The 57,671-nt window shown below is 45.0% G+C and carries 52 protein-coding genes; 27 read left to right on the top strand and 25 right to left on the bottom strand.

Features of this window, described 5'->3' with window-relative positions; translation table 11 throughout:
- Window positions 1–257: 257 nt before the first annotated feature.
- Window positions 258–959, bottom strand: coding sequence for a DNA glycosylase (locus L0G63_RS00005; RefSeq protein WP_301448809.1), 702 nt, complete (start codon window positions 957–959; stop codon window positions 258–260).
- Between the two features lie 359 nt (window positions 960–1,318).
- Here L0G63_RS00005 and upp point away from each other — a divergent pair, with 359 nt between their 5' ends.
- Complete coding sequence (upp, locus tag L0G63_RS00010; protein WP_301448810.1) at window positions 1,319–1,978, top strand: uracil phosphoribosyltransferase; 660 nt, start codon at window positions 1,319–1,321, stop codon at window positions 1,976–1,978.
- A gap of 74 nt (window positions 1,979–2,052) precedes the next feature.
- Window positions 2,053–2,805 carry an SDR family NAD(P)-dependent oxidoreductase gene (locus L0G63_RS00015; RefSeq protein ID WP_301448811.1) on the top strand — a complete coding sequence of 251 codons (753 nt, stop codon included), beginning with the start codon at window positions 2,053–2,055 and terminating at the stop codon, window positions 2,803–2,805.
- Between the two features lie 24 nt (window positions 2,806–2,829).
- Here the strand turns inward: L0G63_RS00015 and L0G63_RS00020 are convergent, their stop codons facing one another.
- Complete coding sequence (locus L0G63_RS00020; protein WP_301448812.1) at window positions 2,830–3,498, bottom strand: hypothetical protein; 669 nt, start codon at window positions 3,496–3,498, stop codon at window positions 2,830–2,832.
- A gap of 209 nt (window positions 3,499–3,707) precedes the next feature.
- Between L0G63_RS00020 and L0G63_RS00025 the strand changes: the two genes are divergently transcribed.
- Entirely contained in the window at window positions 3,708–4,742 is a 1,035-nt protein-coding gene (locus tag L0G63_RS00025; RefSeq protein ID WP_301448813.1) for an alpha/beta fold hydrolase, read from the top strand.
- Here L0G63_RS00025 and L0G63_RS00030 read toward each other — a convergent pair.
- Entirely contained in the window at window positions 4,739–4,975 is a 237-nt protein-coding gene (locus tag L0G63_RS00030; protein WP_301448814.1) for a DUF1653 domain-containing protein, read from the bottom strand. The genes L0G63_RS00025 and L0G63_RS00030 overlap by 4 nt on opposite strands.
- Window positions 4,976–5,610: 635 nt before the next feature.
- Between L0G63_RS00030 and L0G63_RS00035 the strand changes: the two genes are divergently transcribed.
- Both L0G63_RS00035 and L0G63_RS00040 read left to right on the top strand, forming a co-directional pair.
- A complete protein-coding gene (locus L0G63_RS00035) occupies window positions 5,611–5,916 on the top strand; it encodes an IS630 transposase-related protein (RefSeq protein ID WP_071002123.1) in 306 nt (101 codons plus the stop codon).
- Complete coding sequence (locus L0G63_RS00040) at window positions 5,891–6,454, top strand: transposase (RefSeq protein WP_301448815.1); 564 nt, start codon at window positions 5,891–5,893, stop codon at window positions 6,452–6,454. Before L0G63_RS00035 ends, L0G63_RS00040 begins: the two co-directional genes overlap by 26 nt.
- Here L0G63_RS00040 and L0G63_RS00045 read toward each other — a convergent pair.
- Window positions 6,402–7,085 carry a hypothetical protein gene (locus L0G63_RS00045; protein ID WP_301448816.1) on the bottom strand — a complete coding sequence of 228 codons (684 nt, stop codon included), beginning with the start codon at window positions 7,083–7,085 and terminating at the stop codon, window positions 6,402–6,404. The two genes, L0G63_RS00040 and L0G63_RS00045, sit on opposite strands and share 53 nt — an antisense overlap.
- A gap of 60 nt (window positions 7,086–7,145) precedes the next feature.
- Complete coding sequence (tyrS, locus tag L0G63_RS00050; protein WP_301448817.1) at window positions 7,146–8,360, bottom strand: tyrosine--tRNA ligase; 1,215 nt, start codon at window positions 8,358–8,360, stop codon at window positions 7,146–7,148.
- A 143-nt stretch (window positions 8,361–8,503) separates the two neighbouring features.
- Here tyrS and L0G63_RS00055 point away from each other — a divergent pair, with 143 nt between their 5' ends.
- From L0G63_RS00055 to L0G63_RS00065, 3 genes are all read left to right on the top strand, one after another.
- Entirely contained in the window at window positions 8,504–9,880 is a 1,377-nt protein-coding gene (locus L0G63_RS00055; RefSeq protein ID WP_301448818.1) for an anhydro-N-acetylmuramic acid kinase, read from the top strand.
- A 153-nt stretch (window positions 9,881–10,033) separates the two neighbouring features.
- On the top strand, window positions 10,034–11,368 hold the full coding sequence (fabF, locus tag L0G63_RS00060) for a beta-ketoacyl-ACP synthase II (protein WP_301448880.1): 1,335 nt from the start codon (window positions 10,034–10,036) through the stop codon (window positions 11,366–11,368).
- A 168-nt stretch (window positions 11,369–11,536) separates the two neighbouring features.
- On the top strand, window positions 11,537–12,322 hold the full coding sequence (locus tag L0G63_RS00065; RefSeq protein ID WP_301448819.1) for a hypothetical protein: 786 nt from the start codon (window positions 11,537–11,539) through the stop codon (window positions 12,320–12,322).
- A 213-nt stretch (window positions 12,323–12,535) separates the two neighbouring features.
- Here the strand turns inward: L0G63_RS00065 and L0G63_RS00070 are convergent, their stop codons facing one another.
- The 5 genes from L0G63_RS00070 to L0G63_RS00090 all read right to left on the bottom strand — a co-directional run bounded on the left by L0G63_RS00070 (window position 12,536) and on the right by L0G63_RS00090 (window position 20,064).
- Entirely contained in the window at window positions 12,536–14,353 is a 1,818-nt protein-coding gene (locus tag L0G63_RS00070) for an aminopeptidase P family protein (RefSeq protein WP_301448820.1), read from the bottom strand.
- A 490-nt stretch (window positions 14,354–14,843) separates the two neighbouring features.
- A complete protein-coding gene (locus L0G63_RS00075; RefSeq protein ID WP_301448821.1) occupies window positions 14,844–16,409 on the bottom strand; it encodes a peptide MFS transporter in 1,566 nt (521 codons plus the stop codon).
- Window positions 16,410–16,707: 298 nt separating this feature from the next.
- Window positions 16,708–17,157: a hypothetical protein gene (locus tag L0G63_RS00080; RefSeq protein ID WP_301448822.1), complete on the bottom strand. Its 450-nt coding sequence runs from the start codon at window positions 17,155–17,157 to the stop codon at window positions 16,708–16,710.
- Window positions 17,158–17,311: 154 nt separating this feature from the next.
- The gene (gene lnt / locus L0G63_RS00085) at window positions 17,312–18,889 is read right to left on the bottom strand and encodes an apolipoprotein N-acyltransferase (protein WP_301448823.1); all 1,578 of its coding nucleotides are present in this window, start codon (window positions 18,887–18,889) and stop codon (window positions 17,312–17,314) included.
- Window positions 18,890–19,164: 275 nt separating this feature from the next.
- Entirely contained in the window at window positions 19,165–20,064 is a 900-nt protein-coding gene (locus tag L0G63_RS00090; protein ID WP_301448824.1) for a CBS domain-containing protein, read from the bottom strand.
- A 262-nt stretch (window positions 20,065–20,326) separates the two neighbouring features.
- Between L0G63_RS00090 and L0G63_RS00095 the strand changes: the two genes are divergently transcribed.
- Window positions 20,327–21,637: a DUF4105 domain-containing protein gene (locus L0G63_RS00095; protein ID WP_301448825.1), complete on the top strand. Its 1,311-nt coding sequence runs from the start codon at window positions 20,327–20,329 to the stop codon at window positions 21,635–21,637.
- A gap of 23 nt (window positions 21,638–21,660) precedes the next feature.
- Here the strand turns inward: L0G63_RS00095 and L0G63_RS00100 are convergent, their stop codons facing one another.
- On the bottom strand, window positions 21,661–22,254 hold the full coding sequence (locus tag L0G63_RS00100) for a YcgN family cysteine cluster protein (RefSeq protein WP_301448826.1): 594 nt from the start codon (window positions 22,252–22,254) through the stop codon (window positions 21,661–21,663).
- 160 nt (window positions 22,255–22,414) lie between these two features.
- On the opposite strand from L0G63_RS00100, the gene L0G63_RS00105 reads away from it, so the two are divergent.
- From L0G63_RS00105 to mutY, 5 genes are all read left to right on the top strand, one after another.
- Window positions 22,415–23,152, top strand: a complete 738-nt coding sequence (locus L0G63_RS00105) for a dienelactone hydrolase family protein (protein WP_301448827.1) — start codon at window positions 22,415–22,417, stop codon at window positions 23,150–23,152.
- Between the two features lie 185 nt (window positions 23,153–23,337).
- Window positions 23,338–26,295 carry a DUF2339 domain-containing protein gene (locus L0G63_RS00110; RefSeq protein ID WP_301448828.1) on the top strand — a complete coding sequence of 986 codons (2,958 nt, stop codon included), beginning with the start codon at window positions 23,338–23,340 and terminating at the stop codon, window positions 26,293–26,295.
- 150 nt (window positions 26,296–26,445) lie between these two features.
- The gene (ylqF, locus tag L0G63_RS00115; RefSeq protein ID WP_301448829.1) at window positions 26,446–27,402 is read left to right on the top strand and encodes a ribosome biogenesis GTPase YlqF; all 957 of its coding nucleotides are present in this window, start codon (window positions 26,446–26,448) and stop codon (window positions 27,400–27,402) included.
- A 23-nt stretch (window positions 27,403–27,425) separates the two neighbouring features.
- Window positions 27,426–28,355, top strand: a complete 930-nt coding sequence (locus L0G63_RS00120) for a GIY-YIG nuclease family protein (RefSeq protein ID WP_301448830.1) — start codon at window positions 27,426–27,428, stop codon at window positions 28,353–28,355.
- A gap of 91 nt (window positions 28,356–28,446) precedes the next feature.
- Window positions 28,447–29,724, top strand: coding sequence for an A/G-specific adenine glycosylase (gene mutY, locus L0G63_RS00125; protein ID WP_301448831.1), 1,278 nt, complete (start codon window positions 28,447–28,449; stop codon window positions 29,722–29,724).
- A gap of 111 nt (window positions 29,725–29,835) precedes the next feature.
- Here mutY and L0G63_RS00130 read toward each other — a convergent pair whose 3' ends face one another.
- Entirely contained in the window at window positions 29,836–30,738 is a 903-nt protein-coding gene (locus L0G63_RS00130; RefSeq protein WP_301448832.1) for an acyl-CoA thioesterase II, read from the bottom strand.
- A 373-nt stretch (window positions 30,739–31,111) separates the two neighbouring features.
- Window positions 31,112–34,015, bottom strand: coding sequence for an RNA polymerase-associated protein RapA (gene rapA, locus L0G63_RS00135; protein ID WP_301448833.1), 2,904 nt, complete (start codon window positions 34,013–34,015; stop codon window positions 31,112–31,114).
- Window positions 34,016–34,433: 418 nt separating this feature from the next.
- Here rapA and L0G63_RS00140 point away from each other — a divergent pair, with 418 nt between their 5' ends.
- The gene (locus tag L0G63_RS00140; protein WP_301448834.1) at window positions 34,434–35,399 is read left to right on the top strand and encodes an NAD(P)-dependent oxidoreductase; all 966 of its coding nucleotides are present in this window, start codon (window positions 34,434–34,436) and stop codon (window positions 35,397–35,399) included.
- Window positions 35,400–35,402: 3 nt separating this feature from the next.
- Here L0G63_RS00140 and L0G63_RS00145 read toward each other — a convergent pair whose 3' ends face one another.
- Both L0G63_RS00145 and L0G63_RS00150 read right to left on the bottom strand, forming a co-directional pair.
- Window positions 35,403–37,028: an NAD(P)/FAD-dependent oxidoreductase gene (locus L0G63_RS00145; protein WP_301448835.1), complete on the bottom strand. Its 1,626-nt coding sequence runs from the start codon at window positions 37,026–37,028 to the stop codon at window positions 35,403–35,405.
- Window positions 37,029–37,108: 80 nt separating this feature from the next.
- Window positions 37,109–37,822 (bottom strand): RluA family pseudouridine synthase, encoded by a 714-nt coding sequence (locus tag L0G63_RS00150; protein ID WP_301448836.1) that lies wholly within the window; start codon window positions 37,820–37,822, stop codon window positions 37,109–37,111.
- Window positions 37,823–38,215: 393 nt separating this feature from the next.
- On the opposite strand from L0G63_RS00150, the gene trxA reads away from it, so the two are divergent.
- The 3 genes from trxA (at window position 38,216) to L0G63_RS00165 (ending at window position 40,886) form a co-directional block, all read left to right on the top strand.
- Window positions 38,216–38,542 (top strand): thioredoxin, encoded by a 327-nt coding sequence (gene trxA, locus L0G63_RS00155; protein ID WP_058023544.1) that lies wholly within the window; start codon window positions 38,216–38,218, stop codon window positions 38,540–38,542.
- A 524-nt stretch (window positions 38,543–39,066) separates the two neighbouring features.
- Window positions 39,067–40,335: a transcription termination factor Rho gene (gene rho / locus L0G63_RS00160; protein WP_058023543.1), complete on the top strand. Its 1,269-nt coding sequence runs from the start codon at window positions 39,067–39,069 to the stop codon at window positions 40,333–40,335.
- A 323-nt stretch (window positions 40,336–40,658) separates the two neighbouring features.
- On the top strand, window positions 40,659–40,886 hold the full coding sequence (locus L0G63_RS00165; protein ID WP_058023542.1) for a glycine zipper 2TM domain-containing protein: 228 nt from the start codon (window positions 40,659–40,661) through the stop codon (window positions 40,884–40,886).
- 162 nt (window positions 40,887–41,048) lie between these two features.
- Here L0G63_RS00165 and L0G63_RS00170 read toward each other — a convergent pair whose 3' ends face one another.
- A complete protein-coding gene (locus L0G63_RS00170) occupies window positions 41,049–41,939 on the bottom strand; it encodes a neutral zinc metallopeptidase (RefSeq protein WP_301448837.1) in 891 nt (296 codons plus the stop codon).
- Window positions 41,940–42,469: 530 nt separating this feature from the next.
- On the opposite strand from L0G63_RS00170, the gene L0G63_RS00175 reads away from it, so the two are divergent.
- Complete coding sequence (locus L0G63_RS00175) at window positions 42,470–42,832, top strand: hypothetical protein (RefSeq protein ID WP_071002831.1); 363 nt, start codon at window positions 42,470–42,472, stop codon at window positions 42,830–42,832.
- Window positions 42,833–43,069: 237 nt separating this feature from the next.
- Here the strand turns inward: L0G63_RS00175 and L0G63_RS00180 are convergent, their stop codons facing one another.
- The 5 genes from L0G63_RS00180 to rpmI form a co-directional block, all read right to left on the bottom strand.
- Window positions 43,070–43,369, bottom strand: a complete 300-nt coding sequence (locus L0G63_RS00180; protein WP_058023539.1) for an integration host factor subunit alpha — start codon at window positions 43,367–43,369, stop codon at window positions 43,070–43,072.
- 235 nt (window positions 43,370–43,604) lie between these two features.
- Window positions 43,605–46,010, bottom strand: coding sequence for a phenylalanine--tRNA ligase subunit beta (pheT, locus tag L0G63_RS00185; RefSeq protein WP_301448838.1), 2,406 nt, complete (start codon window positions 46,008–46,010; stop codon window positions 43,605–43,607).
- 82 nt (window positions 46,011–46,092) lie between these two features.
- Window positions 46,093–47,148: a phenylalanine--tRNA ligase subunit alpha gene (gene pheS / locus L0G63_RS00190; RefSeq protein WP_301448839.1), complete on the bottom strand. Its 1,056-nt coding sequence runs from the start codon at window positions 47,146–47,148 to the stop codon at window positions 46,093–46,095.
- A 296-nt stretch (window positions 47,149–47,444) separates the two neighbouring features.
- On the bottom strand, window positions 47,445–47,801 hold the full coding sequence (gene rplT, locus L0G63_RS00195) for a 50S ribosomal protein L20 (protein ID WP_011281252.1): 357 nt from the start codon (window positions 47,799–47,801) through the stop codon (window positions 47,445–47,447).
- 136 nt (window positions 47,802–47,937) lie between these two features.
- Window positions 47,938–48,135, bottom strand: a complete 198-nt coding sequence (rpmI, locus tag L0G63_RS00200) for a 50S ribosomal protein L35 (RefSeq protein ID WP_058023536.1) — start codon at window positions 48,133–48,135, stop codon at window positions 47,938–47,940.
- Between the two features lie 443 nt (window positions 48,136–48,578).
- On the opposite strand from rpmI, the gene L0G63_RS00205 reads away from it, so the two are divergent.
- The 6 genes from L0G63_RS00205 (at window position 48,579) to L0G63_RS00230 (ending at window position 53,873) form a co-directional block, all read left to right on the top strand.
- On the top strand, window positions 48,579–49,022 hold the full coding sequence (locus tag L0G63_RS00205; protein WP_301448840.1) for a thioesterase family protein: 444 nt from the start codon (window positions 48,579–48,581) through the stop codon (window positions 49,020–49,022).
- A gap of 310 nt (window positions 49,023–49,332) precedes the next feature.
- Window positions 49,333–50,169 (top strand): bifunctional phosphoribosyl-AMP cyclohydrolase/phosphoribosyl-ATP diphosphatase HisIE, encoded by an 837-nt coding sequence (gene hisIE / locus L0G63_RS00210; RefSeq protein ID WP_301448841.1) that lies wholly within the window; start codon window positions 49,333–49,335, stop codon window positions 50,167–50,169.
- Window positions 50,170–50,405: 236 nt separating this feature from the next.
- Window positions 50,406–50,648 carry a Sec-independent protein translocase subunit TatA gene (gene tatA / locus L0G63_RS00215; RefSeq protein ID WP_058023534.1) on the top strand — a complete coding sequence of 81 codons (243 nt, stop codon included), beginning with the start codon at window positions 50,406–50,408 and terminating at the stop codon, window positions 50,646–50,648.
- A gap of 26 nt (window positions 50,649–50,674) precedes the next feature.
- Window positions 50,675–51,334: a Sec-independent protein translocase protein TatB gene (gene tatB / locus L0G63_RS00220; protein ID WP_301448842.1), complete on the top strand. Its 660-nt coding sequence runs from the start codon at window positions 50,675–50,677 to the stop codon at window positions 51,332–51,334.
- Window positions 51,334–52,215 (top strand): twin-arginine translocase subunit TatC, encoded by an 882-nt coding sequence (gene tatC, locus L0G63_RS00225; protein WP_301448843.1) that lies wholly within the window; start codon window positions 51,334–51,336, stop codon window positions 52,213–52,215. Before tatB ends, tatC begins: the two co-directional genes overlap by 1 nt.
- A gap of 161 nt (window positions 52,216–52,376) precedes the next feature.
- Window positions 52,377–53,873 carry a UvrD-helicase domain-containing protein gene (locus L0G63_RS00230; RefSeq protein WP_301448844.1) on the top strand — a complete coding sequence of 499 codons (1,497 nt, stop codon included), beginning with the start codon at window positions 52,377–52,379 and terminating at the stop codon, window positions 53,871–53,873.
- Between the two features lie 28 nt (window positions 53,874–53,901).
- On the opposite strand, the gene L0G63_RS00235 is transcribed toward L0G63_RS00230, so the two are convergent.
- Window positions 53,902–54,297 carry a hypothetical protein gene (locus L0G63_RS00235; RefSeq protein ID WP_301448845.1) on the bottom strand — a complete coding sequence of 132 codons (396 nt, stop codon included), beginning with the start codon at window positions 54,295–54,297 and terminating at the stop codon, window positions 53,902–53,904.
- Window positions 54,298–54,432: 135 nt separating this feature from the next.
- On the opposite strand from L0G63_RS00235, the gene L0G63_RS00240 reads away from it, so the two are divergent.
- On the top strand, window positions 54,433–55,437 hold the full coding sequence (locus tag L0G63_RS00240; RefSeq protein ID WP_301448846.1) for a tRNA-dihydrouridine synthase: 1,005 nt from the start codon (window positions 54,433–54,435) through the stop codon (window positions 55,435–55,437).
- 46 nt (window positions 55,438–55,483) lie between these two features.
- On the opposite strand, the gene L0G63_RS00245 is transcribed toward L0G63_RS00240, so the two are convergent.
- Window positions 55,484–55,909: an MAPEG family protein gene (locus L0G63_RS00245; RefSeq protein WP_301448881.1), complete on the bottom strand. Its 426-nt coding sequence runs from the start codon at window positions 55,907–55,909 to the stop codon at window positions 55,484–55,486.
- Window positions 55,910–55,923: 14 nt separating this feature from the next.
- A complete protein-coding gene (locus L0G63_RS00250) occupies window positions 55,924–56,337 on the bottom strand; it encodes an OsmC family protein (protein WP_301448847.1) in 414 nt (137 codons plus the stop codon).
- Window positions 56,338–56,788: 451 nt separating this feature from the next.
- Here L0G63_RS00250 and L0G63_RS00255 point away from each other — a divergent pair, with 451 nt between their 5' ends.
- A complete protein-coding gene (locus L0G63_RS00255; RefSeq protein WP_058023527.1) occupies window positions 56,789–57,310 on the top strand; it encodes an RNA pyrophosphohydrolase in 522 nt (173 codons plus the stop codon).
- A gap of 145 nt (window positions 57,311–57,455) precedes the next feature.
- On the opposite strand, the gene L0G63_RS00260 is transcribed toward L0G63_RS00255, so the two are convergent.
- Window positions 57,456–57,653 (bottom strand): hypothetical protein, encoded by a 198-nt coding sequence (locus tag L0G63_RS00260; protein ID WP_301448848.1) that lies wholly within the window; start codon window positions 57,651–57,653, stop codon window positions 57,456–57,458.
- Window positions 57,654–57,671: the final 18 nt, after the last annotated feature.

Below are 57,671 nucleotides of genomic sequence, written 5' to 3' on the forward strand. Positions count from 1 at the left end.
GGGCGTATTATAGAGGGTTTAATTTTTGTGTCAACCTGTTTTGGTGATGTTTTTAAACTTATTTTAGCGGAATATAAAAATGGTAATTTTTTCAATGGGTTATCGTCTAATTAATTTCAATAGGTTTAGAGACTGATTATAGATATGCTATTTACTATAATTTATAACATCAAAAACGTTTAGCTTTATTAGATAAATACCTTTTACTGTCTTTGAGCTTTACCTTCGATTAGTGCAACCATTTCTCTATTTTTACTTTACAACTTACCCATCCTCTCAAAGAACGCTTGATACGCCGCGACTTTCTTATCTAACGATAATGGATAAGCGCGTGAGGTCGATGGTAATCTATATAAGGTTAAGTCATTAACATACATTTTTTTATTATCTGCATCCTGCCATTGATAAGGGTAATCCATACTTTGATTGGTTTTTGGGTGCTTTGATTTGGTAATTGGTTCATCTAGTAATCCGAGCAGTACTTCGGTAGCTTTGCCTCCTGTTGTGAATAAAGTCTCAACCTTTGGCACTTGCGGCAAGATACTATCCAAATCAACTGGCGTCACCACGGTTAGGTTTTTATCCGAAGCATTGCCAGTCTCTCGAATAGCCTGCTTGACTGTCGGGCAAGACGCTATACCACGCTCGAACATAAAATTGCGTATGCGCTCAGGGTCAAAGCGCTTCTCATCGCCGACTCTAAAATAGTCGGCGTCATCAAAAAACACTCGGCCATAGATACGCCACATATCATTATAAAAATTGGGATAGTGAAAGCTCATTGCCCATTTATCGCTAGTCGGCGGAAACGTACCCATCATCATGATAGTCGCATTTGGTGGTAAAACAGGCGCAAAAGGATGATTTTCAATTTCTCCTGATGAACTCTCGGTTGCTACTATCTCGTTATTAGCCTTGTTATTAGCGTCTTCTTGGGTGTTTGATGGTTTTATAGTCATGATATTCTTCATCAGAAAAGCGGTTTTTTTGGTATCATAGCAAGCCTAAACACTACTGCACTTATGATAATTTTATACAGTCAAACTTAGTCGATTCAAATAGTGCGACAATATATAGTCGCTTAGCCTGAGCGGTTTAGGCTTGGCTGCCAATTGTGAGTGTCTAACTGATCACTTTTGGTGACATTACACTCTTATACAAGTAGCACGTTTATTTGATTTGCATGGTCATTGAGGTTTTTATTTTACTATCAATGAGACCAAACAGAGTTAAAGTGGGGTAAGTGTTTGTATCTTTTTATATTAATAGCAACCGCAATGACTGCGCACGCATCAGACAAAAAACCAAGAGAATACTTATGAGTGATTTAAACAACGATTTAAACATTACGGTCATTGATCATCCATTGGTCCGTCATAAACTCAGCCTCATGCGCGAAAAAGACTGTAGTACTTATAAATTTCGTACATTGACTAAAGAGCTTGCACGCTTGATGGCTTATGAAGCAAGCCGTGATTTTGAAATTGAGACCTTCCCAATGCAAGGCTGGTGCGGCGAAATCACGGGTGAGCAAATCATCGGTAAGACAGCGACTATCGTGCCTATTTTGCGTGCAGGTATTGGCATGCTTGATGGGGTGCTCGATCTAATTCCTACTGCTAAGATTTCTGTGGTCGGTTTGCAGCGTGATGAAGAAACGCTGCAGCCAGTACCATTCTTTGAAAAATTTGTCAGTCACATGGACAAGCGTCCTGCGCTAATCATTGATCCAATGCTAGCTACGGGTGGCTCAATGGTTGCGACCATCGAGATGCTAAAGAAAAATGGCTGTACTAATATCAAAGCATTAGTATTAGTGGCGGCCCCTGAAGGCGTCCGCTTGGTAAACGAAGCACATCCTGATGTGACCATCTTTACAGCGGCGCTAGACAGCCATTTAGATGAGCACGGCTATATCATCCCAGGTCTTGGCGATGCTGGCGATAAAATCTTTGGTAAACAGCTATTTAATAGATAAGCGTAAGCTGCCACAAAACAGCGCACCATTCATATCACAAAAGCCACATACGATATCACTTATAAGGATATAACATGAACGTATTGATTACAGGAGCAAGTGCTGGATTCGGTAAAGCGCTGGCAGAGCGTTTGGTCGCAGGCGGTCACCAAGTGATCGGTTGTGCCAGACGCCGCGATAAGCTTGATGCACTGGCAGCTACATTGGGCGAGGCGTTTTTGCCGGTGGTCATGGATGTCAGTGATACAGCGTCTATCCCGCAAATCATTGCTGACTTGCCGGCTGGCTTTCAGCACATCGATGTTTTGGTAAATAACGCTGGGCTAGCGCTCGGCACCGAGCCTGCCCATGAGGCAGATCTCAATGACTGGATGCGTATGCTCGATACCAATATCAAAGGTCTGGTGGCGCTGACCCACGCTGTACTACCTGCGATGGTGGCAAGCGACAGCGGTTATGTCATCAATGTCGGCTCTATCGCTGGCAGTTGGCCATACTTTGGCGGTAATGTCTATGGCGCGACCAAAGCCTTTGTCAAACAGTTTAGCTTAAATCTGCGCGCGGACTTAGTCGGTACGCAGGTGCGCGTCACCAATCTTGAACCAGGTAATGTCGCGGGCACTGAGTTTTCGAACGTGCGCTATCATGGCGATGATGAGAAAGCGGCCAAAGTCTATGACGGCTTTAAAACCATGACCGGTGAGGATATCGGCGATATTTTATTGTGGTTGATTGAATCGCCCGCCCATATCAATGTCAATCGCTTAGAAGTGATGCCAGTGGCGCAAACTTATAATGGTCTGACCATTGCGAAGCAAGGCGGTTAAAAGCTTAACCGGCCGTTTTGCTCTCTAACGTAACTCATAAGACCGAAGCAATATAGTCTCATCTATGTTGCTTCTTTTTTTGGGTTGAATTTGAATTTCTTTGACCAGCGTTAACTGCTGAAAGTCCAAAATCAGCACTTCATTTCGAATGCGCTCACTGGTACGCTTATTATGGCGTATCGGAAAGCCCATAACTTGCTTGCCTGCTATAGTTAGCTGATTGATAATAAGGAACGGATGGCTTGCTCGCCCTGATTGTAGCGAGTGTTGATAGAGCTTTTCTGCAGCGGCAAGCGCCGTAGCAGGATTAACTGTGGTGGTAAACAGCCTCTCTTGTCTTACGCTTTTTGGCATCTCGCCTGCAAAAAATAAGGTTTGATGAAGGGGCAGATATTGAGCATGGCGCGTCAGCTCGTTACGAAATAGCGCAGGCATATCCATATTGAAGCTGTCTTCCGTCTGCTGATAGAAGGCGGCAAAACTGCGCTGAATATAGCGCCCAAAGACAGTTGCGTTAATCCACTCTTGATAGACAGGGTTGTTTAGCAGCAGCTTAGTGAAGTCTTCTGGTTTTATCTCAGCGCTCTGGCTTAGTATCGCTATCAAGAATTGCTGCGAATCTATAAAAGTCTGCTGCTCCCATACTAGCGGATAGAGGCTCATATCTAACGACGCTAAAGTCGCTCTACTCATACTTAGGCCTCCTTTTAAGAGTCAGGTTGTTATTTTTATTTATTATGATTGATAAATTAGCGCTGATGATTATTCGGTATTGCAAGCTCACTTTTATGCCATGGTCAATGAGCTGATTTTACTATAGCAGTCTTACTGCAAGTATATCGGGTCTGTTGAAGTCAGCAACCTCAATTATGGCTACTATGCGAGCGCACAGAATAGAACTCATGATAAAAAAATTACTCACACTGCCGATACCCGACCAGTATCAAGTGCAAACTACTCATATTACGATGACTGATGGCACGCGACTACCTATCTCTGTTATCGGACAAGGCGCGCCTGTGCTGATACTGCATGCCTACGGCATGGATGCACGTGAATTTTTGCCTTTTATCTTACCGCTTGCTAGCAAATACACTTTTTATTTGCCGCATTTGCGCGGCTTTGGACTGGCACAGCCCATCGGTCTTACGCAGTTTGATTTTGTGCGGCAATATGCAGAAGATGTCGATTGTATCATCGAGCAGATTTGTCAGTGGCAGTCTGTTGAGACGCTGTCTGTAGCGGCTATTTCGATGGGCGCGCAAGTGATGTGGTCTTATTTTGAAAGGTTTGGCGCAGCCAGAGTCAGCCGCTATCTCAATATCGATCAAAGCCCTGCCATTCATAATCAAGACGATTGGCAAGGCGGACTATTTGGCAGCCGCCAACAAAAGGTATTCGATATCTTTCGCGGTGTTATCGATATGAGTCTGCCATATGCCGATGCCCAAAGCTTTACTCACCTACCCTTTACACTAAAACGGCACGCTACTGACGTCGAGCGCTTATTCTCATTATTGTCCGTCAATCGTACGCGCTCAAAAGCGTTTATACAAGCGATGACTTATAAGAACGATCCTAAGCTTGCGCTGTATGAGCATCGTCTTTGGAACCATAAAAGGCAATGCTTGCAAGCTTATCTAACCTTGCCTTATGACTTTCGCGGTGCGTTAGATAAAGTGACGATTCCGGTCGTCAATCTAATTGGTGGGCGCTCAAAGCTATATAATCCTAAGTGGCAACAGAAGGTGACACAGATGCTACCCAATGCTCGTGACGTCATCCTACCGCGCTCAGGACATGCCGTCCCTATGGATGAGCCGATTGGTTTTCATAAGGTGTTAAAGAAGTTTTGTGAGAATGATTTACGAGTCGCAACCAAAAAGCGACTTAGTAAAGTCGCTTTTTTAGGAGATGCTGCCAAGTTCAAGAGTTAATCCACTAGGGGTTTTATCAGCTCAAATCTAGGCACTTCTGTGCCATTACGCATCACAGTTTCAGCAAACATGGTAAGCGGGCGTACCCACACGCCATACTCACCATACAGACAACGGTACACCACGAGCGACTCTTCGGTCTCTGAGTGCTGCGCGGTATGCAATACTTGATACAGGCTGCCTTTATAATGGCGGTAGATGCCTTGGGGAATGGCTTGGAATTTGTTATTCATTTATTTAAACTATTTATCTTAAAGAAATTTTGGTTGTGTAAAGGTCATTAAATAATTATAGGTATTAACGAAAAAACTATTTACAAGAGTTATCGAGCAGTTTGATTAAAATACTGATCATTTTTACTCTTATTTTTAATCTCATCAGTCACATTTACTGAAGTGTCGCGAGGATAGATTTTTGAAAGAAACCCAATAACTTTAGACTTAGTATTGTCTTTCTTTTCAAAATCGAATTCGTCCTTTTTATTAATTAATATAATCCTTTTACTCATCTTGAAACTCCTTCTAAGAATATCGAAATTTCTTAATAGATCTCAAATACAGCTCTAACTCTACTCGATCACTAATCTCATTGAAGAATTCTTCACATACTCTACTTTCCTCTTCATTATCAGGAGTACACAACAATTCACCATAAAGACAGATTGTAAAAACGTACTTAAATACTCTCTCTTCTACTTTGACTACTACAGGTTTACAAAAAATTGACCCAAACTCCTTGTTAGATTTAGATCTATCAGAAGAGAGAAAAACGTTGTCTTTGATCCCTTTCCTCATATCAGGTATATAGTCACCTGACCACAAAAATGTTATAAAATAAATCAACTAAACGATTACCACAATAAATAACCATGACTTACTCCCTAGATTATCGCAAACAAGTCTTAAAAAGCTTAGATGAGGGCATGACCTTTGCTGAAGCTGCTGTTTTCTATGATATCAGTCCAACGACTATCCAGAAGTGGAAAAAGCGTCTTCATAGTAAAACCACCCGATATATTAAGCCCTACAAAATAGAGGATGAAGCCTTAGCTCAAGATGTCAAAGACCACCCTGACGATTATCACTATGAGCGAGCACAGCGTTTTAATTGTAGCCCAACAGGCATCAGCAAAGCCTTAAAGCGTATTGGTGTTAGCAAAAAAAAAGACACTTGAGCATCCCAAAGCTTGTCCACTAAAGAGGGCTCACTACCTAAAAAAACTTAACCACTACATTGCTCAAGGCTTTGCTATTGTCTATATGGACGAGAGTGGCTTTGAAAGTGAAACGATGCGTCCTTGTGGTTATGCACCCATTGGTAGCCCCTGCATTGGCAGTTACAATTGGCAAGCCAAAGATCGAACCAACGTCATTGGTGCACTATATGGCAAAACGCTGTTTGCACTCAATTGCTTAAAGACCAACATTAATAAAAAGATTTTTTATCACTGGTGCAAGTTCACGCTGATACCAAAGCTTAAGAGAAAATGTGTAATCGTTATGGATAATGCAGCCTTTCATAAGCGCGTTCAAAAGCTGCTTAACAGGCATGGTCACAGGCTATTATTCTTACCTCCTTATAGTCCTGACTTAAATCCCATCGAGAAAAAGTGGGCTCAAGTGAAGTTTTTACGCCAAGGTTGGATGGAGAATGACTTATCTAAATTGTTTTATGATATTCATCCAAAACATAACTCTTTTGTAGTGCAGTGACTATAAATAAGCTTTGACCCAAGTCAAAACAATAACGAGCTGTAGAAACATTTTCCATTAATTTCTTAGGAGATGTAAGTCTAGTTTGGTGGTCACTTTGTAAAGCATACCACCATTTATTCTCTTCATTATTACCTTCAATTATAGTGAGTGTAAGATTAGCAGGATTCACATTAAAGATTGTAGTAATAGCGTCGATTGTGGAGTCAAATATAGCCTTTAACTGTTCATCTGGCTTAGTAACTCTTTTAAAACAATCTGCACTTGGACGAATATTAGCTGCTTCTTCAAAAAACCTTCTCTTCTTCTTAGTTACTAAGCTATTGAAGATTTTTAGTAAATTCCTTGAAACTTCTTCTTTTTGCTTATTTAATCTAATTGAGTATTGTTCAGCAATAGCTCGAAACAGAACTACGAACATTGTTGCTACGAAAAGCAAGGTAAAGATAGTCTCATGTATCTCTCTATGATCTTTAATCCATACCCAGTCATCGCCAAAAATGTCTAATGCCGCATAATAAAATGAAGTTAAGACTGGTAATATAAAAGTTAAAATTGGTAACTTTACTAGTTTTGCGAACCACCATTTATTAAAAAAAAGATAAGCATACCGTTTGATTTTAAGATACATTTAATTTCTTTATCCGTCAATTTTTAATAAAATATGGTAATGCACTTAATGTAATCTTAATCACCCTACCGTCACTTTTGCATAGGCTTTCTTGCCAGCTTGAATCACGACTGTCTGTCCTGAGGTTAAGCTAAAGCCAGCATTGACCTCTTCGCCATCGACTTTGACTGCATTGCGCTTGATCATGTCTTTTGCCGCTGCACTATTTTTAGTCAAACCTGCTTGGTTTAATACCTGTGTGATAAATAAAGCCTCTTGACCTTCTTCAAGTGTCAATGTCACTTCTGGCAAATCAACGGGCAACTCACCATCTGCTAGGACATTGCCCGCTGATTTATGCGCGTTGGCAGCGGCATCCGCATCATGGAAACGCTCAATTAGCTCTTCGGCTAGGATACGTTTGATTTCTTGTGGATTACGACCAGCTTCCATTTCCGCCATCAAGGCTTCGATTTCGTCCATTGGCTTAAAGCTCAAAAACTCAAAATAGCGTTGGATTAAGGTATCTGGCATCGATAGGATTTTTTGGTACATGGTGCCTGGTGCATCATAGATAGCAACATAGTTTCCTAGTGATTTGGACATTTTATTGACACCATCCAAACCTTCTAAGATTGGCACCGTAATACACACTTGCGGCTCTTGACCGTAACGGCCTTGCAACGTACGACCCATCAATAAGTTAAAGGTCTGATCTGTACCACCTAGCTCAACATCTGCTTTTAGGGCGATAGAATCATAGCCTTGTACCAATGGGTAGAGGAACTCATGGATTGAGATAGGCGTCTGTGATGCATAGCGTTTCGAGAAGTCATCGCGCTCAAGCATACGCGAGACCGTCTGCTGGCTCGCAAGCTGAATCATATCAGCGGCGCTCATATCATTGAACCACTCAGAGTTGAAGACCACGCGCGTCTTTTCTTTGTCCAAGATTCTAAATACCTGCTCAGCGTAGGTCGTAGCATTGGCTTTGATTTGCTCATCAGTCAATGGCGGACGCGTGCTATTTTTACCAGAAGGATCACCAATCTTGGCGGTATAGTCACCGATTAGAAAATAAATCTCATGACCCAAATCTTGAAAATGCTTAAGTTTATTAATCAATACCGTATGACCTAAATGCAGGTCAGGTGCGGTCGGGTCAAAGCCTGCCTTGATACGTAGTGGACGGTTGAGCTTTAGCTTGGCCACCAAGTCGTCTTCAGATAATATCTCTTGCGTACCGCGCTGAATTAGGGCCAGTTGTTCTTCTAGGGTGTAGGTTTGATCGGTCATGATGCTCTCTATATATCGCTTGAATTGGGATTTTTAGGAATATTGGTTACTGGCGCACCCCCTTATGACGTTTAGAAGCTCAAAGGGTTAGAAAAAATGCTAGAATTTGACGGATATACTAGCGTTTTTTAAGGTAAATTGCCATGACCAACCCCGCATCCATTGCTGACACTGAACACAATGCTATCGCCGACTTACTTATGAATAATGGTTTGGATAGTAGCTCAAACGATATTGATGATTTGACCGATGATAATTCGAACTATGCCACACTGACCGACGCGCTTGAGCAAACGGTGTTTGAAAGCTTCGATGATGGTTTATATATCGGCATGATGTCAGGCACCAGTTTGGACGGGATGGATGCGGTTATTTGTCAGTTTAATCATGACGTGGGCGATACCGAAAATACCAGTAATAAAGATAACACTCAACCGCCAATGCAGCTGCTGGCGACGTATAGTCAAGATTTTCCACCACGATTGCGTGAGGTCCTACTGGCATTATGTCAGCCCAATGGTGTGAATCAACTCGTACCAGAGGCCGATGAGCCAACTAGCGAGCTTGACTGGTTTGGTTGGGCAAGTCGCGAATATGCGGAATTTGCCAGCGAAGTGGTCAATACATTATTACAGCAAGCAAATATCGATGCTGAATCAGTACTGGCGATTGGCTGTCATGGTCAAACGGTACGCCATCGCCCGCAGATGGGTTTTAGCTTGCAATTGGTCGATGCCAATATCATCGCTGAGCGTACAGGTATTAGCGTGGTCAGTGATTTTCGTCGCCGTGATATGGCCGTCGGTGGTCAAGGTGCGCCTTTGGTGCCTGCCTTCCACCAAGCACTGTTTGGCGCATCTGATGACACACGCGTGATATTAAATTTGGGCGGTATTGCTAATATAACCGTCTTGCCTGCTGATGGAAAAGATCAGGTTGTTGGCTACGATACGGGACCTGCAAACTTACTATTGGATGCGTGGACAGCATTGCATACTGATAATAGCTATGATGCGAGTGGTGCTTGGGCGCAGTCTGGGAAAATTATTGAGCCGCTACTCGAGCAGCTGTTGGCACATCCATTCTTTGCTCAATCTCATCCCAAAAGTACGGGCCGCGAAGTTTTCAACTTAGCTTGGCTACAAGATGAGCTACAAACATTCGATCAGGCTTCTGTCTATACCCGCTACTCATCTGCAGATGTGCAAGCCACTTTGACTGAGCTAACTGCCATCAGTGCAAGCGCGCAGATCAATAATTTTATAACTACTGATAAAAATAGCTCGGTGTCTGTCTGCGGTGGCGGTGCTTTGAACGATTATCTGATGACGCGTCTGCAAGCCCATCTACCCCACTCTACAGTGATGACCACAGATCATTTAGGGCTGGCACCAACATGGGTAGAGTCAGTCGCTTTTGCATGGTTAGCCCGACAAACATTGATGGGCGAAACTGGTAATTTACCCGCTGTAACTGGTGCCAATAAAGGCGTGGTATTGGGGCAAGTTTGTTTTGCCTGACCAGTTAGATTTTAGTTTACATACGTGCACCAATGTGTTTTATAATAACTTTAAAAACGCCATCCTCTTAGGACCCGTAAGTATAGGACATATCGCATGAGCCAACACAGCACTTCACCTATCGACCAAGCCACCAATGATGACACAAATAATATGACCGCAGCTCCTGTATACAAATCGCTTCAAAAACCGCCTCATTACGAGCGCTCTGATGATACGCGTGTGGTGGTGACTGGTATGGGTGCCATTACGCCGCTTGGTCTAGACGTGGATAGCTCATGGACCAAATTGCTCAATGGCGACAGCGGTATCTCACCGATCACCCATTTTGATGCAACTGGTTACCGCGCACAAATCGCAGGTGTGATCAAAGATTTCGATGCCAAGCAGTACATGAGCGCCAAAGATGCGCGCCGCTATGATGATTTTATACATTACGGGATTGCAGCGTCTTCTATGGCATTGAAAAATGCTGGGTTTATCGATGAAGTCAGTGCCGCTGATGCACCCGTACAAGGGGTTGACCAAGATCGCTTTGGTATTATCTTGGGTTCAGGTATTGGTGGTATCCAAACCATCGAAAACAGCCGAGATACCCTACGTGAAAAAGGCGCCGCCAAAGTATCACCTTTCATTATCCCAGGATCTATTGTCAATATGGCGGCAGGGTTGGTCGCGATCAAACACAATTTAAAAGGGCCAAATCTTGCGACATCAACGGCTTGTACCACTGCCACTCATGCTATGGGTTTGGCAGCGCGTTTGATCGCCTACGGTGATGCCGATGTCATGTTGGCTGGCGGTAGTGAAAAAGGCTCAAGCCCGCTTGGTATAGCAGGCTTTAGTGCCATGCATGCCCTCTCCACACGTAACGATGAGCCAACCAAAGCATCACGTCCGTTTGATAAAGGTCGTGATGGGTTTGTCCTTGGTGATGGTGCTGGTGTGGTCGTATTAGAAAGCCTTGCCCATGCCAAAGCACGCGGTGCAACGATATTGGCAGAGTTAGTCGGGTTTGGCATGAGCGATGATGCCAGTCATATTACTGCGCCACCAGAAGACGGTAGCGGTGCGGCAAGAGCGATGCAAAATGCACTAAACGATGCTGGTATCGAGTCATCAAGCGTCGGTTATGTCAACGCTCATGGTACCAGTACCCCTGCTGGTGATGTGGCTGAGTCTATTGCTATCGAAACTGTGTTCTCTCCTGTAAAAGATAGCATTTTAGTTAGCTCAACCAAATCTATGACAGGACACCTACTTGGTGCAGCGGGCGGCGTAGAAGCCATATTTACGGTGCTTGCCCTACAGCATCAGCACGTACCACCGACGATTAACCTAGAAGAGGTTGAGGACAACTGCAATCTCGATTACGTGGCCAACCAATCACGTAAGGTCGATAACCTGCAATATGCTGTATCCAACAGCTTCGGCTTTGGCGGTACCAATGGATCCTTGATATTTGCACGCTGGCCTGTCAATCAATAACTCGTAGCCAAAAGCATATCGTGCGATACGATACCGCTTTATCGTATGATCACTTTGTCGCTTCGCTACTTTGCCACGTTGTAACGTTGGTGTCAGTTTGGCTACGTTTGTCCACTTGCAGCCCCTTATCGTACTTGCGTATGATAAGGGGTAATTTTTGGAACATTTATGGAAGATACCATGTCAAGCTACTCATTTTCCCATCAGTTTTATCAGCATTGGACGTGTGCACCTGAGACCGTACGCGCAGCCATTACCCAAGAGCTAAAAGACATCACGACCCTACTACAAGCAGAGACTGTATTTGAGAGCTTTGAGTTCAATACACATGATTTGGATGCGTATGTGGATGAGCTGTATGACAACTATAATGCCGAGCAAGCCATTGCCAAAGCGATCATAGACAAACAAGAACAAGAACGCGCGGCGGCTGAAAAGCAGCAGTTGGAAGAAGCCCAGAAGAAAGAGGCCGAAGAGACGGCGCGCAAAGCAGAAGCAGCTCAAAAAGAACAAGAAAAAAATGAGGAGCTGGCTGCAAATAAAACCCATAATAAAAAAGACAATCTAACCGAACAAGAGGCTGTAGACGATGCGGTGGATCACCTAAAAACTGAGAAAGTCAGCACGGGCGCAGCAAGTGGTGAGAATAATAACAGCACTGACAGTCAGACGATTAGCAAACAGGCTGCTACCCTGAGTGATAAACCCATCAAAAATATACCAGACAACGCCAATACCACGATCAACTTGGTACTAGAAGACAGTGAGCTGGATGCGACGGATCAGACACTGATTCGTGAGCTTGAAAACCAAATCGACGACTACTTGAGTGAGCAAATGATGCTCATGTCTGAAAACCTAAAATCTTGGCTACGTGCCGAGATGACTCAGCATTTCAGCGAGCAAAATACGTCAGCTACTACTGAAAATGCCTCTACAAAAAATATTCACTAACGGCAATAATTTCTATTTTCTAAAAAGCCCTGCAGCACAAACATTAAGAAGCCCCGCAAATTATTTGCGGGGCTTCTTAATGTTTGCTTGACAGTTATTGATCTGACTTTATAGCATTTTTAAAAATCTAAGTAGCAACGCCAATGAGCGAAAGACAACGTTTAGTAAACGAAGCGATATTGTCACCGCTCATTATGTTTTTTTAGAGTAGTATTAGATCGCTTTGGTACGTTCAGTCAGCCACTCAAGGGCAGTACCTTCCACTCGATCATTTAACTCGGCATACACTTGGCTATGGTAGTCATTGAGCCAATCAATCTCGGTTTGATCCAATAATGATGGCTCAATCAGACGCGTGTCGATTGGGCAATAAGTGATGGTTTCAAAGTGTAAGAATTGACCAAATTCTGTCTCAGTAGGGCTAGGAACTGGTGTATTCACAACCAAGTTTTCGATACGGATACCCCATTTGCCCTCGCGATACAAACCTGGCTCATTACTTGAAATCATACCGACTTTCATCGCACGCTCTTTTGGTGTGCTGGCGCTATAAGCAATGACTTGCGGGCCTTCATGCACGTTTAAGAAATAACCAACACCGTGACCAGTACCATGACCATAGTCCATCTGAGCTTGCCACAATGGGGCGCGGCAAATCGCATCAATCAATGGAGAGGCGATACCATCAGGGAAGTGAGCACGAGCGAGCGCAATATGGGCTTTGAGTACGGTGGTAAAGTCACGTTTGTGCTCAGCGGTAACTTGGCCAATACCGACCACGCGAGTGATATCTGTTGTACCGTTTTGGTACTGTGCACCTGAGTCAATGAGTAGTAAACCACCTTCACCCTCAGCCACATCAAGATAACTGAATTTCTCTGGCGTCGCGCGGTAATGTGGCAATGCCCCATTTTCATTGAAACCTGCGATAGTTGGGAAGCTTGGCGACACATAATGCGGCTGGCGACTACGTACCTCTATCAGCATACTATCCACATCCAGCTCACTTAGGCGCTCGCCTGCTGCTAGACGCTGTTCAAACTCAGAAAAGAACGCTGCTAAAGCCGCACCGTCTTGACGCATGGCCTCACGCACATGATCGATATCTGAGTCAGACTTGACAGACTTGAGCAGTGTGCTTGGTGCCATTTGCTCAATAAAGCCAATATCGTCTGCCATTTTGGAGAGTGTCCCAACGGCAACTTTATTTGGGTCTAACAGCAATAGATCTTCTGGTGTTAATGAGCTCAATGCATCTTGTACAGCAGAGTAATCAGCCAATGTGATACCGCTATCTTTTAGACTTTGTACAATATCTTCGCACGCTTTATCGGTATCAACAAACAACGTTGCGCTGTCTGCATCAATCAGCATATGTGCTAAGAACACTGGGTTGTAATCAACATCAGCACCGCGCAAGTTCGTCAGCCAAGCGATGTCATCTAAGCTTGAGAGTAGATGATGGGTTGCGCCAGCATCCTTCATGCCTGCGCGTACTGCTGCAAGCTTTGAGGTCGCAGACTGCGCAACAAACTGCTCATCATGTGCATACAATTTGGCATTTGGCAGCGCAGGACGATCTGTCCAAACGCTCGTCAATACGTCACGCTCAGTGATCAGAGTAATATCATTGGCATCAAATGCCTTCAATAGTCGATCTTGCTCAGCGATAGAAAGCACATTGCCGTCTACGGCGACGCTATCGCCCTCTTGCAAATGATCGGCCAGCCAGTCGATATGGTTTAGCTGACCAGGTGCCAACTTCTCCAAAGTGATACCCGTACCCTCTAGCTGCTCAGCGGCATGTACCCAATAACGACTGTCCGTCCATAGACCGGCAAAATCAGCCGTCACAACCAAAGTGCCTACTGAACCTGTAAAACCTGATAGCCACTGACGGGTTTGCCAATACTCTGGCAAATACTCAGAAAGATGTGGATCAGCAGAGGGCACGATAATCGCCGTGAGATCTTGAGCCACTAGCGTTTTGCGTAGCGTATCGATACGCGCTTGGATAATTTGTTTATTCATTGAATTTGTCCTTGTAGATGTTATAGCAATATTATTATGAGGCGACTCTCTACAGTCGTTTTCTAGAAGTTATTGGTACTGCTTTTATGATTTATCAGGTATTTATTGAAATACTTATTGTAGATATTTCTTATGGATACTACTTATAGATAATAGGGCATGTCATCAATCAGCCTAATACGTCATTTAGCGGTCTTAACATGGCTAAATCTTGCCAAACATCGTCAAAAATTTGTAAATCAGACTACTGTATCGAGTACTTGTTTACCGCCAGTTGCGGCAAGAGATTAAAAAATGAATACAACTGACTATCATTAGATATTTGGGCAGATGATGAGCTTTCAATGGCTTATGCCAAATATCTCATCAAGGGAAGCGATAGGAGGTACCACCAGTAATGGTAACACGTCCTATCCTCGGTCACTGACTTGCTCTACGCGTATACTCGACAGTTTCTGTAGACAGGTAACTTATTTTTACCAACGGATTCTTATTGGCTTACCTCGTCAGCATGCTCGCTTTTTTGCAGCATATTATTGATAGGTTTGGCCAATACCAACAGTATCACGGCAGAGACTACCAAGAAAATTGTCATGGTGGTAAATAAAGTCGGCAGACCTTCGATTTTGTCCGCTGAGACATGACCACCAAAGAAGGCCGCAACCAAGTTACCCATCGCAATAGAAGCAAAGAACAATCCCATCATCTGACCTTGCATGCCTTTTGGCGCAAGCTTGGTCATTGATGACAGACCCACAGGACTAAGCGCAAGCTCGCCAAGAGTTAATAGTAACAGACTTCCTACCAGCCATAAGGGCGACGCTAAACCAGCACCAGACGCTAAGATGCTTTTTGAGGCAAAAATCATGAGAGCAAAACCAGCGGCAGCAAGTAGCATACCAAGTGCAAATTTCGCCATACTGCTCGGCTCAAGGCCTCTGTTTCCTAGCTTGACCCAAATGATACTAACGATCGGTGCCAATATTAAGATAAATAATGGGTTCAGCGACTGAAACCAAATGCTTGGTATTTCAAACCCCATAACATTTAGATCCGTATAACGATCGGCAAATAGGTTAAAAGAGGTTGGCTGCTGCTCAAAACTTGACCAAAATAGCGTCGAGCCAATGATTAAAATAAAGCAGATCAGCAAGCGCAGTTTGTCCGTCTTATCCAATCGCGGTGAAATAAACATAATGGCAAAGTAAAGGATGACGACGGCAGCAATGATATAGGTCATATACTCCGCCACCATCTCAGGATTGAATGACACCATACCCGTAGAGATTAACAGCACCGCAGCGACCAACAATGCAATAAAACCACCCACCCAACGGCCAATGTTTTTGTATTGATCATTGGATTGCTCCCATTCAGCATCGACACCTTTGGCCTGCGCATAACGCGTCAAGTTCTTGCGGGCGATAAAGCGGTAGGTAAGCAAGGATACGAGCATCCCTAAACCACCAACGCCAAAACCGACATGCCACATGCCTTTTTCTTTGAATACGCCAACGATGAGCGCCGCCAAGAGTGCGCCAATATTGATACCCATATAAAATAAGGTAAAACCGCCATCACGGCGAGCGTCGCCTTTAGGATACAAAGCCCCTACCATTACCGAGATACAGGTTTTGAACAGTCCTGAGCCCAAGACAATACAGATCAAACCGACAAAAAATAGCGTCATACCAAACATGGCAGAAAGCGCAATACATAAGTGACCAAGGGCAATCACAATACTGCCCCACCACAGGGCACGCTCTTGTCCCAGCCAGTTATCTGCTAGCCAACCGCCCGGTACGGCTGCCAAATATAAGGAACCGGCAAAAATACCATAGATAGCAGATGCCGTGACTTCATCGAACCCAAAACCACCACTGCTCACGGTTGCCACCATAAATAGCACGAGTAGCGGACGGATACTGTAGTAAGAGAAACGCTCCCACATCTCAGTAAAAAATAACGAGCGTAATGGCGCGGGATGACCCATAAAGCCATTGTCTAGTGCTTGCAGCTCAGCGGCACTAGCTTCTGATTTTGATTGTGTACTCACAACTTTATTCCTTTAAAGGTTATTTTGGTAATGACCAAATGCCTGATTGTGACGACAGGCGGTCATATAAGCGGAACATTGTTTCACTTGGTTATAATCAAGTAAAGAAAAAGTTGGCTAAAACTTACATAAATACCCACAAAAAAGCTCGCTCTCAATCGCTGAGAACGAGCTCTTTTTCGCTATCAAAAACCGTATTATCAAGGTGATATTACCGCTCGTAAACGCTTTATTTTTAAGTTACTTGCGAGTCACTTTCACTATTTATTTGGATAAACAGTCAGTTACTATATCAAGATTACTGTGCTGCTGTCTCATCAGCGGCGGTGCCAGCATTCCCAGCGTCTAAATCACCATCCGCTTGCTCAGCCGTTAAGTCAGCATCGGCAACAGCCGCTTGGCTCACTGTACCAGAAGCAGTCGCTGTACCTGCTTCTGCGGTCACAACTGCACTATCCGCCGCATCAGGTGCTGGCGTCACAGTGGCATCTGCGGCTGCATCGGGCGCCGCGGCTTCTGCGGTTGCAACATCCGTATCTGCTTCAATAGCCGTGTCTTCAGTCGCCACGACTTCTGCCTCATCAGCCGCTTCTGATGCTTCCGTTGGCGTCGCCGTGATGTGCTCGCCTGCTGGACGCAAAAACGCAGAAATACCAATAAGTAAGACAATGCCTAAAAACAAGGCAATGCCGCCTAAAGCATATAACAGCTCTTTTTTTGGATTGTTATTGACGATACCTTCTGACATACCTTATCCACCTTGCACAAAATATTTGAAATATTGACCTATTATATCGCAATTTATACTGATTTGTGAAAACCCTTAAGTATTTAAAGGGATTATTATCGACACCTACTTACCTAACCGACGAGCATGGTCTTGCAACCTTTAATCAATATGCCTATGACTTACCCAAGCGCACTGACGTTTTTGAGCGTTTGCCCAAATAGCTCAATACCAATAACAGTGCCATGATAAATAAAATAGGATATTGACCAAATCGCATAAACGGCGTATTACCAACGCGCGCCTGTATATTACCGCGTAGTACGGTGCGCTCAAACTGCGGAGCACGCGCTACGATGCGACCTTTATGGTCGATGATAGCTGTCACCCCCGTGTTGGTCGCACGCATAAACCAGCGACCATTTTCGAGCGCGCGCATCTGTACCATCTGTAGATGCTGTAGCGGGCCTGCCGACGTACCGAACCACGCATCGTTTGAGATGGTCAATAAAAAGTCTGTACCAATCGCATTTTTGCGCGTGGTATCTGGATACGCCACTTCATAGCAGATAGCCGCGCCCAAATTATGACCGCGCACTCGTAGCGGTGACTGATGCTCACTGCCGCGGCTATAGCTCATGATATCTTGGCTACCTGCCAGATTGGGTAGTATATCAAGCACACCTTCAAACGGAATGTATTCACCAAAGGGTACCAGACGCTGTTTTTTATACAAGCCATCTGCCTGAGCGCCTAACGCTACCACACTATTATAGAATGAGGCATATTTATCTTTACTGGCATCAAATGCCGCTTCGTCTTTATAAGGGATACCCGTCACCCATGTCGTATCGGTCTCTTTGGCCATTTTTACCATTTCATTGATAAAACCGACCGCTTCTGTCTGAAACATCGGAATCGATGACTCAGGCCACAGCACAATGTCACGTCCCCACTCATCGCGAGTCAAGGTTGCGTAGATTTTTAGGGTTTCTATTTGATACTCAGTAAGCCATTTTAGATCTTGCGGGATATTGCCTTGAATCAAAGACACGGACAAATCAGGCGTGCCTTTTGGTTTGGTCCATTGCGGATTGATCAGCCATAACGCACAGCTAACCACCAATAAGGCAATTGACGGAATCATATAGCCTGCGCGGCGACGTAGTAGCTCAACGACGCTGGCTCCCAATAATACCGCCACAAAAGAAACCGCAAACACCCCTGCAACAGGCGCTAGCGACGACAACCAATATTGCTCCGTAAACGCGTAACCGACAAACAACCAAGGAAAGCCTGTGAATAGCCACGTTTTCATCCACTCTTGAAGTATCCAGAGCGCAGCAAAAGACAAAGGCTGCTTACCGACCACACGATTAAAAATCAGTGCCAAAAAGCCATGGAACAGCCCCATGCCAAGCCCCATCAGCGCAATCATAATCAGCGCAAGCCATACAGGAGTCGAGCCATAGACATGGATGGAGGTATACAACCAAAACGCACCCACACACCAAAGCCCCGTCCCATAGGCTTGACCGATAACAAAAGCACGGCGCCCTGTCATCTTTGGCATCAATAGCGCATACAAAATAGCGGGCGATACCAAAGCGATGGGCCAGATATCATAAGGCGCCAGTGCAAGTGTGAAAGCCGCCCCTGCCAGCAAAGCGATCAGTACCGTTACCACGAGAGGTAAACCTTTCGGTTTTTCAGGGTTCAAGCGTTTTTGTAAATCAACAGTAGACAGACGCATAGCAGTTATCCAAAACCATATTTTCAAAATTTTACAGCTCAGCACTGAGACAAAACCCAAGCAAAAACTGACTGCATAATACTTTATGCAGGACCATAAATAAAATCCACCCATGATACCAGTCAAAACCCATCAGTGGGTAAATTTGCGTAGCGAAAGTCTCATACCAAAATACAAAAGGCAGAAAGCAAAAAACACGATGGTTCATCGTGTTTTTTATTGGGTATGCTAAGAATGTTTTATCACTAATTATTGATTATGGGAATACAAACAAATTAATGGCTGCCTATCAATATCTGCTGGTCGCCATTGGTTTTGGTAAGCTCTAGATTTTGGATAAATCGTCCCTCCACATCAGTGATGGTGATTTGCCAATCATCTATCACCACGCTCTCGCCCTCCAAATCACCAACAAAACCGAGTGCTTGCATGACCAGACCGCCCATCGTGTCGACGTCGGTATCATCAAAACGACTGCCAAGCTCATCATTACAGTCCTCAATCACCGTGGATGCTTGGACACGCCATGTGTTTGGCTTTTCGGGATCAGCGACGATATTATTAATATCGCTGTCTTCATCAAAATCATCATGCTCATCCACGATGTCACCGACGATTTCCTCTAACAAATCTTCCATGGTGACCACACCACCAAAGTTGCCAAACTCGTCGACGACGATCGCCATATGCACTTGCGTGCGCTGCAATGAGCGCAGCAGGGTATCAGAACGAGCCGTTTCACTGATATATAATGGCTGGCGCACCAAATCTTTTAGACGTTTGCTATCGATTTTGTCTTCTTGGTTGCGTACCATATGCACCAGAATAGGAATCAAATCTTTTGCCAATAGGATGCCAATGACGGCATCATCATCTTGACTGTCAAAAACAGGATAGCGCGAGTGTGTGGTATCAAGAATGATATCCATCACTTCAGGGAGACTGGTGCTTTCGTGGATACCAATCACTTGTGGCCTTGGCGTCATGATTTCGCGTACTTGGGTGGCTGGTAGATCCAGTACGCCTTCTAGCATATCGACCGTATCGGGCTCTAAAAACTGGCGCGAGTCTTGTACCAGACGAATCAATTCGTCACGGGTTTCGGGGGCGGTCGATAGCCAGCGTTTTAAGCCGCGCATCGACCAACTACTCGGGCTGGGAGTGTCGTCAGACATGGTGGTGTGATTTAACCTCTTTAGTTAATGGCAATTAAATAACCGTTCAGAAAATAAGTAGAGCCTAGATGGGGATGCAAGCGCCAAATAAAACCGCTGGTTTATCATTATATAGTGAACAAATAATAGACCCAGCAGCACAATTTAGCTTCACTTTATCGCAAGGCTCACTGACATTCAACGACAAATTCACTCAAATTGTATTGTCAGTGTGTTATAAACTTTGTTATGGTCAAAGCCTTTATTCATCAAAACAAACCTTATGTCGCTACGTTCCGTTTTTTCTCGCTTATTCTCGTCGCGTTCACGCAGCCAGCTTGCAGACAGCCATTCTGTCAGTCGTGAGTTGGACAACAGATCAGCAGATAACAAACTACCAAGACCGACATGGCGACATCGTCTCGTGATTTTTTTGATCGCAATCACAATATTGCTATCAGCAGTGTGGTTGCTATTAGCGATTTGGTATCAGTATGGGGCAAGCTCAGTATTGACATGGCTTGCCTCTATAGCGATTGTGAGTCTGTTAGCGGCGCTACTGGGCACGCGTTACTGGAGTGCTCTTAAAAAAATAATGCACGGTGGCGCATCAACTGACCAAAGCTTGATTGGCAAAAAATCAATTCATAAAAACACAGCGACTAGATACCTCATTGGCTTATATGGAGCAACTTGGCTCATAGGTCTAGGCTGGTTTTTTTCTATCGAACCCCAGAAAAATCGCGACTGGATGGCTGAGGTCGACCAGCAAGTGGCTTATGAGCGCGATGCAACCAACCCTGATTTGATTACCTTAACCAATGTCCGTAATTTTGATTGGCGCACAGACGAGGACGCCACAGAGCATTGGGAGACGCGCACGATTGATTTATCTAAACTCTCTGGCGTTGATGTAACCAACTCTTATTGGATGGGGCCACTGATTGCGCATACCTTGGTCAGTTTTCGCTTTGAAGACGATAGACCACTTGCCTTCTCATTCGAGATTCGTAAAGAGCAAGGCGAGGCATTTTCGGCATTGGCGGGATTTTTTAGACGGTATGAGCTGAGCCTGATTGCCGCCGAAGAGCGCGATATTATCTATACGCGTAGCAACGCGCGCGGTGAGCAAGTCTATCTGTTTCCTATCAGCAATTTGCAGCAACATGAGGTGAGATCGTTGTTTGAATCTTACCTAACGGCAATGGATGAGCTGAATACCAAGCCCGCTTGGTACAACACGTTGACGAGTAACTGTACTAATATTATCTTTTATATGGCGCGTATCGTTAGTGGTGATCGCCTGCCGTGGGATTATCGAATTTGGGTCTCTGGTTGGCTGCCAAACTATCTATATGATGTCGGCATGCTGGATGCTGCGCCTGAAAAACAAAACCAGCCTTGGTCGATGGATACGTGGTATGAGCGCACCCATATCAATCCAAAATCTATGGGCTTCAACAACCTGCACTCTATTGCCAATAGCCGTCAGTTCTCTCGGCAAATTCGTCAAGATATTCCGATACCGCCACTGGCCGGCTCTCAATCTAGCGCTGAAGCACAAGCCAAATCAGCGGCTCAAGCATCTCATTAGCGCGATAATCTACCCTATAGCAGTTATGGATTCACCCAATTAACCACGCGCGTTTCCATTTCTTCATCAGACATACCAATCTCCGACACACAGCGGCCAGCGACACCCACATTGGCTGCACGCATCTCGTGCTGGGTGACTACCGCATCCTGAGTCAATAACAGATGCCAGCTTGGCAAATTCTGTCCTTTATACAACCGCTTGTAGGCGCAATGCGATGGCAGCCACATCATGTTGGGCAAGTTGTTCATGGTCAGCTGAATACAATCTGGTACATGCTCTTGGCGCGTCGCATAATGTTGGCAATAGCCTGTCGCACAGTCCATGAGCTGGCACGTCACATCGGTATACTCGACCAGCTCTTCGTCATCATCATTATCGATGTATTTGATTAAGCAGCAGCTGCCGCAGCCATCACACAACGCTTCCCATTCGCTATGATTTAGCTCGTTTAAGGCAAACCGCCACCAAAACTGCGGACGCAGTGGCTCAGACTTATAATCAGTGTCAGCATTATCAGGAAATAAACTTACCGACTGCTCAAGCTTACCATCTGGAGTGATGCCTGAATGCAAGCCTGATTGTTCATCATTTTTGTTTAAGAAATTTATAGTCATAGGGTCGCAGTAGCATTTTGATAAAGAGCGTTACACTATTATAGCTGTTTTTGCTAGATATGGGCGTTAAGGTAGTACGAGTTAGAAAACGAACCAACACAATGACAAATAATCAAAACGACGAATAATTAAAACTCATAACATAAAAAAGGACAATCATATGTCAGTTAAGACTTTCGAGTTAATCAGTACCACCGAAAATGGTGTGGAACTTATCAGCTATGTGGCACTACCAGAGAACGCTTCTGATGATAATCCAGCAGCAGGTATCTTGGTCGCACCAGAATGGTGGGGCGTGGTCGATCATCCAAAATCAGTAGTAGAGCGTTTGGCAGAAGCTGGTTATGCAGCGGTTGCAATGGACGTCTATGGCGAAGGCAAACTCACCACCGATGCGGCGCAAGCCAATATGTGGATGGAACAAGTACTGGCTGATCAAGACATGCTGATGACACGTTGCCGCTTGATTTTGAATGACTTTAGCGATCAATTATCAGTTGACGGTGACAAGCTCGCGGCGATTGGTTTTTGTTTCGGCGGTAAAGTCGTCCTAGACATGGCTCGCGAAGGCATGCCGCTAAAAGCGGTTGCTACCTTCCATGGTAACCCAACGCCAAAACAGCCAGCAGATAAAAACTTCACTGCAAAAGTATTGGTCGCGCATGGCCGTGATGACTCAATGGTATCAATGGATGCCATCGAAGGCCTAAAATCAGAGCTAGACGCGGCTGACGTGGACTACACAATCGATGTCTATGACAATGCCAAGCATGGCTTTACCAACCCACATGCCGATGAGCGCGCAGCAAACAATGATGTGGATCTTGGCTATAACGAAGCCGCTGCTAAGCAAAGCTGGGAAAACATGCTTGAGTTTATGAAAGCCAATTTGGCATAAAAAACTTCTGATATAAAACTCATAAAGAAGGGCAGCTTAACCATTAAGCTGCCCTTTTATTTTGGGTTTTGTTTTACCAATGACCTTTTGGGTAAGTAATCAGAGCGGTCTTGTACTTCTTAGCAAATCGCGTCATTATCACACTACTATCAGCTGGATTGAGCAACAAAATGTTATACCTATGGATGACCCAGTTAGGTTGGCTGGCTTTTACAGTTTTATTGATTGTAGTAGTCGCTTTATACACCAAAATAAAGCGAGAAATCACGTATTTGCGCCGCGATGTAACAAAACTACAGGCTGAACTTGATCAGCAAGCAAAACGTAGCGTAACATCCTCTGCCACGCAGTTGGTTGATGACGGTGCCCATACACGCAAGAATTTATCTAAAGACACTGATGCCGTTACTGAAACGGATACGATTGCTGGCATTAGGGATAACGCTACCAAAGACCCCATCGTTGACTCAAACCGTCGAATTCCTGTATCGTCGCCACCGCCGCTACCTACTACTGACTCGACACCAACCAATGATATAAAATCAGACGCTTCTGATCAGAAATCCGTAGCCCCTCTTGACCCAATAGCAGCAAAAAACAATGACAAAAACACCCCCATTGAACCAGATGAGCGCTCACTCCCTATCGTGACCTCGCTCATTCATTCAATCAAAAACTGGTTTTTTGGCGGCAATCTTGTCGTACGAGTTGGCGTATTGGTACTGCTGGTGGGTGTGGTACTGCTGCTGCGCTTGCTCAGTGAATATATCGAGATCTCAATTACCACAAAGCTTGTCACCATCGGCGCTGCAGGTTTGGCATTGGCAGCACTGGGATTCAAACTCACCGCAAAACGCTTCTCGTATGGTATTACGCTACAGGGCGCAGGCTTAGCAATTACATATTTGAGCACCTTTTTTGCTTATAGTGTCTATGAAATCATGCCAAGTGTACCGAGCTTTATTGGGCTTGGAATATTATCTGCCATCACTATCGCCCTCGCCGTACGTCAAAACGCTTTTCCGCTCGCGTTGTTAGCGTTATCTGGTGGGTTTTTTGCGCCGATTTTGACCAGTGAGAGTACGGGAAGTTTGACGGCGCTTTTTGGTTATTATCTGCTTCTCAATATCACCATCGCTGTCATCGCCCACTATCGCCCGTGGAAAGTCCTAAATCTGCTTGGGGTCACTGTCACGTTTGGACTGGCCTACTATTGGGGCTTGACCGAAGACTTGCCCGCCATTATTGAGACGCAGCGCTGGCCATTGGTACTGATCACTGCGCTGCACGTGCTGCTGTACTTGTTTGTGGTCATTCGCTATGCGCAGCATGTTATTGACTACAGCACTGCCAGTACTACTAATGATCAAGCGCCCGACAGGCTATCTTTAGCCAACTCATCATCGCAAGCAATTTTCCCGATAGATACCAGCTTACTGTTTTCAGCACCCGTACTGGCCTTTGGGGTGCTGGCCGCCTTGCTTGATGGCGTATCGCATGGATTGACGATTACTGCTTGTATTTTGGCATTGCTGTACTTAGGCACAGGATATGTCTTTGTCAAACAAAGCCCGCGTTATCTACTGGTGACCGAGAGTATGCTGGCGTTGGGTGCTGGGTTTTTGGCGATTATGGTGGCGTTGGCGTTGGACGCTAATTGGATGACCTGTGGCTGGTCGATACAAGCCTTAGCGTTGGTCTGGCTGGGCGAGCGCTCAAAGCGGACTTGGTCCGTCTATTTTGGTCTGGGTCTGCATGTGCTGAGTGTGGCTTGGTTGTGGTTGCTCGATATTCCATCTCAGTTATCTGCAGGTGACACCTCCCTTATGTTAGTGTGGCTGCTGGTAGCATGGTTGCCGCTGGTCAGTGCGTATTTACTACGGCATTTTTCACTGTTTGATGCCATCAGCAAATGGCATCAAACCAAAATTGCCCATTGGCAACGTCGCTGGTTGATATATGCTTTTTCACTATTAGCCACCTGTTGGAGTATTTGGGCGACGTATATCGCCTTTGAGTTGTGGTTAGCAGTGTCAGTAACGACGCTGTTTATATTGGCCGTCATCATACACAGTCTTGGCTTTTGGCTTATCGATAGCAAAACGCCGTGGGCACAAGCACGCCGCATCAACCGTGCGGTATTGCTCGCTCTGTATAGCTTTATGCTTACCTTTACACCCATTATCATTATATTTTCCCATCGGTGGGATAACATTGAATGGCGATACTTTATTATCAGCGCACTTATGGTATTGGGCGTTGCACTACTATGGCTCAAACGCTGGTATCAAGCAGGCGAACAACGGTATGTGGATCCAACCAGTCTACTGATCACCGCGTTGTCTGTGCTGTTTTATACCTTAGCGCTACGGTCAAATGCTGAGCATATCGCGCCGCCGATGCTACTGGTCGCGCTACTATATGTCATCCCTCTCTATCTAACTCACAAGCAAATCAGTACGTACGCATCTGAGCGCAAACAGACGCTGATCGCGCGCGCTCCTGCTTGGCTCAACCTGCCACATGCGCTGATAGGCACTGGCAAAGCATTGCTGCCTATTGCTTTGTTTTGGGTCGTTTTCAGTAATTATTATAGCGACGGCGCGGTCTGGCAGCTGCCATATTTGCCAGTGCTGAGCATCATTGATGTCAGTATGGGGTTGGTAATAGCTGCTTCCTTGCTATTATTACGACTGCTTCAACAAGTGCGTTCGCCCAATACGGTCTTTACCGAGCGTTATCGCCATACGCTGATCATATTGGCCTTGATTGCCTTTTGGTGGCTCTCAAGTATTTTGGTACGCAGCCTACACGCCTTTATCGGTACACCGCTTTGGGACGGCGCTCAGGGCGGCGCTTGGAGTAGCGAACAAGTACAGACAGGACTGACCATCTTGTGGACGCTCTTGGCCTTGGTCGCGACTATTGTCGCCAGCCGCTACTGGCAGCGCGCGCTTTGGTTTATGGGGATTGGTCTACTTGGCATTGTCGTACTCAAGCTGGTCTTGGTCGATTTGTCACAGACCGAGGCAATTTGGCGCGTGATCTCGTTCATTGGTGCCGGCAGCTTAATACTATTGATTGGGTATCTTGCGCCGTTGCCGCCAGCCGACGAAGAGATAGAAAAACCTTCTCAATCGTAACGGCGCATCTGGTCAGGTAAGTAGGTCAGGTGAAATTGTCCCGTGGATACATCGGGTTTGTAGTAAACTGGACACCATGACAACAGACAATGCCAACATAGTGCCATGTCTTTTGCGCGACATTTATGAATAACAAGGTTATAAAAGCAGATGGATAAGAGAGCAAGTATTCAGTGGTTCCCTGGGCATATGAACAAAGCCCGCAACGAAATCAAAGAAATCATGCCGCAGATGGATGTGGTCATCGAGGTCATCGATGCACGTATCCCCTATAGCAGCGAAAACCCAATGGTCGCAGCCCTACGTGGCGAAAAACCTGTGATTAAAATTTTGAATAAAGCCGATCTTGCCGATCCTGAATTGACCCAAATCTGGATGGATCATCTTGAGCAGCAAAGCCAAGTCAAAGCCATCGCCTGCGATACTGACAAAGCCAATGATGTCAAACGCATCATTGCCATCTGCAAACACCTCGTCCCCAATAAAGCAGGCACTGGTCGTCAAATAAAAGCCATGATTATGGGTATTCCAAACGTGGGCAAATCAACGCTGATCAATACGCTGGCTGGACGCGCCGTGGCAAAGACAGGCGATGAGCCAGCGGTGACCAAGTCGCAGCAGCTCATTAAACTCGACGATGACATCATGCTCTATGACACACCCGGTATGCTATGGCCGAAAGTTGAAAATGAAAACTCTGGCTATCGTCTAGCAGCGACGGGCGGCATCCGTGATACCGCTTTTGACTTCGCTGATGTCGCAAGCTATACCGCTGAGTACTTGATGCAAGCCTATCCTGAACTACTAAAAACTCGCTATAAAATTGACGAGCTGCCAAAGACCGATTGGGAGTTTTTTGAAGTGGCAGGTCGTAATCGCGGCTGTGTGCGTTCGGGCAATCAGGTCGACACCTACCGCATGTCTGAGATTCTCATCAACGAGCTACGTAGCGCAAATATCGGGCGTATCACGCTTGAGACCCCAGCAATGATAGAAGCAGAAGAAATCATCGTCGCCGAACAGCGCCTTGCAGCAGAAGAAAAGAAAAAAGCGAAAGAGGAAGAAAAACGCTTACGTCGTCTAAAAACGCGGAAGAATCGTAAGTAGATTTACCAATAATATAAGTTATTATGAATCCATTAACACCCTCAGCAAAAACCATTCAAATCTACCTGCCCACAGGTAACCCTCGTGGGCTGCGTGTCGCTGAAATGACCACACGCACCGTGCGTCTGATTGAAGTGCCGCGCATTCATATTGCAGATTTTTTAAGTATGCCCGACGCCAAGCAAGTAGGCCTATACTTTCTAATTGGTGATACCGATAGCACGGACAAACCTCTACTCTATATTGGGCAAACAGGCGATTTAACCCAGCGCCTGAAAAGTCATCATAATGGTAAAGATTTTTGGACAAGGGTGTTTGTTATGCTCTCTACCAACAACACCATTACCCAGACGCATGCGCTGTATATGGAACATAAAGCCATTCAAATTGCCACAGATGTCGGGCGTTACGATTTGCAAAACGGCAATAATGGCAGCAAGCCGCATACGCCAGCACCGCTGCAAGCAGACTGCGAAGAGCTGTTTCACACATTAGATATTTTACTGTCTACCCTCGGGCAGCCAGTTTTTGAAGCAATCGGTATTGAGACTCCTAATACTAAAGCCTACCAGACACTGATACCAGATACCCGCCAGTCTCCCCAAGACACACCAGCAGTCGTACCTGACAAGCAACCAATGCTGTTTTATTGCAAAGCCAAAGACTGTGATGCTCAAGGCTACTACGATAATGACGGTTTTGTTTTGTTAAAAGGGTCGCTCATCCGTAAAATTCATACACCATCATTTAGTAAATGGGGCATCAATAAAAAACGTGAAATGTTAGCAAACAAAATATTAATCGAGCACGATGACAACACTTACAAAGTGGTCAAAAACCACTTGCTGACAACACCTAGTGGTGCAGGACAAATTGCAACAGGACGTAATGCAAATGGGTGGCTAGTCTGGAAAAACAAAGCTGGCCAGACGCTTAGCGACATTTACCGCTAGTAAATCAACCAGATAATCATCATATAGGATAAACGCTTTGCTTAAGTGTAATCAAAGCTCCCTTTACTTATTGCCAATTTTATAAGAGCCTATGACCCAACCTACCGCCATACCCGATGCTCCCTTTTCTCAACCCACTGACGCATTAAACTCTTTCTCGCCGCGCCTCCTCGATTGGTTTGCCGAAAATGGTCGTCATGATTTGCCGTGGCAACAGCACCAAACCGACACACCGAACCCTTATATCGTTTGGTTATCCGAAGTCATGCTCCAGCAAACGCAAGTCACCACCGTGCTGCCCTACTTTGCGCGGTTTATGGATACCTTTCCAACCGTACAGGATTTGGCCGCAGCAGAATGGGATACCGTAGCAGAGCATTGGGCAGGACTTGGCTATTATGCACGCGCCCGTAATTTACATAAAGGCGCGAAGCAGCTGGTTGCAGTAATCGAGGAGACTGGCGAGTTCCCGCAGACGCTCGCAGGCTGGGAGGCGATTTCTGGCGTTGGGCCATCGACCGCAGGCGCAATTATGGCGATGGGATTACACCGTTATGGCGTCATCTGTGATGGCAATGTCAAACGGGTATTGACGCGTTGGGCAGCCATCGACGGTGATATTACCAAATCTGCTACGACGAAAGAGTTATGGGCATTAGCGGAGCGCTTAACGCCCGCGGATCACTCAGGACTGTTCGCACAAGCCATGATGGATATGGGCGCAACGTTATGTACGCGTAGCAAACCTGCTTGTCTACTCTGTCCAGTTAAAGAAGATTGCTTGGCACATGCTGAGGGGCGCGAGACTGATTATCCTGTCAAAGCGAAAAAACAGCCCAAACCGAGTAAGTTTAGCGATGCATTGCTGATAGAAAATGAAAACGGTGAAATATTGTGGCTACAACGCCCTGATAATGGCATTTGGGGTGGATTATGGAGCTTACCATTACAGTTTGTGGAAAAGGTTGATGGTAAAGCAAATAGCAAGATAACTGGCAAAAATACTGCTAAAAAACCAGTCACGAGCGATGATAAGTCATTAAATGTGGCAAACGATGTACGCAGTAATGAAAAAGTCTATGAGACAGAGTTCACCACGGCTGAGCAAATCATTAATGAATGGCTAATAAAGAATGAACTGGTAACCGAATCAGTTAGCAATACCTTATTATATGACGCCCCTATCAAGCACTCATTGACGCATTTCCACTGGTATTTGACCCCGCGCAAACTCACTGTCGATACTGCGAAAATGCTAGAACTCAACGAGAAACTAGCAGCAGCCGCGATTGATTTTAAATGGCTCACCGAACAAACAGCACAAGACAGTCTAGGATTGCCTCGTGCGATGATTAAAATCTTAGAATAAAAATTAGTGTAAAAAACTGGCATAAAAAAAGCGACTCATTATAAATAGTGAGTCGCTTTTTTATAATGACAAGATGACAGTAGCTAACAATAAATAGCGCTAAGGCTAGGGTTAGGACTTTGGCACACGCAAACGCATCAGGCCTTCTTGCTGCACGGTAGCGACCAGTTTGCCATCTTGCCAAAACTGCCCATGGTTCAGCCCTTTTGCATTGGACGTGGTATCACTCCACATGTCATAGAGCAGCCAATTATTCAAATCAAATTCACGGTGAAAATGCATAGAGTGGTCAATACTAGCAGCTTGCAACCCGCTGGTCATAAAGCTTACGCCATGTGACATGAGCCCCGTGCCAACCAAGTAAAAATCAGACGAAAATGCCAATAGCGCTTGCTGAATAGCAACGGGCTGATTGCCCAGCTCGCGAATACGCAGCCAGTTGGCTTGCTTAGGTTTCATTGGTTCTGGATTGATCGGATTGCGCGGTTTGACGGGCTTTATCTCGACATGACGGCGGCGCATAAACCGTGCTTTGAGCGCATCTGGTACTTTGCCCACGTACTCTTCTTTTAAATCTTGCTCTGTCAATAGATCTTCTGGCGGTGGATAAACAGGCATGTCTTCTTGATACGCAAGGCCATCCTCCATGGGAGAAAACGACGCAATCATCGAAAATATCACTTGCTCAATCGGTGGCTTACCACGCACTTCTTTGTACTGAATAGCCGTCACTTCACGCGCAGATAAACTGCGACCATCACGTAGACGGCGCACTTGATAGATCACTGGTTGATTGATATCACCGCCACGCAAAAAATACCCATGCAACGAGTGACAAGGCTTGTCTTGATCTAATGTATGCGCTGCTGCCATGATCGCTTGGGCCAGTACTTGCCCGCCAAATATACGACTGCCCACATAATCATGGCTCTTACCCTCAAAGACATCGGGGGTAACCTCAATAAGCGCGATTGTAGCCAGCAGCTCATCAATCAGTTGTGAATTATCGGACATGACGGTAGGTTTCCTTATTTTTATCAAACACGCTCAGCATCCAAAAGTAAGCATCTCACAATATAGATGCCATATAGCCGCTGCGCTTGAATTTAAAATAATATGAGATCGCTTGCTAATATATACAAGAGAGACTTTAGAATAAATATACAGCCGTAGCCAATAGGACTACCGATGCATATTTATTTTAGGTAGAAAAGGTGAACATCTTAACCAATATTGTTGGCTTTGACTAGCTACTGTCAGCTTACTCGTAAGTATTGCTTAACGATTTGCGATAAAAAATCGCATCTACTTTACTCGTCCAAGCGATCTCATTCATAAAAAAACGAGATGCTTACTAACATCTCGTTTCTACCAACTTTCTCAATGCTTACGGCTTCACCGCCACCAGTACGCGTATAGAGTCTGGCACTAGCGATAAGTTGCCAAGTGCTTGCTCACCTTGGGCTTTGAGCTGCTCTAAGCGTTCAACCTCTTCGGGGCGTACATTTGGATTGATGGTCTGCAAGTGCTTGAGACGTTTGATCTCACGTGACCACTGCTGACTAAAGCGTGCACTTGCTTGTTCACCAATCTCCGCGATTTGCTCACGTGCGATGTCTTCAGCCTCGTAATACCGCTGCTCTATCACATCACCGCGCACTTTAATCACTTGACGAGCACGGTTTTTATCCAAGCGTTCGACATGCGGCATGATCATGTCGGCACTGATTCGAGCGGACAAATCACTGCCCTGCTCACTGATGAATACACGGATATTTTGCGTGGTCAAGGTCGCTGGCAGATTGAGCACTTTTGGCGCGATGGCTTCGACACGGAAGTTTACTTCTAGCAGTACCATCCCTTGCGGCACAGCGGCGCTTTTTAGCATAGCCACTGTCGTATTACCAAAAGTGCTGGTACTGGCAAGCTCATAAATAGCGCGCATCAATGGATGCTCATGCGTAATAAAGTCGATATCTTCACGCTGAAGCGCTTGCTCACGCTCAAAAGTCAACGTCATACCGTCTTCATCACCAAGCGGCAAGCCATCGATATAGTCGCTGATCTCAGTACTATCGATCGGTGCAATGACCCACGAGCCATCACGCTGGATATTATGATCGATATTGGCAGAGGCAAAGAAGCGCTCAATGAAGTGCGGCAATAAATTATTGCCATCAAAGTCACGCATGGCATCCGCAATACGTCCAGCGACACGCGGACGACACGAGTTGTACTCTAGCAGACGATCACGGCCCGCTTGTAGCTGCGCCTCTAGGCCCAAACGCGTCTGTAGCGCCTCATCAATGATGTCTTGTAAGATGGCATTGTTATCCGCAGTATTCGCGCCTTCAAGTACAGGCTTGAGCTCTTGGATATACTGCTCTTGAACGCTTTGTGCCGTTGGTGATATTTGGTTAAACATATTCAGCGCATCGTTATACCAATGGTACAGACGCTCTTGCGCCGTGCCCTGTACGTAAGGCACATGCAGCATGATCTGCTGTGTCTGACCGATACGATCTAGACGTCCAATACGCTGCTCCAAAGTATCTGGATTGGCCGGTAAATCCCAGAGTATCAGCTGGCTTGCAAACTGGAAGTTACGACCTTCAGAGCCAATCTCTGAGCACAATAATATTTGTGCGCCTTCACTATCTGCGAAAAATGCTGCCGCTTGGTCACGCTCAAGCAGGGTCATCTGCTCAGTAAATATAGCGGTTTTGATGCCGGCATGCAGACGCAATACAGCCTCTAAGCTCTCTACCGTCGCGCCACTGCGAGCGATTAGTAGTACTTTTTGTTGCTTAAGCTCACCGCGTAAGATATCAACCAACCAAGAGACGCGTGGATCATCTTCTAGCCAACCACCATCAGGTTGGTTTTCTTCACCCCATAGCTGCTCACGCAATTTGCCATTGGTTTGATAACTGTCTTTCCACGCGTCAGGGAGTGGCAGTGGATGCGGCTGACTGCTACGACCATAGAACCCTTTGACACTCTCGCGCGTGTTGCGGAACAAAATACGACCAGTGCCGTGACGATCTAATAGCTCGTTGAGCGCATAGGTACGCAGTTTGTCGTCTTCATTGATCGTGGACAGCTCATCCATACTGATGTCTAATAAATTGCTCAGAGCAGCGATTTGACCGTTATTGAGCGGTTTGTCTTCTATTAATACGCCAGCGACTGCTGCCGTCTCCGCAAACGCTTCTTGACCATCGATGAACTCATCTAGATCATCGAAGCGATCTGGATCAAGCAGACGCAAACGGGCAAAGTGACTTTGCGCGCCAAGCTGCTCTGGCGTTGCTGTCAGTAGCATCACGCCTGGCGTCTCTTCTGCAAAGTCTGCCACCAGATCATATTTATCATTGCCGCCTTGCGCTTCATCCCAATGCAGATGATGCGCCTCGTCCACAACCAATAGATCAAATCCTGCATCCATCGCTTGATCATACAAGTCTGGATGGTCAATCAATAAATCCATACCGGCGATGATACATTGCTCAGTGGTAAAGACGTTTTGCTCAGGATCATGTTCTTTAATCGCAGCCGTACGTACCAAGTCAAATAGCGCAAAGTTTAGATTAAAGCGACGACGTAGCTCAATCATCCATTGATACTGCAAGCTATCTGGCACCAAAATCAAAACGCGCTCAGCTTTACCCGTTAGCAGCTGCTGATGGATAATCATGCCCGCTTCGATGGTTTTACCAAGGCCCACTTCATCAGCCAATAGTACACGCGGCGCGATACGCTTACCGACTTCGTGTGCGATGTACAACTGATGCTCGATGATATCAACACGTGCGCCCATCAACCCTTTGAGTGGATGACCTGCTAGCGCTGATTGCATACGCAAGATATCTTGGCGCAGCTCATACCAATCGCCGCGCTCGATACGGCCAGCGAGCAGACGCTCAAGCGGCTTGGCTAGCGTGATATTGGCAGCAAGGCGGGTTTCCATTATTCCTTTAGAAGCAGTGCCGCCCTCGTGCTCATCGACGCCATATTTGAGCACACCCATGACTTCATCGACAGCATTGACCGTATAGCTTTTGCCATCTTGGTCATAGATAGTATCGCCGACCTTAAACACCACGCGCGATAGTGGCGCAGAGTTTTTTGCGTAGACGCGTGTCTCTTCACTTTGTGGAAATAAAATATGCACACATCGATCATCGACGTCGATCACCACACCTAAGCCAAGCTCAGACTCCGTATCAGATAAATAACGTTGGCCAACGGCGAATTCAGTACTGTGCAATGAAGCAATAGAGATAGTCATAAGGCGATGTCTTTTGTACTCAGATAATTAAAAATTAGATAGCAATGGTGGCTTGTGATAGTAACCAAATTAACAATGATGCAAATCATCAATAGATGCAAACGCGATGCCATAATGTTAGTGAAACCAATAGCCAAGCCTTACCATTATATAACGTTAGCGGCTAGATGAGTGCGTTAAGTTCAATTTTCAAGAGGCGGTTTTTGTTACCCATGACCTTATAAGGTCTTTGGGCCCAATCATGCTCAGTAAATCCGCTCATGATATAAATCGCTTTGTTTTTAAACGCTTATCACTACTTAGCCAATATTTAATGGATTCGTTTTTGACTAAAAACCCCAACGTGCTACATTAAGCCGATAACGATTCATTTGACAACTATTTCTATCTATAGGACAACCATAAACAAGGAATAACGATGCAAGCCGTTTTTTTAGATAAAGGCACTTTTTCTGATGGCATTGACTTGCCCGCACCAGCAGGCGTGAGCGATTACATCACTTATAACGACACGCCAAAAGACACCGACGTCATCCTTGAGCGCTGTAAAGATGCCGATATCATCATCACCAATAAGGTCCAAATTAGCGCGGAAGTAATCGCAGGTCTACCCAAGCTAAAATTGATTCAACTGACTGCCACTGGCATGAACAATGTCGATCATGAGGCTTGCGATAAGCATGACGTAGCACTTTATAATGTGGCAGGTTATGCGGTCAAAAGTGTGCCTGAGCATACCTTTATGCTCATGCTGACTGCGATGCGTGCGGGTATTCATTACCATCAAAAAGTCGCTGATGACACCTGGCTAGCAAACGGGAATTTTTGCCTGCTAGATATTCCTCTGATAGATTTGGAAGACAAGACGCTAGGCATCATTGGTATTGGCACCATTGGCAAGCGCGTGACCGAAATCGCGCGTGCATTTGGTATGACAGTTCTATGGGCTGAGCATCAAGGACGCACGCCTCGCAGCGATGAGTACACGGCATTTGATGAGGTATTAGCTCGTGCAGATGTCCTCAGTTTGCATTGCCCATTAAATGAGCAAACCGAGTATCTTATTAATAAAGATACCTTGGCAAAGATGAGCAAGCAGCCGCTCATCGTCAATGTCGCTCGTGGCGGTGTCGTTGATAGCCAAGCATTGACCGATGCGATTAACAACGAGCAAATCATCGGTTATGCCAGTGACGTGTTCGAACAAGAACCCATCGCTGACAATGACCCACTGCTCAGTCTCAGCGACCATCCGCGCGTCATTTTTAGTCCGCACAACGCCTGGGGCAGCAAAAGTGCCCAAGAGACCTTGTGGCAGATATTAAGCAAACAAGTTGCTGACTTTATCGATAATCAGCATCAAGAGCAGTCATCGGTCAATTAAAACCTAACGACTGAACCGCAACCAGTCGTCTTTTATTTTGCGGTATTTGAGCATCACACGGTCGCTAAGATAGTTGTTGGTCACGTACCACGGGTAGCGATCGCCTTGCTTCGGCAGTCTGTCTTGGGCACGTCTGACATATCCAGACGATAGCGAGCCCATCACCGTATCTGCTTGGGTGTAGGCGGTGGCATTTGCCGTCTGTGCCTGTGGCAGCGCGACTTGGTAGCGGTTTTTGTGCATATAACTCAACAGCCGCACCACATATTGACAAGCCAGATCAATCTTTAGCGTCCATGAGGCATTGGTATAGCCAAATAAGGCCGCCATGTTAGGCACGCCTTCGATCATGACTGCCTTATACGTCATGCGCGTGCCGATATCAATAGCCTGCCCGTCGATATATACCGCTGCTCCGCCTAGCATTTGCAGCTTCAATCCGGTTGCTGTGACGATGATATTAGCCTCAAGATGCTCGCCTGATTGCAGCATAATACCGGTTTCGGTGAAGTGGTCGATCTGATCGGTGACCACTGCTGCACGCTCACCGTGCAAAGACTTAAATAAGTCACTGTCTGGCACAGCGCATACGCGTTGATCCCACGGATTGTAGTCGGGCATAAAGTGCTCGACATCAACGCCGCTACCTTTTAACTCTTTTGTCACGCCGCCTTTTAGCACAGCTTTCATCAGCTTGGGCGCGTGAGTGGCTAATTTATACAGCCCCTGCTGCCGCAGCACGTTGCGCGCTCGCAGTACCGTATAGGCCTGCTCTTTTGATAAAGGTGAAAACTTGCCTGATAGCCAGCCGATAGCATGATCATCGCCCGGTACGCTTGCCACATAAGTGGGTGTCCGCTGTAGCATCGTGACATGACGCGCACACTGCTCGCTGTCTTCATCTACCAATGCCGGCAATAGCGTCATTGCAGTGGCACCGCTGCCAATAATGACCACTTTTTTGTCGTTATAGTCTAAATCATCCCAATGCTGCGGATGGACAATACGACCGCGGAAATCTTCTTCTCCCTCAAAATGAGGTCGATAGCCTTGCTCATAGTCGTAGTAGCCCGTAGCACCGACCACGAACTTTGCCGTCTTAACGAACACTTCTCCGCTGGTATGGTTTTTTATGGTTGCTGTCCATAACTGATCCATACTCGACCATGATATTTGCTGAACTTCATGCTCATAGCGAATATGCTCAGTAATACCAAACTCGCGCGCCGTATCAGCGATATAACGCTTGATATCGCCACCTGCTGCCAGCATTCTATAATCTAGCCACGGTCTAAAATTATAGCCAAAGGTTAAGGCATCAGAGTCCGAGCGGATACCAGGATAGGTAAATAAATCCCAAGTACCGCCCAAATCAGCACGCTTTTCTAATATGGCAAAGCGCTGCGAGCCTCTTTTGTTGTTAACTGATTTGTTCTGCCTTTGTTTTTTTGCACCTTTATGACCAAATAGATTTTTGTGCGCTACTTGCTGTAAACGGCACGCCATACCGATACCCGCAATGCCCGCACCAATAATCAGCACTTCATAATCGGCCAGCTTATCCCTTTGCGACTGTCTACGTGTGAGGCGACTTTTAATCGCCTGTTTGGTAGTAGTGATATCAAGCATATTCTCATCCTTGTATTTGCATGACTGGCGTAGCGACTCTATTGAAAACGCATTGGTCTCACATATAGGCAGCTAATGCATCAAAACGGACAAGGACTTTCCCAGTCTATCCAAGCACCCAATACCGGATGCTTTAAACGCAATTGCTGCGCATGTAGATTTAGCCTTGGCGCAATGTTGAGTGCCGCGCCTTCAGCATAGATCGGATCACCAATCATCACATGACCTGCATGCACCATATGCACGCGTAGCTGATGGCTGCGACCCGTAACGGGTTTAAGCATCACTCGAGTGACGGTCTGACCGTTGCATTCTTCATGCGCTATGACCTCATACAGTGTTAGTGCATGCTTTGACCAGTCGTGATCGACGATATGACGCGGTTTGGTCGTCGGCTCATAGCGTACTGGCACGGATATTTTACCCGTTGCGCCGACCTGCTCCCACGCGCCAAAAACTCGTGCTTGGTATTTTTTCTGCGGTAAGCGTTCAATAAACTGTTTACTGATATTGGTTTGGGCGGCGGCATTTTTTGCAAAAATAATTAGCCCTGACGTGTCCATGTCCAGTCGATGAATCAGTTTTACCGCTGGATTGGCACGCTCAAGCCGAGCAAGCAGGCTTACCTTGAGAGTCTTGCCATCGACGCTTAACAGCCCTGCCGGTTTATCTACTACCCAAATATCATCATCTTCGTACACCGTAATCTTTTGCGCAAAATCCTTGAAAAACTCAAGTGGATAGGCATTTTCTTGCGCGTTGAGAGCGTCGACTTCTTCATCAGTAAATGGCATAAACTTAACTACTTATATAAATTAAACGTAATATGGGGCTTTGGCGGCTGTCATTTTGGCACAGTAGCGTTCTGTTTATTGAGAGTAAAAGTGGGATGATTCAATGTAAAAACAGACGGCTAAAAGTGCTCAAAAAGTATGTTTTAGCAAAGCAATGAACACACGTAACAGAGAAAACCCAACCTGTGTCATTCTGTTTCAATTTATTGTGCTAATCGTAATTGTTGAACAATTTAACCAGCCTGTCTCTGTCAAGCCTGAACAAACATGTTAATATAATGGCACATTTTCACCACTTCTAAACGATTCTTTGACCACTGACCCACTTATTATTAGATAAATATGACAGCTGGTGTGTGGTGACAGAATAAATAAAACAAGAGAGATAAAATTATGTCAGACCTTATTGTTAACACCACCGACACCAACTTTGACCAAGACGTTCTAGAGTCAGATCTTCCTGTATTGGTAGATTTTTGGGCAACTTGGTGCGGCCCTTGTAAAGCCATTGCCCCTATTTTAGAAGATTTAGCGACTGAGTACCAAGGCAAAGTTAAGATCGTTAAAGTTGACGTAGATAACAACCCACAAGCAGCGAGCCGTTTTGGTATCCGCAACATCCCAACTTTATTTGTCTTCAAAGACGGCGAAAAAGTAGATTCAGTAATGGGTCTACAGCCAAAAGCTGAATTGGCCAAAGTATTGGACAAGCATTTATAAGCTGAATGTTCTCATTTCAAAGTTTTTTGAATCAATGAGCTAAAGCGCTAAAGAAAGCCATTATCTGATAACGATAATGGCTTTTTTGCATATTTTTTGTGCAAAAAACTTGATTATACGAATTTTTTGGCAAAATTTATTGACAACGCTATTGTGAAGACCGTATAGTCTGCTGACAAGAGAAAACTATCTGTTTTCCTAGTATCTTGTCGCTATTCTCCTCGTGTTTATCAACAAAAACACAATCGTCATTATAAACACCATTGCTAAACGAAATGACTAAACGCAATGACTGATATTGAGTTTTTGACGCAGACTCTTATGTAGCCTTTTTTATTCCTAATTCTTATGACCTTGCATCCAGCGATAGCAATGCGTCTATAAGCAGACATGCAATACCAGCACTACATAAACCATTGCGCTGTACAAATACCTTCTATCATCATATTACTGTCGTTTTCTCACTGTCGTGACTTGTGCTGCTAATGGCATCTCTCATCTGATCAATTGCTAATGACCTATCTATGAATCTAACTGAATTAAAGAAAAAATCAATCTCTGAGCTGTTGGCTATTGCCAAGGAAATGGGTCTTGATAACATGGCGCGTAGCCGTAAACAAGACATTATCTTTGCTATCTTAAAAACCCATGCCCGCAACGGTGAAGCCATCTATGGTGACGGTGTGCTTGAGGTTCTCCCTGATGGTTTTGGCTTTTTACGCTCATCAGAAGGCTCTTATCTAGCAGGTCCTGATGACATCTATGTCAGCCCTAGTCAAATTCGCCGCTTCAGCTTAAAAACGGGCGACAGTATCGCTGGTACGATTCGCCCACCAAAAGATTCTGAGCGTTATTTTGCGCTACTAAAAGTTGGTGAAATCAACTTTGATACGCCAGATCGCTCACGTCATAAGCTGATTTTTGAGAACCTAACACCCCTATTCCCTACTGAGCAGCTAAAGCTTGAGCTTGGTAATGGTACTACTGAAGATCTGACAGGGCGTATCATTGATTTGATCGCACCAATTGGTAAAGGTCAGCGCTCTATTATTGTCGCACCGCCAAAAGCGGGTAAAACGATGTTATTGCAATCTATTGCCCAGTCCATCACTCGCAATAATCCTGAATGCTACTTAATCGTCCTGTTGATTGATGAGCGTCCAGAGGAAGTCACCGAGATGGAGCGTACCGTGCGCGGTGAAGTCGTTGCCTCTACCTTTGATGAGCCACCTCAGCGTCACGTACAAGTGGCTGAGATGGTCATCGAAAAAGCCAAACGTCTGGTCGAGCATAAGCAAGATGTGGTGATTTTATTAGACTCAATCACTCGTCTGGCACGTGCCTATAACACCGTTATACCATCATCAGGCAAAGTATTGACCGGTGGTTTGGATGCCAATGCGCTTGAGCGTCCAAAGCGTTTCTTTGGTGCTGCGCGTAATGTTGAAGAAGGTGGCAGTTTGACGATTATTGCCAGTGCGCTGATTGATACTGGTAGTAAGATGGACAGCGTGATCTTTGAGGAATTCAAAGGAACGGGCAACCAAGAAATCACCCTTGAGCGCGACTTGGCCGAAAAACGTGTCTTCCCTGCAATCAATATCAAAAAATCAGGCACACGCCGCGAAGAGCGCTTGTTGGACGAAGATAAACTACGTAAAGTCTGGATTTTACGTAAACTGCTGCAGCCGATGGATGGCGTCCAAGCCACTGAATTCTTGTTAGATCGTCTCAAAGAAGCGAAAACCAATGACGAGTTCTTTGAGCAAATGAAACGCAAATCACAGAACTAATTTACGCATATTTTTTCCAAGCATGCCATTGTTTGCTTGATATAAAGACTGCCGATCGGTGGTCTTTTTTTATGACTGACGATCAAACTATTCACCGTTTTATATTTTGAATAATAAATTGACTGTCAGGTAGATCGCTATCTTGATGATACAGTGCGGCAACATCAATTACATGTCGTTTGCAAAGTTTAGCGTTTTTACTACGACTAACTGTCTACTAACCCACTATTATGACAGACAGTAGAAATACATTTGGAAATATCATGGACATTGTTTTTTTAAAGGTATTATATTTCAAACTTGACGAATAAATAGGTGATAATATGAAATTTGCTAAGACGATCGCAATGACAGCAATTACTAGCTCAGCACTAATCATGACTGGTTGTAATTCATATGGTGGTATGAGCAATACCGCTAAAGGCGCAACAGCAGGTGCCGCAGCTGGCGCACTTATCAGAAGTAAAGGCGACAGCAAAGACATCGCTCGTGGTGCATTGGCTGGTGCAGCTATTGGCGGCGCTGGTGGTTATGTGCTTGATAACAACTAAAAACTTCTACACTGAAATCTCTTCATTATTAAATTGAGTGATATCAACCAGAAGATAATAAAAAAGCCTGCAATTGATTGCAGGCTTTTTTATGTCAAATTTTTGCGTGGTTATTGTTGTACTGATAACCCATAGGCGGAGTTGCAAAAAATAATCTTACTTTTAAAGCGCACCACTAAAGGTATCGCAAGATTGTACATTACCGCTCTCTAAGCCCCGAGTGAACCACTCAACACGCTGTTGACTGGTACCATGCGTAAAGTTATCAGGCGCAACCACTCTACCACTCGCCTGTGCCAATCGATCATCGCCGATCTGACCGGCAGCATTAATAGCCTCATCAATATCGCCCGCTTCTAAAAACTGTACACGCTCTTGGTTACGCTGCGCCCAAACGCCAGCAAAGCAATCTGCCTGCAGCTCTTGTAACACTGATAACTTATTGGACTGTGCTTGGGTCACTTGCCGACGGGCTTCATTGACCTGCTGGCTAATACCCAGCAGCGTCTGAACATGATGACCCACCTCATGTGCGATAACATAAGCCTGCGCGAAATCACCCGCTTTACCTTGGTTTTCTTGAGTCCCAGAGCCTTGCTGATCCCCTGCGATACCCAGATTTTGACGCATCTCCACAAAAAATGATGTGTCTAAATAGACCGTTTGATCGCCTGGACAATAAAAAGGCCCTGTCGCCGCGCTGGCACTACCGCACGCCGAATTTACTTGACCATTGAACAGAATTAGCGAGGGCTCTTTATAAGTACTACCCGCTTCATTAAATATCTGATGCCAGACCTCTTCAGTATCCGCCAGCACGACTTTGACAAACCGAGTATCGCGATCATCGTCGGTTGCAGGTTCGCTAGAGGTCGAGTTGCTCCCGCCACCTGCTACTACTTGACCTGTTTGCAGCGCTGTCATAGGATTTACCCCAAATACCAACCATAAAATACCTGCGATGATAATACCGCCGATACTGCCCCCTATCATTTTGCCGCCGCCCGTACTAGAGCGAACATTAGAACTGCCTCGTCTGCCTTGCCATTTCATAGTTTATTCCTCAAATATACGAGATATAGTCACTCGTATTGTTCATTATTTATGTTGTACAGTATGCCGCTCAATACGTTGATTGGATTTTCGGTTTGCTCACTCACAAACAACTTTTCTTAATATAAATAGCGCTAATTATCATGGCCTACTTGTTCCATATTAATGGCGTACTTGTACCTCATTAGACGAGACAATCGGCTCTAATTTTACTTAACCAAACACCATGAATACGTTAAATTACAGCCAAAAGTAGGACTGCATATTGTGCCGTAACAGCCTGATGTTATTGATTATACGTGGATTAATCAGATTTGTTGTATTAAAAATACTATCGAACAGATGAAGTAAAATATTATTTTAAATATTATTGTTACTTAATTGTACAACCCTATTTCTATTTTCATAGAAAACATATAGAATGCGTGAAAGCTGAGTAGCTGTAACTAAGACTAGTTGGATTCTGAGTAAACTTGGAATTCATCCTTTGTTGCTGCTACTGCTCATTTCATTTTTCCGGAGAAAACCTTATGAAACTTAAATTACTTGCTCTAGCTGGTATCATGACTGCAACTATGGGCCTAACTGCCTGTGACAGCAACAAAGAAAACGCTGCTGAAGATCTATCTGACGCGCAAGAAGAAGTGCAAGACGCACAAGAAGAGCTAGCTGAAGGCGCTGCTGACGGTGAAGCTATCCCTGCTGATGCTGACGCTGCTGTTGCTGACGCTGAAGCTGACATCGCTGACGCTCAAGTGGCAACTGCTACTGACGAAATGGACGCTGAAGTTCCTGTAGACGGTACTACTACTAGCGTTGACGTAGCTAGCGAAACTGATACTGCTGCTGTTGATGCTTCTGACGAAGTTGTTGTTGAAGAGCCAGCTCAGTAATTTATTGTTCATACAATAAATAAACGGTAATAAAAAAAAGAGAGCATAGGCTCTCTTTTTTTATGCCTGCAATTTATGACAGCTAGTTACCTATAACCATACTTGGTATTTATTGGCTATACAAGATACATGCAGCGCAAGATATAGAGAATCATAATCGCAGTCACGCGCAAACATGTATCAATAGTTTTACAAGGTTATAGCGAAAGCAAGCAGGCTGTCATATTCAATAACGCATTAAGTATCGAATAAACGCTCATCAACTTTCTGACGAAATTTTTGTCCTGTCTTGAAAGTCACGACGCGGCGTGCCGATACGGCGACAGGCTCTCCTGTCTTTGGATTGCGGCCTGGACGGCTGTTTTTGTCTTTAAGCTCAAAGTTGCCAAAGCCTGAAAGCTTGACTTCTTTGCCATCGATCAAGCTATCTGACAGCTCATCAAAAAAGTTCTCCACCAGACAGCGGCCTTCTTGGCGTGTCAGGTTTAGATGACTCATCAAATGCTCAATCATGTCAGATTTGGTTAAAGTGCTCACAGTACGACTCCTATGCTATGTCGTGATGTCGAATATCATGGTTTAGCGGTATGAGTGCTAAGTCTAATTATTATAAAGGTTTTTTGGCCACTTTTTAACACAGTATGCATTAAAATCCTTTATTAATAACCACTTAACTAGTTTTATCAGTAAAAAGCTGTTTTTGCCAATAGCAATGCCCCATAGCATCACTATTGTGGGAGCTATAGAGCATGCGATATTTAGATGTTAAATATTAGCTGTCACGCAACTGAGATGAGTGTTGATCGGTTAATGCCTGTACAACTTTATCAGTGGCAGTTTTTACGGCGTCATCAGATAGGGTTTGTGTGGTATCTTGCCAGACGAGCGCAAACGCCAATGAGCGTTGACCTGCTGGTACTTTATCCCCTTGATACACATCAAATAGCCATAGATCTGTCAGCAGATCACCTGCCGCAGCTCGCATGGTTGCCGCAAGCGTCTGCACACTGATATCACTGTCTACCAAGATAGCAATATCACGTCGCACTTGCGGGAACTTACTTGGCGTGGTGATGGCGGTTTGCTCACGGGCAAGCGTGAGTAACGGTGCCAATGACAATTGAGCAACCCATGTCGTAGGCAGATCTAACTGCTTAGCAGTATTTGGATGCAGCTGACCCAACCAACCAACGTATATGTCATCGATGTACAGCTCAGCACTTTGCCCTGGATGGAGGAAGCTCAGCGTACTACGCTCATAGCGAATACGGGCGCTATCGATTTGCGCGGGTAATAGCTGCTCAATGTCGTGTTTTAGATCATAAAAATCTAGCGCACGGTTTTGATATGCTTGCTCGCTCCATATATCGCCCACTGCGACTAAAGCAATGCTTGGGGTTTGTACCAACTCGCTGATACTTTGTCCCACAAAGCTAAGGCCTGTCTCAAAGAAACGCACGCGCGGCTGCTGACGATTGAGGTTATATTGTACGCAAGGTAGTAGGCTCGATAGTAAGGTACGACGCATCACTGCCAAATCACTAGAAATCGGGTTTGCCAGTGCCAACACTTCCCCTAGTGCTTCATCATCAAGCAATGCTTCTAATTTTGCATCACTAAAGCTAAAGCTGATCGCTTCCATATAGCCATTATCGACCAATGACAGCTTCATTTCATGGGTCAAGTCTGCGGTATCATCGTAGTCCATACTGACTTGCAAATGCGGCAACACACTTGGGATATTGTCATAGCCGTAGATACGGGCAATTTCTTCGATGAGGTCTTCCTTGATACTCATATCAAAGCGATAAGAGGGTGGCGTGCATACCAGTGTATCGCTCTGCTGTGTGACGTCAAAACCGAGCTGGGTTAAGATACGCACCATCTCTGATGGCGCAATATCAATCCCAATGACATCACGTACTTTTGCGATTGGCAGTGTGATTGGGTCGCGTGCTGGTAAATGCTCAAGGTGCTCGGCCGTGACTACTTGTCCAGCTTGACCACCTGTGACACTAGTGATCAAATCACAAGCACGTGCCAGAGCAAGTTTTGGCAACTCAAAATCGACCCCACGCTCGAAACGCTGTGAGGCGTCAGTATGCAGTCCAAAACGGCGTGCGCGTGCAGCAATAGCAAGCTGATTGAAGAAAGCACTTTCTAGCACGATATTGGTTGTACTATCGGTGACACTACTACGCTGACCACCCATGATACCAGCCAGTGCCAAGGCACCTTTATCATCGGCAATAACCAATTCATCACCCGTTAATGTAACGGTTTGCTCGTTGAGCAAAGTAATGGTTTCGTCAGGCTTTGCCAAACGCACCACGATATCACCTTTGATCGTATCAGCATCAAAAGCATGTAGCGGTTGACCCAGCTCCAAGAGCACATAGTTGGTTACATCGACCAAAAAGCCATGCGAGCGTAGGCCTGATTGAACTAGCGCATCTTGCATCCATTTTGGTGTCTCAATGCTGCGATCAATATTGCTGATAGACTGTAAAAGATAGCGAGGACACGCCTCAATTGCCTCAACGCTCACCGCTGGGGTTGCACCATTATCAGAAGCGACGACATTGTCAGGAATCTCTGGCAATTGTGCAGGTAAGTCATTGATGACTGAAATCTCACGAGCGATACCACGGACGCTAAAGCAATCACCGCGGTTTGGGGTGATAGAGATATCCAATATTTGATTATCTAGACCTAAATACTCACGGATATCGGTACCAACTGGTGCGTCTTCAGGCAATTCAAGCAGACCATCGATATCATCGACCAAATCAATTTCAGAAGCGCCGCATAGCATACCGTTTGAGGCAACACCGCGTAGCTTGCTCTTTTTGATCTTAAAACCTTTCTTATCATCGCTTGGTAGTATCGCACCAACGGTAGCAACCGGCGCTTTCATCCCGACGGTCACATTGGGCGCACCGCAGACAATTTGTAATGGCTCAGCGTCACCAATATTTACTTGCGTGACACGCAGTTTGTCTGCATCTGGATGCGGCTCAACGCTGATGACTTCACCGATGACCACACCGCTAAAAGCACGAGCAACCGCATAGCGATCATCAATCTCAAGACCTGCCATGGTCAGCTGCTCGGCTAACTGTTCGCTCGTATTTGCGGGGCTTACCCACTGACGTAGCCACTGTTCGCTAATTTTCATAAATATCTCGGATCAGAATTTTATAATAAAGATGTTGGAGTAAAGCTTGGCAAATGCGCTTGTGACATAAACAAGCAGTTCTCTAGCCAAATTGCTTTAAGAAGCGTACGTCATTTTGAAAAAACAAACGCAAATCATCGATACCGTAATACAGCATCGCAAAACGCTCAATGCCCATACCAAACGCAAAGCCTGTATATTTGTCGCTATCGATACCGCAGTTGGTCAGCACTTGTGGATGCACCATGCCGCAGCCCATTACCTCAAGCCATTTACCATTATCATCTAAGATATCCACCTCAGCAGACGGCTCAGTGAACGGGAAAAACGAAGGACGGAAACGTACGGTCAGCTCTTTGGCAAAAAACGCTTCCAAAAACTCACTGATTAGACCTTTTAGCTCAGCGAATGTGCTCGACTCTGTGACCATCAGACCCTCTAGCTGATGGAACATCGGCGAGTGGGTTTGGTCTGAGTCATTGCGATACACGCGGCCAGGGCAGATAATACGAATCGGCGGATCATTCTTTTCCATGGTACGAATCTGCACTGGGCTGGTATGCGTACGCAATAGATAATGCGCATCGAAATAAAAAGTATCATGCATCGCGCGCGCAGGATGATGCGACGGGATATTCAATGCTTCAAAGTTATAGTAGTCGCTCTCAACTTCAGGGCCAGTTGCGACATTGAAACCCGCTTGAATAAAGTACTGCTGCATACGCTGAGTAATCATCGTCACGGGGTGCAAATGGCCTTTTTGGCCGCCGCGAGCTGGCAACGTAATATCAATACTCTCTGCCTCTAGCTTAGCGTTGAGCGCGGCCACTTCTAGCTGCTGCTGCTGATCGCTCAGTGCTTGCTGAATGCGGCTACGCACCTTGTGCAACCAGCCACCGTAGGTTTTTTTGTCGTCAGCATCAAGCTTGCCCATCTGTTTTGACCAGCCTGTTAGCGGACTCTTTTTACCAGTCAATTGCACGCGCAAATCTTGTAAAGTGCGTGCATCAGTAACCTGTAGAATCAAAGCTTCAGCAGCACTCGCAAATTCGGTAAGCTGAGCTTCATTGAGCTCATTTAGCTCTGAGGACAAAGTCGGTAGCGCCGACAAGTCGTTGGTAGCAGCAGGGTTAGTCATAAGACGCATTATTCCTGATTTGAACGGACTATTAATTGTAGGGATTTGACCAAATATTGCAAACCATTTATCCCGTTATCTTCATAAAGATAAGTGGTCTAAAAGGCTTGAATATTTAGACAGTTAAAGAGCAGGTGCTGGTATCCACTCAGACTAAGTAAATACACCATAATTTAAAATAAAAAAAGCCACCGACCAGCGGTAGCTTTTATTAATATCATACTATTAATCAATATTAGTCCTATCCATTTAGATCATTGCTTAAAAAAGCATGCTATCTAAAGGACGGTTAATACTTAGGCCAATTCCGCTTTTGCTTTTTCGACCAATGCTGTGAAAGTCGCTGCATCATGCATAGCGATGTCTGCTAGAACGCGACGATCGATTGCGATGTTTGCTTTTTTCATGCCATTGATGAAGCGGCTATAGCTCAAGCCGTTTAAGCGTGCACCAGCATTGATACGTGCGATCCAAAGACGACGGAAAGTACGTTTTTTGTTGCGACGGTCACGATAAGCATACTGACCAGCTTTGGTCACTGCCTGTACCGCTACGCGGTAAACACGTGAACGAGCACCGTAGTAGCCTTTTGCGCGCTTTAAGATTTTTTTGTGACGGCGATTTGCCTGTACACCACGTTTTACACGGGCCATAATTTACTCCAAGATTTTTTTGATCACTGTTAAGCGAGTGATGATGCTGTTAACTAACAAACATCATTGTCAGATTGCAAAGTCAACTATTATCTCATCAGATATTTTTCGATCAACAATAGATGACGGTAGGCTATTAGATGTATGGGCACATACGACGAATAGCTGCTTCGTCAGATTTATGCACCAACTTAAGACCACGCAACTGGCGAATACGCTTAGGTGATTTCTTGGTCAAAATGTGGCTTTTGAATGCTTGCTTACGTTTAAAACCATTTGCTGTTTTTTTGAAGCGTTTAGCGGCACCGCTTCTGGTTTTCATCTTAACTTTCATGATGATTTGCCTCTTTTTCTGTTTTAGAACCTGGTCGTCAAATAGTTATATTGCATAGTGGTTATATAAATAGCCACTAAACGCCTATCTGCCTTGAGGTGGGAGGCGGTATTTTAGCAGATAGTGCGTTGTTTTGCCAAGTAAAGTTTTGGCTGAGCGTTGGTGGATCATAAAAACAGACAGCCAGTTTAAATATTACAATAGCGCAACTACTAAAAATCTTATTAAATTGAACAATTTTTATTTAAATATATTGAATGTCAGTCTAAGCTGTGATTAAGTAAGCAGTAAGGCTATGTCTAATATGAGTGTCGCAAAAATAGCGGTGTTCCTCATATATATTGAGCCTTGCAACTATGCCGCAAGCCTACAGGATGATAGGGCTGCTAGCCTATCGAATCATAGGCGGCATCATTATTTTTGCCAACACTTTAGGAGATAGTGTGTCAAAGCAAGAATTAGTATTTGATGATAACTTATTTGTTTTTGAGACAGTGATGCGTGTGCGTCACACCGAAATCGATTTAGAGCAGCATGTAACCATCGAATCGATGACCGCCCTCCTCTCTGAAGCGAGGCTTAGATTCTTGTATGCTAGAGGTATTAAAGAAGTCAATGCAGATCGACAGGGCTTGATTATTGATAAGTTACAATTAGATATTATGAGCCGTATACGAGTGCGTGAAGAGCTTTTGTTTGAAGTTGGTGTGGAGCCAGTATATGATAATGGCGGTAGCATCGTGATAAAGATCACACGTATGCACACAGGTGAAGTGGTCGCCAAAGCAAGACAGCATTTTAGGAATTATGATTTTAATCTTGATAAAGTGACCAAGCTTGACAAGTCGACTAAAGAAGCTTTATACCCTCATTTATTTAGACTATAAAATAGCTGGCGATTAATAGCATTCTTTTGCTAGGGCGTGTTGAACATTCGACCATGGCACTGACAGCGACTATTTTTTAGGCGCTTCGATGTTAAAAATAATAAGTTTAGTCATTCTAAGCGCTTATTTTTAACGATGAAGTGGCAAAAAAGAGTCCTGTCCCTGCGGGCTGATGATCACTCAGTACCCCTCTCCCTTTTAGCGCATTGCACACAATATTCCTGCATCAATCATAAACTGCGCCAATCATAAGTAGTATAATTGCTTATCGATATTTTTCATTTTTTACCTATAAGACGACAGATATATTATGACTTTACCTGCTTGGCTGACTGCCATAACTTTTAATGCTGATGGTTTGATTCCTGCAATTGCCCAAGATCATCAGTCAGGTCGTATTTTGATGATGGCTTGGATGAATAGCGAGGCATTACAATTAACCGCGCAAAAAAAGACCGCGGTTTATTTTTCGCGCTCGCGTGGCAAATTGTGGCACAAAGGTGAGTCATCAGGTCACACGCAAACTGTGCATGAGATTCGTCTGGATTGCGATGCAGATGTGATCGTGCTTAGCGTCACTCAAGCAGGCGGCATTGCTTGCCATACGGGCCGTGAGTCTTGTTTTTATCGACGTTTAGACTTATCAGGTCCAACGCCAGAGTGGCAGACCGTCGATAAAGTACTCAAAGATCCTAATGATATTTATCATTCTCAAGCGTCTACTAGCAATAATCCTGAAAATGAAAACACTGACGTAGTCACTAACTCCAATAGTACTCAAGCGCAAGTCGATAAAGCATCTGTACTACAACAGCTCGATCAGGTCTTAGCCGAGCGTAAACAAGCTGATGCGGACAGCTCTTATGTCGCCAGTCTATACGCCAAAGGCTTGAATAAAATACTAGAAAAAGTCGGTGAAGAAAGTACAGAGAGCATCATTGCTGCCAAAGATTTTGCTCACTGTGATGAAAGTCGAGATAAAGCTGCTTTTGAGGCGGCGCGCCATGAGCTAATCTATGAAGTCGCCGATGTCTGGTTCCATACTTTAGTCGGACTGGCATGGTTTGACATAGAGTCAGACGCTGTACTAAATGAGCTAGGTAGACGGTTTGGCTTATCAGGTATCGACGAAAAAGCGGCTAGATAGTTATTAAGATACAAAAAAAGCATCGAGATAGTTTGATTATTGTTGATTTCACCTATTTGTAATAACTGCAGGTTATAATATAGCTCTGTTTTATCTCGCATTATATGTGATGCTTTTTTTGATACATAACTTTTTTATCAATGTAAAGCAAGCTTTATCAATACAAAGCAGACATATGAAGACTGAAAACCAAATCACAAAAACAGGTCACAAAAACAGGTCACAAGGATACCATTATGGGTAGTTTTTCTATTACGCATTGGCTGATACTATTGGTCGTCGTCGTTGTCGTGTTTGGCACTGCAAAACTAAAAAACGCTGGCAAAGATTTGGGCAGTGCGGTTAAAGGCTTTAAAGAAGCGGTCAAAGATGAAAATACAGAGCATGCCAAAAAACGCGTGGTGCTTGACCATGATGGCACGGCCCATACCGACGAGCGCCCAACAACCACTAAGGTTGATGACAAACATAATGTATAGCATCTAGACAGTGACATCGGACCATTATGTTTGATATCGGGTTTTCTGAACTACTTCTCTTTGGCGTAATCGCCCTAATCGTCTTGGGCCCAGAAAAACTGCCTCAGGCGGCGCGGACGGCTGGGCAATGGTATGCCAAAATTCGCCGTACCGTCTCGACCTTGCAGTCTGAGATAGAGGCCGAGCTAGACTTGGCTGAAACGCGCCAACAAATGCAAAAAGAGCTGGCCAAAATTCGCCAAACCGAAGCCGATATGAGGCGCGAGATGGCAGAGATGCGCGGCAATATGAAAGCCTTTGAAAGCTCGCAAAGCCACTCTATAAAAACCTCGAATGAAGCGGTAGCGAGTGATAGAAATAACAAAGCTGACGGCACAAAAAACCATCAGCAATCAGCCACACCAAAAGCATTCGACTACTCTTATGCAACTGACGAGCCACAAGATACTTTAGAGAAGGGGCAGTTATCAAAGCACGGTAACAGCAATGATGATAGTGATATCGCCGCGCCCGTTACTCAAATCCTTAATACCCGACCGTGGGAAAACATGTGGTTTCGGCTTGGCGCTTATGATAAGGCTCGTCGCCTTCCAATGCCGCCCTACCTTCCAAATTATAAGGCTGATGCCCTACTCAACCACTCTGTCAATCTGCCAACTTCTGACCATAAGCAGGTGACTGACTGATGCAATTACTCAAGCGCAAAAAAAGCCGTCAAGAAAAACTGACGCACTCAGATAACCCAGCTTTAGACACCACCGAAGATATTGACGCAGCCAAAAACGTGCAGAACGATTCCGCAGAAGAGGCCTTAAGTCCCTTGGGTGACATGCCTATCACCGAGCATTTGATCGAGCTACGCCGCCATCTGATCAAAATATGCGTGGCGGTATTGATCATATTTTTGGCGTTGGTTGGCTATTCACGTGAGCTGTATAACTTTTTATCGGACCCGTTGGTGGCACAGTTGCCTGCCAATTCGACCATGATTGCCACAGATATCACCTCGAACTTTATGGCACCGATACGTCTGACGGTCTTCGTTGCTGCATTTTTGGCGATGCCTTATATCCTTTACCAGATATGGTCGTTTGTCGCGCCTGGTTTGTATAAAAAAGAAAAGAGAATCGCTATACCAGTCCTGCTGTCTTCTATATTTTTGTTTTATGCGGGTGTGGCTTTTTCTTACTTTATTGTGCTCAAAGGGGTATTGAAGTTCTTTATTCTATTTGCGCCGCAAAACGTATTACCGATGACCGATATCGACAGTTATCTGAGTTTTGCTTTAAAGCTATTTATGGTGTTTGGCTTGACCTTTGAGATTCCTGTTGTGACTTTGCTATTGATATTGGCAGGGATTGTCTCCATTCAGAGTCTAGAAGAAAAGCGTCGTTATATCATTGTGGGCTGTTTTGCTGTGGCTGCCGTGGTCACGCCGCCTGACGGGGTATCGATGCTGATGCTAGCGATCCCGATGTGGTTACTGTTTGAGCTTGGGTTATTTTTGGCTAAAATCTTGATCAAAGAAGAACCTAGCACTGACCTGATATCAACAGTCAAAGAATAAAGCATTTACCCGTCTGACTTATCTTGTTTTCTTCTTGCCCCACGCGTAAGCTTAGTGCTTATTGTCACGATTGAGTACCACCATATATGAGCCATTGTTTATCCAGTGGCTTTTTTTGCCCCTTGTGTTTTTAATCACTTTTGTACTTAGGTAGCTTTACTATGTCCACATCGATGCCAGCTTATATGAGCGATCCCACTGATGAGCAGCTCGCCGCGCTGAATATGGCGATGGACCACAAATCATTCAAAGTGGTGGCGTACGCAGGCGCTGGTAAGACCACGACACTCAAGCTAATCGGTGAGCGCTTGCGAGGTCGCGGACTGTATCTGGCCTTTAACAAAGCGATTGCCAATGATGCTCGTTCAAAGTTTCCGCCGCATGTCGAGTGCCGCACTTTTCACTCATTAGCTTATCGTCATGTCGCGCGTGATATCACCGCCAAGCTGTCTTTGCCGCGGTTCTCGCCCAAGCGTCTGGGTGATGATTTGGGCTTGCAGCCTGTACAAGTCCGTCGGCAAATGGATGGGGTTAATAAATACATTACGCTGACACCAGCACGGTTGTCTCGATTCGTCAGTGACGCAGTGAGTAATTTTTGTAGTACACATGCCAGCTACCCTGCGCCAAGGCATATCCTGTTTCCAAGCTGGCTCGATGATTCAGACGCCGAGCAATTACGCGAAATGCTCTACCCTGCCGTTGAACAGCGCTGGCTACAGTCGATTGATGCGCGTCATCCTGCGGGCATTGGTCATGATATTTATCTCAAACTATGGGCATTGTCTAAACCGAGCATTCCTGCGGACTTTATCTTATTTGATGAGGCGCAAGATGCTGATCCATTAATGATGGGTATCTTGACCCAGCAGTCGAAACAAGTCATCTATGTGGGCGACGCGCACCAGCAGATTTATGAATGGCGCGGCGCTGTGAATGCCATGAAAAAGCTGCCATTGCCACAGACGTTATTAACGCAGTCTTTTCGCTTTGGTGAGCCGATTGCAGAAGTCGCCAATACCTTACTAAAAGCGCTGCAAGAAGACGTACCGCTAAAGGGCAATCCAAACAAACAGTCCTCTACCGATAAGGGAATGGTACACAGTAAAAAAGATGCTATTTTGTGCCGTACCAATGCTGCGGCGATGTCGCAATTACTCACAGGGTTAAAGCACGGGCACCGTGTAGCGCTACAAGCAGATACCGATCGTATGCTTAAATTCTGCCAGGCAGCTGAAAACTTAAAAAATGGTAAATCGGCTTATGGTGTACCCGAGCTGGCTTATTTTTATAATTGGGGCGATGTACAAGAGTACGCTGAAACCAATGAAGGCAGTGATCTCAAGACATTGGTCAAACTGGTCGATGATCACGGCACTAATGTACTAAGCCAAGCGGTCAATAGTCTCACCAGTATTGAAAATGCCGACTATGTCATCTCCACCGCGCATAAGTCCAAAGGGCTTGAGTGGGGCAAAGTACAACTAGATGATGATTTTTACTACGATGTGACCACCAATGCGGTCAAGATAAGCCCGGAAGAATTGCGCTTGCTTTATGTTGCTTGTACCCGTGCCCAGAGCAATTTAGACATTCATAATATTCAAGACTTGATATCAGGATTACAGACGGGGAAAAAAGTGATTTTTGGGTCTTAGCACTGAGTATTAACTTCATAAATTTTACTCAATGCGAATACTTACTTAAAAAGCTGTTTTGATTATTCATTATTTCCATTTTTGTCCAAATCTTGTCGCTACTATCATCAACTACGAAATTAAAACCTTCTAGCTTTACCATAATCAATATCTTAGTGATATTACAAGCTTCGTTCTGATGAAGGCGTCTAAGTTCAATGCAAAATGAAAATTTCGGCTCACTACCTAAGTGACGTACAACTTCTAATTTTTCAGCACTATCATATTCTTTAAGATAACCTTTGTAAGGATAAATCTGAATTGAATAATCGTTCTTTGATGGCACGTACCAAGTGTTCCCAATAACTTCTGAAAATTCCATAAAAGCTTTTTCAACTTTCTCAATTTCTGTGTCAATAAAATGTACAACGATACTTTCAGCCATAATCTTTATACCCATAACATTCTAACTTGAGCAGAACTCCTATTAGCTTCCCTTTCAAAACACTGACTCAAACCAACATAAATAAATTAAGATACGCTATCATATACCTTACTAATTTATACCTATATGCCCTCAATGTCTCCTTCAAAAAACTTATTCCAAAATCCCGTCCGACTCCTCGCCCCGATGGAAGGTTTAACCGATCCCTTAATGCGCCAAATATTAACCCAAATTGCGTCTGACTTGGGTCGTCCCTATGATTGGTCAGTCAGTGAGTTTATTCGTATCACGCAGCATGTCTTGCCAGCCCATGTGTTTTATAAATACGTGCCTGAGCTGCATCACGATGCCAAGACCGCCTCTGGCACGCCCATTCATGTGCAGATATTGGGTAGTGACGCGCAGCTGATGGCAGAAAATGCCACTTATGCTTGCGAGCTTGGTGCGCCTGCCATTGATATCAATTTTGGTTGCCCTGCTAAGACAGTTAATAGCCATCGCGGTGGTTCTGTATTATTAGATGAACCTGAGACCATGTATCAGATTATCAGCGCAGTACGTAAAGCGGTACCCGCGCATATTCCTGTGTCTGCCAAAATTCGCTTGGGCTATACCGACACCTCACGGATGGATGACATTCGCGGCGCAATTGCTGCAAGTGGCGCTGACTGGTTGACCATCCATGCACGCACCAAAACCCAAGGTTATAAGCCGCCTGCTTATTGGGACAAAATCCAGAGTTTTAATGCACTTGATATTCCTGTGATTGCCAATGGCGAGATATGGAGCGCAGCGCAAGCAAATGACTGTATGATGCAAGCAGGCACGTCACATCTCATGTTAGGTCGCGGCGCAGTCACACGTCCTGATTTGGTTGCGCAAGTCGATAACCATACTGAAAATCATGATGACAGCGGAAAAAACACGGCAACCTTGCTATGGCAAGATTTGATCGCGCATCAAATTAAGTTTTTGGAGGGTGAGGCAAAGAACGATGTGGTGTTGGTTGGGCGTTATAAGCAATGGTTAGGTATGCTCACCAAAGGCTATGCTGAGGCGCAAACAGTGTGGGAAAGTATCAAGCGAGAGAAAAACAAAGCGGTGATTATCAATGCACTACAAGCAAGCGTACAACAATAATCACCTGATCATATGTGGTCTACTTGGTAAATATAGACGGGTAACGCTATACACTGACTCGTATCGCCATATAAAACAGCATCAGACAGCATGCCATGGATAGCACCCAGAGAATAGAGCGAAACGTCGATAAGTTGGTGATATAAGCGGTGCAATAACCAATTCGAATGATCACATACAGCCATGCCAACACATTAATGATCGATTGTGGTACAAAGAACAGCATGGCCACCAACACGGCCGCCAAAAACACTGGCAGAGTTTCATAGCTATTTTGCTGCGCAGCATTGGCACGTGCCGCCATCCCTGTTGCATTTTTAAAAAAATCGCGAGGATGTGCATTATTTCTGACCCTAAAGCCGCCAGATACTTTTGCCACTATTGATACAGCCCATGGTAGTAGACTTGCTACCACCATCGCCCAGATGGCAGACGCAACTTTATCAGAAACCAAGTCAAAAAATACACTGATCATCGTATAAATCCTTAGCCTGCAATCACTTCAAAATCATGGGTGATATTAACCCCACCCGCGACTAGCATGCGACTGGCTGAGCAGTACTTCTCTGCTGATAGATGAATGGCCTTTTCGACCTGTTTGTCTTTAATGTCTTGACCTTTGACTACAAAATGCAGATGAATATCGGTATAAACAGCCGGTACGGTTTCGGCGCGCTTGGCGGTCAGCTCACAGCGTACATCCGTGACATCTTGACGCGACTTTTGGAGGATTGACACCACATCGTAGCTGGCACAACCACCCAGCCCTAGTAATACTAGCTCCATTGGGCTTGAACCTTTTTCTTTGTCCGCATCGATTTGTACGTTATGTCCTGACGGTGACACGCCCATGAACGCTTTGTTCTCTTGCCATGTAACGCTTGCTTTTGATTCTGACATTGTAAATGTTCCTTACTGTAATTGGCATAAGCCTATTTTTATTGTTTGAAATATATGCAGCTTGGCTAGTGTAGCATAAGCCAAAGCAAGATTTGATAAAGCCATTGTTTGGCTATCGTGTCGTGAGAAAACAATTTCTTGGTTTTATTCTTTTTTTCAATAAATGATTTGAGCACTATGCAGCTATCGTTACTCGCATCGATATTTATCAAATTTTTATTTGAAAAACCTACAAAAGTCTGTTTATAAATAATTGATTTTAAAAGGTAAAACTCGTGAAACATTTTATAGCAAAATACTGTTACACATTCTGCTTGTTTCTTGGTTTAATGACGGTAATGAATCTTGTTTTTAGCTGATATTGATAACCATCACCTTATAATAATTATGATTGCTATCGCAGTATCAGATGAAAACAGGCTATTTTTAAACAAATTAAAAAGGTTTAGTCATGATAGATGCAGACGGCTTTCGCGCCAATGTCGGCATCATCTTGGCAAATACACAAGGGCAGGTTCTGTGGGCAAAACGTATTGGTCACAACGCTTGGCAATTTCCGCAGGGTGGTATCGACCGCGGGGAGACGCCGATGGATGCAATGTATCGCGAGCTCTGGGAAGAGGTCGGTTTACACCCGCGTCATGTGGACTTATTGGCAGTCACTCAAGACTGGCTGCGCTATCGTCTGCCAAAACGCTATGTACGCCATGGCCAGCACCCCTTATGTATTGGGCAAAAACAAAAATGGTTTTTGCTACGCTTAGATGAGCCAAATACCCAACATATCCGCTTTGATGAAGGGAAACCTGAATTTGACCATTGGCAATGGGTCAGCTACTGGTATCCACTCGGACAAGTGATTCACTTCAAACGGGGCGTGTATCGTCGCGCCCTACAAGAGCTGGTACGTGAGCTACCCTTAAAGCAAGAGCTGATCTTGCCTGAGCAAAGCAATCATTTGATCCAGTCTTAATCAGTAAAACGCACTTTTATTGTTTGTCATATTACAAAAAGCCTGTATCCAGTGATGCAGGCTTTTTTGTATTGATCGTCTTAATAGTTATTTATCCATTCCTGCGACATAAAGCGTAACTATTCCTCAAAATAATTGATGGTTGTCACTCATCAGTGCCCAAAAGCGAGCTTTCTCGGCTGACAATGCAGGCTTCAAGCGCCCGACCTGATTTATCCTCTTGACTAAGTGTTAAAATACTCTGGGTTCTTGTGCCATAAGTAGGCTTGCTGGCATCAGCATTGCCAAAGCTCACAGGTTCAATATAAACAGAGGATAGGGTCTGCTCAAGCTCAGTGCTCATCCCTGTATCTGGCAGCTG

Source organism: Psychrobacter sp. (assembly GCF_030454045.1).
GTDB lineage: Bacteria > Pseudomonadota > Gammaproteobacteria > Pseudomonadales > Moraxellaceae > Psychrobacter.

Coding starts and splice junctions, on each gene's coding strand:
- L0G63_RS00005 (WP_301448809.1), bottom strand. CDS start 959: ATGACTATAAAACCATCAAACACCCAAGAAGACGCTAATAACAAGGCT.
- upp (WP_301448810.1), top strand. CDS start 1,319: ATGAGTGATTTAAACAACGATTTAAACATTACGGTCATTGATCATCCA.
- L0G63_RS00015 (WP_301448811.1), top strand. CDS start 2,053: ATGAACGTATTGATTACAGGAGCAAGTGCTGGATTCGGTAAAGCGCTG.
- L0G63_RS00020 (WP_301448812.1), bottom strand. CDS start 3,498: ATGAGTAGAGCGACTTTAGCGTCGTTAGATATGAGCCTCTATCCGCTA.
- L0G63_RS00025 (WP_301448813.1), top strand. CDS start 3,708: ATGATAAAAAAATTACTCACACTGCCGATACCCGACCAGTATCAAGTG.
- L0G63_RS00030 (WP_301448814.1), bottom strand. CDS start 4,975: ATGAATAACAAATTCCAAGCCATTCCCCAAGGCATCTACCGCCATTAT.
- L0G63_RS00035 (WP_071002123.1), top strand. CDS start 5,611: ATGACTTACTCCCTAGATTATCGCAAACAAGTCTTAAAAAGCTTAGAT.
- L0G63_RS00045 (WP_301448816.1), bottom strand. CDS start 7,085: ATGTATCTTAAAATCAAACGGTATGCTTATCTTTTTTTTAATAAATGG.
- tyrS (WP_301448817.1), bottom strand. CDS start 8,360: ATGACCGATCAAACCTACACCCTAGAAGAACAACTGGCCCTAATTCAG.
- L0G63_RS00055 (WP_301448818.1), top strand. CDS start 8,504: ATGACCAACCCCGCATCCATTGCTGACACTGAACACAATGCTATCGCC.
- fabF (WP_301448880.1), top strand. CDS start 10,034: ATGACCGCAGCTCCTGTATACAAATCGCTTCAAAAACCGCCTCATTAC.
- L0G63_RS00065 (WP_301448819.1), top strand. CDS start 11,537: ATGGAAGATACCATGTCAAGCTACTCATTTTCCCATCAGTTTTATCAG.
- L0G63_RS00070 (WP_301448820.1), bottom strand. CDS start 14,353: ATGAATAAACAAATTATCCAAGCGCGTATCGATACGCTACGCAAAACG.
- L0G63_RS00080 (WP_301448822.1), bottom strand. CDS start 17,157: ATGTCAGAAGGTATCGTCAATAACAATCCAAAAAAAGAGCTGTTATAT.
- lnt (WP_301448823.1), bottom strand. CDS start 18,889: ATGCGTCTGTCTACTGTTGATTTACAAAAACGCTTGAACCCTGAAAAA.
- L0G63_RS00090 (WP_301448824.1), bottom strand. CDS start 20,064: ATGTCTGACGACACTCCCAGCCCGAGTAGTTGGTCGATGCGCGGCTTA.
- L0G63_RS00095 (WP_301448825.1), top strand. CDS start 20,327: ATGTCGCTACGTTCCGTTTTTTCTCGCTTATTCTCGTCGCGTTCACGC.
- L0G63_RS00100 (WP_301448826.1), bottom strand. CDS start 22,254: ATGACTATAAATTTCTTAAACAAAAATGATGAACAATCAGGCTTGCAT.
- L0G63_RS00105 (WP_301448827.1), top strand. CDS start 22,415: ATGTCAGTTAAGACTTTCGAGTTAATCAGTACCACCGAAAATGGTGTG.
- L0G63_RS00110 (WP_301448828.1), top strand. CDS start 23,338: ATGACCCAGTTAGGTTGGCTGGCTTTTACAGTTTTATTGATTGTAGTA.
- ylqF (WP_301448829.1), top strand. CDS start 26,446: ATGGATAAGAGAGCAAGTATTCAGTGGTTCCCTGGGCATATGAACAAA.
- L0G63_RS00120 (WP_301448830.1), top strand. CDS start 27,426: ATGAATCCATTAACACCCTCAGCAAAAACCATTCAAATCTACCTGCCC.
- mutY (WP_301448831.1), top strand. CDS start 28,447: ATGACCCAACCTACCGCCATACCCGATGCTCCCTTTTCTCAACCCACT.
- L0G63_RS00130 (WP_301448832.1), bottom strand. CDS start 30,738: ATGTCCGATAATTCACAACTGATTGATGAGCTGCTGGCTACAATCGCG.
- rapA (WP_301448833.1), bottom strand. CDS start 34,015: ATGACTATCTCTATTGCTTCATTGCACAGTACTGAATTCGCCGTTGGC.
- L0G63_RS00140 (WP_301448834.1), top strand. CDS start 34,434: ATGCAAGCCGTTTTTTTAGATAAAGGCACTTTTTCTGATGGCATTGAC.
- L0G63_RS00145 (WP_301448835.1), bottom strand. CDS start 37,028: ATGCTTGATATCACTACTACCAAACAGGCGATTAAAAGTCGCCTCACA.
- L0G63_RS00150 (WP_301448836.1), bottom strand. CDS start 37,822: ATGCCATTTACTGATGAAGAAGTCGACGCTCTCAACGCGCAAGAAAAT.
- trxA (WP_058023544.1), top strand. CDS start 38,216: ATGTCAGACCTTATTGTTAACACCACCGACACCAACTTTGACCAAGAC.
- rho (WP_058023543.1), top strand. CDS start 39,067: ATGAATCTAACTGAATTAAAGAAAAAATCAATCTCTGAGCTGTTGGCT.
- L0G63_RS00165 (WP_058023542.1), top strand. CDS start 40,659: ATGAAATTTGCTAAGACGATCGCAATGACAGCAATTACTAGCTCAGCA.
- L0G63_RS00170 (WP_301448837.1), bottom strand. CDS start 41,939: ATGAAATGGCAAGGCAGACGAGGCAGTTCTAATGTTCGCTCTAGTACG.
- L0G63_RS00175 (WP_071002831.1), top strand. CDS start 42,470: ATGAAACTTAAATTACTTGCTCTAGCTGGTATCATGACTGCAACTATG.
- pheT (WP_301448838.1), bottom strand. CDS start 46,010: ATGAAAATTAGCGAACAGTGGCTACGTCAGTGGGTAAGCCCCGCAAAT.
- pheS (WP_301448839.1), bottom strand. CDS start 47,148: ATGACTAACCCTGCTGCTACCAACGACTTGTCGGCGCTACCGACTTTG.
- rplT (WP_011281252.1), bottom strand. CDS start 47,801: ATGGCCCGTGTAAAACGTGGTGTACAGGCAAATCGCCGTCACAAAAAA.
- rpmI (WP_058023536.1), bottom strand. CDS start 48,135: ATGAAAGTTAAGATGAAAACCAGAAGCGGTGCCGCTAAACGCTTCAAA.
- hisIE (WP_301448841.1), top strand. CDS start 49,333: ATGACTTTACCTGCTTGGCTGACTGCCATAACTTTTAATGCTGATGGT.
- tatA (WP_058023534.1), top strand. CDS start 50,406: ATGGGTAGTTTTTCTATTACGCATTGGCTGATACTATTGGTCGTCGTC.
- tatB (WP_301448842.1), top strand. CDS start 50,675: ATGTTTGATATCGGGTTTTCTGAACTACTTCTCTTTGGCGTAATCGCC.
- tatC (WP_301448843.1), top strand. CDS start 51,334: ATGCAATTACTCAAGCGCAAAAAAAGCCGTCAAGAAAAACTGACGCAC.
- L0G63_RS00230 (WP_301448844.1), top strand. CDS start 52,377: ATGTCCACATCGATGCCAGCTTATATGAGCGATCCCACTGATGAGCAG.
- L0G63_RS00235 (WP_301448845.1), bottom strand. CDS start 54,297: ATGGCTGAAAGTATCGTTGTACATTTTATTGACACAGAAATTGAGAAA.
- L0G63_RS00240 (WP_301448846.1), top strand. CDS start 54,433: ATGTCTCCTTCAAAAAACTTATTCCAAAATCCCGTCCGACTCCTCGCC.
- L0G63_RS00250 (WP_301448847.1), bottom strand. CDS start 56,337: ATGTCAGAATCAAAAGCAAGCGTTACATGGCAAGAGAACAAAGCGTTC.
- L0G63_RS00255 (WP_058023527.1), top strand. CDS start 56,789: ATGATAGATGCAGACGGCTTTCGCGCCAATGTCGGCATCATCTTGGCA.
- L0G63_RS00260 (WP_301448848.1), bottom strand. CDS start 57,653: ATGAGCACTGAGCTTGAGCAGACCCTATCCTCTGTTTATATTGAACCT.